Origin of the sequence: Stenotrophomonas sp., from assembly GCF_032099025.1 — a bacterium.
Taxonomy (GTDB): domain Bacteria; phylum Pseudomonadota; class Gammaproteobacteria; order Xanthomonadales; family Xanthomonadaceae; genus Stenotrophomonas.
Genome location: NZ_DAMCID010000004.1, coordinates 131,270 through 180,728 on the forward strand (window position 1 = coordinate 131,270; position 49,459 = coordinate 180,728).

The 49,459-nt window shown below is 67.4% G+C and carries 45 protein-coding genes and 1 tRNA gene; 33 read left to right on the top strand and 13 right to left on the bottom strand.

Annotated elements, in window-relative coordinates; genetic code table 11:
• The 19 genes from RT456_RS04770 to RT456_RS04860 form a co-directional block, all read left to right on the top strand.
• On the top strand, positions 1 to 865 hold an 865-nt coding region (locus RT456_RS04770), incomplete at its 5' end, for a FliM/FliN family flagellar motor switch protein (protein ID WP_313343197.1).
• Positions 862 to 1,527, top strand: a complete 666-nt coding sequence (locus tag RT456_RS04775; protein WP_313343200.1) for an EscR/YscR/HrcR family type III secretion system export apparatus protein — start codon at positions 862 to 864, stop codon at positions 1,525 to 1,527. The genes RT456_RS04770 and RT456_RS04775, both read left to right, overlap by 4 nt.
• A 2-nt stretch (positions 1,528 to 1,529) precedes the next feature.
• Complete coding sequence (gene sctS / locus RT456_RS04780) at positions 1,530 to 1,787, top strand: type III secretion system export apparatus subunit SctS (RefSeq protein WP_313343202.1); 258 nt, start codon at positions 1,530 to 1,532, stop codon at positions 1,785 to 1,787.
• A 1-nt stretch (position 1,788) separates the two neighbouring features.
• The gene (gene sctT / locus RT456_RS04785; protein ID WP_313343205.1) at positions 1,789 to 2,583 is read left to right on the top strand and encodes a type III secretion system export apparatus subunit SctT; all 795 of its coding nucleotides are present in this window, start codon (positions 1,789 to 1,791) and stop codon (positions 2,581 to 2,583) included.
• Positions 2,580 to 3,671 carry an EscU/YscU/HrcU family type III secretion system export apparatus switch protein gene (locus RT456_RS04790; RefSeq protein WP_313343208.1) on the top strand — a complete coding sequence of 364 codons (1,092 nt, stop codon included), beginning with the start codon at positions 2,580 to 2,582 and terminating at the stop codon, positions 3,669 to 3,671. Before sctT ends, RT456_RS04790 begins: the two co-directional genes overlap by 4 nt.
• 80 nt (positions 3,672 to 3,751) lie before the next feature.
• Positions 3,752 to 4,285, top strand: a complete 534-nt coding sequence (locus RT456_RS04795; RefSeq protein WP_313343209.1) for a SycD/LcrH family type III secretion system chaperone — start codon at positions 3,752 to 3,754, stop codon at positions 4,283 to 4,285.
• A complete protein-coding gene (gene sctE, locus RT456_RS04800) occupies positions 4,282 to 6,093 on the top strand; it encodes a type III secretion system translocon subunit SctE (protein ID WP_313343212.1) in 1,812 nt (603 codons plus the stop codon). Before RT456_RS04795 ends, sctE begins: the two co-directional genes overlap by 4 nt.
• A 142-nt stretch (positions 6,094 to 6,235) precedes the next feature.
• Positions 6,236 to 7,411, top strand: a complete 1,176-nt coding sequence (locus tag RT456_RS04805; RefSeq protein ID WP_313343215.1) for a hypothetical protein — start codon at positions 6,236 to 6,238, stop codon at positions 7,409 to 7,411.
• 11 nt (positions 7,412 to 7,422) lie between these two features.
• The gene (locus RT456_RS04810) at positions 7,423 to 8,451 is read left to right on the top strand and encodes an IpaD/SipD/SspD family type III secretion system needle tip protein (protein WP_313343218.1); all 1,029 of its coding nucleotides are present in this window, start codon (positions 7,423 to 7,425) and stop codon (positions 8,449 to 8,451) included.
• A gap of 175 nt (positions 8,452 to 8,626) precedes the next feature.
• Positions 8,627 to 11,323 carry a hypothetical protein gene (locus RT456_RS04815; RefSeq protein WP_313343221.1) on the top strand — a complete coding sequence of 899 codons (2,697 nt, stop codon included), beginning with the start codon at positions 8,627 to 8,629 and terminating at the stop codon, positions 11,321 to 11,323.
• A complete protein-coding gene (locus RT456_RS04820) occupies positions 11,320 to 11,568 on the top strand; it encodes a phosphopantetheine-binding protein (protein WP_313343224.1) in 249 nt (82 codons plus the stop codon). Before RT456_RS04815 ends, RT456_RS04820 begins: the two co-directional genes overlap by 4 nt.
• 68 nt (positions 11,569 to 11,636) lie before the next feature.
• Positions 11,637 to 12,176 (top strand): lytic transglycosylase domain-containing protein, encoded by a 540-nt coding sequence (locus RT456_RS04825; protein ID WP_313343226.1) that lies wholly within the window; start codon positions 11,637 to 11,639, stop codon positions 12,174 to 12,176.
• 176 nt (positions 12,177 to 12,352) lie between these two features.
• Positions 12,353 to 13,531, top strand: coding sequence for a PrgH/EprH family type III secretion apparatus protein (locus tag RT456_RS04830; RefSeq protein ID WP_313343228.1), 1,179 nt, complete (start codon positions 12,353 to 12,355; stop codon positions 13,529 to 13,531).
• 27 nt (positions 13,532 to 13,558) lie between these two features.
• Positions 13,559 to 13,849: an EscF/YscF/HrpA family type III secretion system needle major subunit gene (locus RT456_RS04835; protein ID WP_313343231.1), complete on the top strand. Its 291-nt coding sequence runs from the start codon at positions 13,559 to 13,561 to the stop codon at positions 13,847 to 13,849.
• A 76-nt stretch (positions 13,850 to 13,925) separates the two neighbouring features.
• Positions 13,926 to 14,213 (top strand): type III secretion system inner rod subunit SctI, encoded by a 288-nt coding sequence (sctI, locus tag RT456_RS04840; RefSeq protein ID WP_313343234.1) that lies wholly within the window; start codon positions 13,926 to 13,928, stop codon positions 14,211 to 14,213.
• Positions 14,210 to 15,043 carry a type III secretion inner membrane ring lipoprotein SctJ gene (sctJ, locus tag RT456_RS04845; RefSeq protein ID WP_313343237.1) on the top strand — a complete coding sequence of 278 codons (834 nt, stop codon included), beginning with the start codon at positions 14,210 to 14,212 and terminating at the stop codon, positions 15,041 to 15,043. Before sctI ends, sctJ begins: the two co-directional genes overlap by 4 nt.
• Positions 15,036 to 15,581 carry a hypothetical protein gene (locus RT456_RS04850; RefSeq protein ID WP_313343240.1) on the top strand — a complete coding sequence of 182 codons (546 nt, stop codon included), beginning with the start codon at positions 15,036 to 15,038 and terminating at the stop codon, positions 15,579 to 15,581. The genes sctJ and RT456_RS04850 overlap by 8 nt, the downstream gene beginning before the upstream one ends.
• Positions 15,565 to 16,251: a hypothetical protein gene (locus RT456_RS04855; protein WP_313343243.1), complete on the top strand. Its 687-nt coding sequence runs from the start codon at positions 15,565 to 15,567 to the stop codon at positions 16,249 to 16,251. Before RT456_RS04850 ends, RT456_RS04855 begins: the two co-directional genes overlap by 17 nt.
• Entirely contained in the window at positions 16,251 to 16,538 is a 288-nt protein-coding gene (locus tag RT456_RS04860) for a hypothetical protein (protein WP_313343246.1), read from the top strand. The genes RT456_RS04855 and RT456_RS04860 overlap by 1 nt, the downstream gene beginning before the upstream one ends.
• Before the next feature lie 52 nt (positions 16,539 to 16,590).
• Here RT456_RS04860 and RT456_RS04865 read toward each other — a convergent pair whose 3' ends face one another.
• The 6 genes from RT456_RS04865 to trxA form a co-directional block, all read right to left on the bottom strand.
• Positions 16,591 to 18,495 (bottom strand): DUF885 family protein, encoded by a 1,905-nt coding sequence (locus RT456_RS04865; RefSeq protein ID WP_313343249.1) that lies wholly within the window; start codon positions 18,493 to 18,495, stop codon positions 16,591 to 16,593.
• A 157-nt stretch (positions 18,496 to 18,652) separates the two neighbouring features.
• Positions 18,653 to 19,330, bottom strand: coding sequence for a DUF502 domain-containing protein (locus tag RT456_RS04870; RefSeq protein WP_313343252.1), 678 nt, complete (start codon positions 19,328 to 19,330; stop codon positions 18,653 to 18,655).
• A gap of 249 nt (positions 19,331 to 19,579) precedes the next feature.
• Positions 19,580 to 20,038: a DUF4442 domain-containing protein gene (locus tag RT456_RS04875; protein WP_313343254.1), complete on the bottom strand. Its 459-nt coding sequence runs from the start codon at positions 20,036 to 20,038 to the stop codon at positions 19,580 to 19,582.
• Between the two features lie 71 nt (positions 20,039 to 20,109).
• Complete coding sequence (locus RT456_RS04880) at positions 20,110 to 21,735, bottom strand: CHASE2 domain-containing protein (protein WP_313343256.1); 1,626 nt, start codon at positions 21,733 to 21,735, stop codon at positions 20,110 to 20,112.
• Complete coding sequence (locus tag RT456_RS04885; protein ID WP_313343259.1) at positions 21,732 to 23,396, bottom strand: FecR domain-containing protein; 1,665 nt, start codon at positions 23,394 to 23,396, stop codon at positions 21,732 to 21,734. Before RT456_RS04885 ends, RT456_RS04880 begins: the two co-directional genes overlap by 4 nt.
• A 221-nt stretch (positions 23,397 to 23,617) precedes the next feature.
• Complete coding sequence (gene trxA, locus RT456_RS04890) at positions 23,618 to 24,472, bottom strand: thioredoxin (protein WP_313343262.1); 855 nt, start codon at positions 24,470 to 24,472, stop codon at positions 23,618 to 23,620.
• Between the two features lie 121 nt (positions 24,473 to 24,593).
• Here trxA and RT456_RS04895 point away from each other — a divergent pair, with 121 nt between their 5' ends.
• The 8 genes from RT456_RS04895 to RT456_RS04930 all read left to right on the top strand — a co-directional run bounded on the left by RT456_RS04895 (position 24,594) and on the right by RT456_RS04930 (position 31,684).
• Positions 24,594 to 25,205, top strand: coding sequence for a DUF998 domain-containing protein (locus RT456_RS04895; RefSeq protein ID WP_313343265.1), 612 nt, complete (start codon positions 24,594 to 24,596; stop codon positions 25,203 to 25,205).
• A 188-nt stretch (positions 25,206 to 25,393) separates the two neighbouring features.
• The gene (leuS, locus tag RT456_RS04900; RefSeq protein WP_313343268.1) at positions 25,394 to 28,033 is read left to right on the top strand and encodes a leucine--tRNA ligase; all 2,640 of its coding nucleotides are present in this window, start codon (positions 25,394 to 25,396) and stop codon (positions 28,031 to 28,033) included.
• A 152-nt stretch (positions 28,034 to 28,185) separates the two neighbouring features.
• Positions 28,186 to 28,782 carry an LPS assembly lipoprotein LptE gene (gene lptE, locus RT456_RS04905; protein WP_313343271.1) on the top strand — a complete coding sequence of 199 codons (597 nt, stop codon included), beginning with the start codon at positions 28,186 to 28,188 and terminating at the stop codon, positions 28,780 to 28,782.
• A 27-nt stretch (positions 28,783 to 28,809) separates the two neighbouring features.
• Positions 28,810 to 29,847, top strand: coding sequence for a DNA polymerase III subunit delta (gene holA, locus RT456_RS04910; protein ID WP_313343274.1), 1,038 nt, complete (start codon positions 28,810 to 28,812; stop codon positions 29,845 to 29,847).
• A gap of 5 nt (positions 29,848 to 29,852) precedes the next feature.
• The gene (gene nadD / locus RT456_RS04915; protein ID WP_313343277.1) at positions 29,853 to 30,518 is read left to right on the top strand and encodes a nicotinate-nucleotide adenylyltransferase; all 666 of its coding nucleotides are present in this window, start codon (positions 29,853 to 29,855) and stop codon (positions 30,516 to 30,518) included.
• Positions 30,519 to 30,576: 58 nt separating this feature from the next.
• Positions 30,577 to 31,014: a ribosome silencing factor gene (rsfS, locus tag RT456_RS04920; protein ID WP_313343280.1), complete on the top strand. Its 438-nt coding sequence runs from the start codon at positions 30,577 to 30,579 to the stop codon at positions 31,012 to 31,014.
• A gap of 65 nt (positions 31,015 to 31,079) precedes the next feature.
• Complete coding sequence (rlmH, locus tag RT456_RS04925; protein ID WP_313343283.1) at positions 31,080 to 31,550, top strand: 23S rRNA (pseudouridine(1915)-N(3))-methyltransferase RlmH; 471 nt, start codon at positions 31,080 to 31,082, stop codon at positions 31,548 to 31,550.
• A 57-nt stretch (positions 31,551 to 31,607) separates the two neighbouring features.
• Positions 31,608 to 31,684, top strand: a tRNA-Asn gene (locus RT456_RS04930).
• Positions 31,685 to 31,884: 200 nt separating this feature from the next.
• On the opposite strand, the gene RT456_RS04935 is transcribed toward RT456_RS04930, so the two are convergent.
• The 3 genes from RT456_RS04935 to RT456_RS04945 form a co-directional block, all read right to left on the bottom strand.
• Positions 31,885 to 34,710, bottom strand: a complete 2,826-nt coding sequence (locus tag RT456_RS04935) for a TonB-dependent receptor (protein WP_313343286.1) — start codon at positions 34,708 to 34,710, stop codon at positions 31,885 to 31,887.
• A 184-nt stretch (positions 34,711 to 34,894) separates the two neighbouring features.
• Positions 34,895 to 35,554 (bottom strand): energy transducer TonB, encoded by a 660-nt coding sequence (locus RT456_RS04940; protein ID WP_313343288.1) that lies wholly within the window; start codon positions 35,552 to 35,554, stop codon positions 34,895 to 34,897.
• 280 nt (positions 35,555 to 35,834) lie between these two features.
• A complete protein-coding gene (locus RT456_RS04945) occupies positions 35,835 to 36,569 on the bottom strand; it encodes an SIMPL domain-containing protein (protein ID WP_313343290.1) in 735 nt (244 codons plus the stop codon).
• Positions 36,570 to 36,699: 130 nt separating this feature from the next.
• On the opposite strand from RT456_RS04945, the gene RT456_RS04950 reads away from it, so the two are divergent.
• From RT456_RS04950 to tldD, 4 genes are read left to right on the top strand one after another with little or no spacing between them, the layout of a single operon-like run.
• Positions 36,700 to 37,281, top strand: coding sequence for a Maf-like protein (locus RT456_RS04950; protein ID WP_313343345.1), 582 nt, complete (start codon positions 36,700 to 36,702; stop codon positions 37,279 to 37,281).
• A complete protein-coding gene (gene rng, locus RT456_RS04955) occupies positions 37,274 to 38,761 on the top strand; it encodes a ribonuclease G (RefSeq protein ID WP_313343293.1) in 1,488 nt (495 codons plus the stop codon). Before RT456_RS04950 ends, rng begins: the two co-directional genes overlap by 8 nt.
• Positions 38,762 to 38,806: 45 nt before the next feature.
• Entirely contained in the window at positions 38,807 to 42,676 is a 3,870-nt protein-coding gene (locus RT456_RS04960) for a YhdP family protein (protein WP_313343296.1), read from the top strand.
• 53 nt (positions 42,677 to 42,729) lie between these two features.
• Positions 42,730 to 44,175 carry a metalloprotease TldD gene (tldD, locus tag RT456_RS04965; protein WP_313343299.1) on the top strand — a complete coding sequence of 482 codons (1,446 nt, stop codon included), beginning with the start codon at positions 42,730 to 42,732 and terminating at the stop codon, positions 44,173 to 44,175.
• Positions 44,176 to 44,254: 79 nt separating this feature from the next.
• On the opposite strand, the gene yjgA is transcribed toward tldD, so the two are convergent.
• Positions 44,255 to 44,857, bottom strand: coding sequence for a ribosome biogenesis factor YjgA (gene yjgA / locus RT456_RS04970; protein WP_313343302.1), 603 nt, complete (start codon positions 44,855 to 44,857; stop codon positions 44,255 to 44,257).
• A 68-nt stretch (positions 44,858 to 44,925) separates the two neighbouring features.
• Here yjgA and pmbA point away from each other — a divergent pair, with 68 nt between their 5' ends.
• Positions 44,926 to 46,296: a metalloprotease PmbA gene (pmbA, locus tag RT456_RS04975; protein ID WP_313343304.1), complete on the top strand. Its 1,371-nt coding sequence runs from the start codon at positions 44,926 to 44,928 to the stop codon at positions 46,294 to 46,296.
• An 88-nt stretch (positions 46,297 to 46,384) separates the two neighbouring features.
• Positions 46,385 to 46,768, top strand: a complete 384-nt coding sequence (locus RT456_RS04980) for a DUF4870 domain-containing protein (RefSeq protein WP_313343307.1) — start codon at positions 46,385 to 46,387, stop codon at positions 46,766 to 46,768.
• Positions 46,769 to 46,939: 171 nt separating this feature from the next.
• Here RT456_RS04980 and RT456_RS04985 read toward each other — a convergent pair whose 3' ends face one another.
• From RT456_RS04985 to tilS, 3 genes are read right to left on the bottom strand one after another with little or no spacing between them, the layout of a single operon-like run.
• Positions 46,940 to 47,818 carry a farnesyl diphosphate synthase gene (locus RT456_RS04985; RefSeq protein WP_313343310.1) on the bottom strand — a complete coding sequence of 293 codons (879 nt, stop codon included), beginning with the start codon at positions 47,816 to 47,818 and terminating at the stop codon, positions 46,940 to 46,942.
• A complete protein-coding gene (locus tag RT456_RS04990; protein WP_313343313.1) occupies positions 47,808 to 48,068 on the bottom strand; it encodes an exodeoxyribonuclease VII small subunit in 261 nt (86 codons plus the stop codon). The genes RT456_RS04985 and RT456_RS04990 overlap by 11 nt, the downstream gene beginning before the upstream one ends.
• Before the next feature lie 36 nt (positions 48,069 to 48,104).
• Positions 48,105 to 49,391 carry a tRNA lysidine(34) synthetase TilS gene (gene tilS / locus RT456_RS04995; RefSeq protein WP_313343348.1) on the bottom strand — a complete coding sequence of 429 codons (1,287 nt, stop codon included), beginning with the start codon at positions 49,389 to 49,391 and terminating at the stop codon, positions 48,105 to 48,107.
• Positions 49,392 to 49,459 lie beyond the last annotated feature (68 nt).

Consider the following 49,459-nt stretch of genomic DNA (forward strand, 5'->3'; position numbering starts at 1 on the left):
TAGCGCGCAACCCTTGCCGGCGCGCGGCAGCATGCTTCGCTTCGACGTCGTTTCGGCACGCGGCGAACTGCAACTCGCCGTCGCGGCCGATGACTGGTGCCCGGCCATGCTGCCCGACCTAGCCGATCTGGCCTGGTCCGAGCTGGTCGACCGCGACGCGCTGGCGTGCTGGTTGCCGGCGCGGGACCTCCTGGACATCGCCGCCCCTGACCTGCAGGACGCGCACAGCACGTTGCGCGATGTCGTGCCGGTGGGTGTGCTCGGCGGCCAGGGCGCCAGTCAACCCTGCCTGCACACCGCGCAGGGACCGGCCTGGATTCTCCAGGCCCGGGCGGTTGCCGGTCCCTCCCAGTGCGCGCGGGAGCTGGACATGACAGTGCCGGTGGATCTGGGCGTCGCCCGTTTCGACCTTCCGCTGCAGCGCCTGCGCACCCTCGCGCCCGGCGCCGTGCTGCTGCTGGACCAGCTCGTTCCGGTCGCCCGCAGCGGGCGCCGCCGCCTCTACTCCTTCGATTTCACTCTTGAGACCATCACCGTGAACACCACCTTCGACTTCCTCGACGACGACGGCGATGCCGGCTTCGCCGCGTCCCAGCCTGCCCCCGATCCCACGCCAACGCCCGCACCTGCACCGGGTCTGGACCTGTCGCGTCTGCCGGTCACCGTGGACGTCGTGCTGTGCCAGCTGCAGCAGCATGTGGGCGCGCTCGCCGTGCTCCAGCCCGGCACTGTCGTCGACCTGCCGCCGGACGCATGGACGCAGCTGCAGCTGCGTGTGAACGGCCAGCTCATCGCCCGTGGCGAGCTGGTCCAGGTGGGCGACCAGCTTGGCGTGCAGCTGCACCAGGTCCCCGTGCTGCCATGAACTTCGTGAACAACGACATCTCGCTGATCGCGGTCATGTCGATGGCCGCGCTGTTGCCCTTCCTCATCGCGGCCGGCACCTGCTACCTCAAGTTCTCGGTGGTGTTCGTGCTGCTGCGCAACGGCCTCGGGCTCCAGCAGGTGCCGTCCAACATGGTGCTCAACGCGCTGGCACTGATGCTCGCGTTCTACGTCATGCAGCCCATCGTGCAGAACATGTACGACGCCTACCTTGCGTTGGAGGCACCGCTGAACTCGGTCGCCGCCGTCATCAGCTTTCTTGACAGCAGCCTGGACGGCTACAAGGTCTACCTGGCCACGTATTCCGACCCTGAACTGCTGGAGTTCTTCGAACGCGCACGCCATGCGGAGCCGGGCGTACCGCTTCCCGCGCTTGAACCGCACGAGCGTTCGCTGTTCGCGCTCATGCCCACCTACGCGTTGAGTGAGCTGAAGGACGCCTTCCGTATCGGCTTCTACCTGTACCTGCCGTTCGTGGTGGTGGATCTGGTGGTATCCAGCGTGCTGCTGTCGCTGGGCATGATGATGATGAGCCCGGTGACCATTTCCGCGCCGATCAAGCTCATCCTGTTCGTGGCGATGGATGGCTGGAGCCTGCTGTCGCAGGGCCTGGTCCGCCAGTACCTCGACGTGCCGATGTAGCCATGGACACGATCATGTTCATGGGCAACAAGAGCCTGCTGCTCATCCTGCTGCTGTCGGCCGCGCCGGTGGCCGTGGCCACCATCGTCGGCCTGGCGATCGGCCTGTTCCAGACGGTCACCCAGCTGCAGGAGCAGACCCTGCCTTACGGTGCCAAGCTGCTGGCGGTCATCGCCTGCCTGCTCGTGCTGATGTCGTGGATGAGTGCGCGCATGCTCGACTTCGCCCGGCTCGCGCTGCAGTCCGCCCTGGCAGGCTAGGGTGATCCAGCTTTCCTCCCTCGATGTCGAGCTGATGTCGCTCGCGCGCGACCACGGCGTGCAGGCGCTGCTGGGCATCGCGCGGATTGGCGCGTGCCTGGTCTGGATTCCCTACCTGTCACCTGGCGTCATGCCTGCCAAGATGACCCGCTCCGTGGTGGCGGTGATGGTCATGATCGGCTTGTGGCCGGTCACCGACGGCGTGGTGCCGCCGCAGGACATGGTGTCCATGGCCGGGGCCACCCTGCGCGAAGTGCTGATCGGCACCGCGATCGGCCTGGTTGTGGCGCTGCCCTTCCAGATATTCCATGGCATGGGCGCGATCGTGGACAACCAGCGCGGTGCCGGCATCGGCGCCATGCTGGACCCGGTCAGTGGCGTGGAGGCCACCGAAACCGCCAACCTGCTCCAGCTCATGAGCGTGGTGGTGTTCCTGGCCACCGACGGCATGCTGGTCCTGCTGGAGGTGATCCAGTCCAGTTATGCCGTGGTGCCGATGGGCGGCGCGTTCACGCTCGACCTGTCCCGGGTGCAGGCGTTCGCCGGCACCCTGCTGGCCGGGGCCCTGCGCATGGCGCTGCCGGTGCTGCTGCTGCTCCTGCTGGTGGAAGTGCTGCTGGGTGTGTTGTCGCGCTTTGCCCAGCAGATGAATCCGTTCTCCCTCTCGCTGGCCATCAAATCGTTCCTTGCCTTCATCGGGCTGCTGTTCTACCTCATGCCCACGCTGGCCCGGCAGGTGCCGCTCATCCGTGACAGCACCGATGCGCTGCAGCTGTTGCTGCCTCTCTCGCCATGAAGACCGAAAAGCCGACACCGCACCGCCTGCTCAAAGAGTCGCGCAAGGGCAAGAGCTTCGTCAGCCGCGACCTGGCAGCCATGGCCGTGCTCATCGCCGGCCTGGTGGCGCTGGCCACCGCCACCTCCAGCCGCGCGCTGTACGGCTTCTACCGCGGCATGGCCGAACGCGGCTTCTCGCTCACCCCGGCCGAGGCCGCGTCACAGGCCACGGTCGCGTTCCTGTGGATGGCGGTTCCCGTCGGCGCCGCCGCCATCGTCGGGGCCGTGCTGATTTCGCTTGTGCAGAGTCGCGGGGTGATCGCGGCCGAAGCCGTTCGGCTGGACCTTGCCCGCGTCAATCCCATTTCCGGCTTCAAGAACCTGTTCTCGCTGAAGACGGTCAAGGGCGTGGTGACCGCCAGCCTGTACCTGCTGGCGGGCGGCGTGTTCGTGGTGCTGGCGTGGGGCTTGTTCGCGCCCACGATCTTCGCCCAGGTGCAGATGCCCGACAAAGCCGCCAGCGCGGTGTGGTACAGCGTGGGCTGGAAAAGCACCGCGCTGTTGCTGGCGGTGCTGCTGCCCATCGTGCTGGCGGCTGCCTTCGTCGAGTTCCGTCTCTATATCCGCGAAATGCGCATGGAGAAGCACGAGGTCAAGCAGGAGCACAAGGACCACAACGGCAACCCCGAGATCAGGCAGCGCCGGCGTGAGATCGGCGAAGAGCTGTCTGCGCAGACCCAGATGGATGTGGCCAGCTCCACGATGGTGCTGGCCAATCCCACCCACATCGCGGTGGGCATCTATACCCACCCCGACTACCCCTCGCTGCAGTTCGTTTCCGTCCGCGAGCGTGGCGCGCGCGCCCGCAAGGCCATTGCGCTGGCCGAACGGCGCGGGGTCCCCGTGGTGCGTGACATCGCGTTGGCCCGCGCCGTGTACTTCCAGGTCAAGCGCTACCACTTCGTGCCGTATGAACTGACCGCCCCGGTCACCCGGATCCTGCTGTGGCTGCGTGACATCGAGCGTAGCCACGTCGCCGATCCAGCGCCCGGGTCCAGCCCGGACACCGATGACACGGCCGCGCGCCCCGCGCGCCCGAATGAGTGAATTGCGAAAGCCCCCCCTTCCCCCGAACGCCAGACTGTGCCTGTCCTGCAGCGCCAGAGGCCAAGACCAGGTAAACCCGAATGAACGATGTCCCCCACACCCCCGACGCTGGCGAAACCGACCAGGCCATGCTTGACGAGATGGCGCAGCTGCTGCTGGAAGGCGCGCAGAGCGGCGCCGCCATCAAGGATCTGAAAGGTGTCAGTGACGACATGCTGGAAGGGGTGTACGCCTACGCACACCGCTTCTACACCGATGGCCGCCTGGACGAGGCCGAGACGTTTTTCCGCTTTCTGTATCTGTACGACTTCTACAACGGCGACTACGCCCTTGGGCTGGCCGCCGTACTGCAGATGAAGAAGGAGTACGCCAAGGCCATCGACATGTATGCCCTGGCCTACACCCTGCTCAAGCGCGACGAGCGCCCAATGTTGCATGTCGGCCAGTGCCACCTGGCGCTGGGAAAGCTCGCCATGGCGCGCGGTTGTTTTGAAACCGTCGTGCTGCGTTCCACCGATCCCGATCTGGCCGGCCGCGCCAAGGTCTATCTCCAGGCGCTGTCGGCCACCGATACCGCCCCTCCCGATTCCACCGAGGAAACCGTTCCCGAATGACTACCATCACCTCCAGCTTCCCCACGCCGCTGGCGTTTGCCAACAGCACCAGCCCGGGCAGCAGCCCGCGCGCCTCTCTCGCCGCGGCCGGTTTCGGCGCCGTCTCGCTAGAGCAGGTCAAGACCATCGACGCCAAGGTCGTCGACTTGCTGGCGAAGGCCGCCAGCGAGTCGGGGCAGGCCAATGCCGCCGCAACGCCCGCGGCCGGTACGCCGGAGCTGCGCAAGGCCGAGACCGCGCGCCTGATGCGCGCGGCACAGCAGTCGGCCGGCACCGTGCCGGGGCAAGCGGCGCTGACCCCCGAGTCGGTGCTGACCATGTTGGCGATGCAGCTCAGTGAAGTTGTCTCGCAGGAGAACAGCCGCAGCCTGTCGGCACAGCTGGAGTTGATCAAGGCCCGCCTGGCGCAGCGCGCCGCCTCCGGCGCGGAGTTGTCCGAGGCGATCCGCGTGGCGCAGGCACTGGTGGATGCGGCGATGGGGGAGGTGAGTGCGGGCCAGACCGAACTGGCGGCCGCCCTGCAAGCCCTCAAGCAGGCTGAGGGGGAAGTGGCCCGCCTGGAACAGGCGCTGGCCGAGGCGCCGCCGGAAGAGCAGGAGGCCATCCGCGCCCAGCTTGAAGCCGCCAAGGCCACCGTGGCGCAGCAGCAGGCGCGTGTGGGTACCGCGACGGCGGCGCTGGCCGAGGCCACTGCCGTGCTGGACAAGGCGCTGGGGGACCTGGAAGCGTTCAAGGGCGAAGCAGACAAGCTGGACCCCACCAACAGCCTGCGCCCCGGCGGCGACGAAGGGGCCCGCACCAATGCCGCCAAGTTGAGCGAACTGTTGGCGATGCTGCAGGAAATCATCGGCAAGATGAATGACGCCAAGCTGGAGAATGACACCAAGCTCACCCAGGACGTCCTGAAGGCGCGCGAGGCCGAAAACATGCGCCGCTCGCAGGAGTATCAGGACGAGGTGGCCAAGGCCGAACAGGCCCAGAAGAAGATGGGCTGCATCGGCAAGATCATCGGTTGGGTCGTCACCGTGGTGGCCGTGGTGGCCGCCCCGTTCACCGGCGGCGCCAGCATGGCACTGGCCGGCATCGGCCTGGCCCTGGCCATCGGCGAAGAGCTGGGCCTGGACGTGATGGGCAAGATCATGGAGCCCGTCATGAAACTCATCATGGAACTGGTGAAGGCGGTCGGCAACGTGATCGGCGACGTACTGACCTCGCTCGGGGTGTCGTCGACCTTCGCCGACAAGATCAAGGACGTGCTCGGCGTCATCGCCGTGGCCGCGATGATCATCGCCGCGGCGGTACTGAGCAAGAAATTCGCCGGCAGCATGGCCGTACAGCAGGTGACCAAGGCTGTCACCCGCGCCGTCACCGAAGCCATCAGCAAGGCGTTGCCGCAGATCCTCAAGAGCGTGGCGCGTTCGGCCGGCCAGGCCGTGGATGACGTCGCCAAGGCGCTGAGCAAGGCCGTGGCGAATATCTCGGGAAGCACCGCGGACAACGCGGCGTTACGCGCCGGTCAGGCGACCAAAGCCATGCATGTCATGCAGTTCGCCAACCAGACCAGCCAAGGCGTGGGCGCCATCATCATCGCCGACATGTACATCAACGCGGCGGAGCTGAAAGAAAAAGTTGAGCTTGGTCTGGTCGACTCGCAGATCCTCCGGGATCTCATCCAGAAGATCCTCCAGTACTTCATGCAGACCAACACCCTGGTAGCCGACCTGTTCCGGCAGATGACCGACTTCCAGGCCAGCCAGGACGAGGCGGCCAAGTTCGTTACCGCCCGGGTCGGCACCGTAGCGGCCTGAGCCCGCGCGTATCCCCTTTTCTCTATTTCAGGACTCTATCGTGACTGACATTTGCGTAACGCTGCGGCCGACAACCCCGTCCCCCGTGTGGCCCGCCCTGGCATCGCCCACCCCTGCCAAGCAGGTGGACCCTGCCGGGTCGGTGGACCCCTCGCTGGCCGCGATCCTCGTGGCGGCCATCGGCAGCACCATGGTCAACTCGTCGGCCGCCCCCGGCCTGCTCGGGTCGGCGCCGTCGGTACAACTGCGCTTGCCCGCCCTGACGCTCCAAGCGGCATCGCAGACGCTGGCCGCCGCCGTAAGCTCACTGCCGGCGCTGCTGCTGTCGTTGCTTCCCGCGCGCGACCATGTGAAGACCGAAGCCGGCGCTGCCACGCGGGCCGCCGAGGGCGTCGCTGCCCAGCAACCGACGCGCACCCAGGCCGAGGCCACGGCCAGCGTCGTTGCGGCCGTACCGGCCACCGGGGCCGACCCGGACCTCGGGGCGCGATCGGCGAATGCAGGCGTCTGGATCGAAAGCAGCCCCTTCAGCCACCTGCTGGCCATGCTGCGTCAGATTCTGCTGCAGTTTGAAAAGCTGGACCGCGACAACAGCGCGAACATGGTGACCCTGCAGCGCCAGATGACTGTCGTAGCGGGCGCCTTGGGTGTGGAAGCGGCCCGTGAACGTTTCGGCGGGGCAATGGCCGCGACCATGTTCACGGCGGCTATCGGCGGCTTCGCAATGAAGAGGATGAACGATTCGGCGAACGTGCAGACCGGCTCGATGGCCACGAACCAGTTCAAAGCCAACAAGACCAGCATTCAGGTCAGCGATGCGCGCGGCCAGGTCAAGGCGCACGCCACCCCGGCAGAAAACCTGAGGCCGGCACGAAACATTGATGGCTCGCCCGTCTCACCAAGGGCCGATGGTGGCCGCGCGCGCGCCGACCTCCAGGCCGACACCGACGTTGACGTGCGCTCGATGAAGCCGAGTGCATCGGGTCAGACCAACGGGGCCACCGAGAGCGATCGTCAGCGCGTAAACAGCGAGAACATGGCGAACGCCCAGAAGATCGCTGCCCAGGGCGTACTGGGCAACATGGTTGCCGCGCCGGTCGGCAACATTGGCGCAGCGACGATGGAGATCGAGTCCAAATTTACGGAGTCCGAGCAGCAGTTGATGGCGCTGGTTGCCGAAACCTTCAAGCGTGTTGCCGACGAACAGCAGGACCAGGCGGCCAAGACCCGCGACATGCGCGACGCCACCGCGCAACTGGTCGAAAGCCTCATGAGCCTGCAGGCCAGCACCAGCGGCGACATCATCAGACACTTCTAAGGAACGCCGACATGACAGACGCAATCACTACCGCTCGTCCCATTGCGACCCCGTCCGCGCCGTTCAGTCAGCAGGCCGGCGCGCAGCAGCTCCAAGCAACTGGGTTGGCTGAAGCAGTCGCAATCACCGAAATGGAAGAAGTTCGCTCCCAACTGAAAAAGGTTCAAAACCTGCTGCTCAAGACCGCAGCGGACGCCGCGCGCTATCAGAACGCTGCGGTCTGCTTGCTCGCTGACAGCCGTAATCCCGACCAGCAGCTTGCCGCCGACTTTGCTCGCCAGGGGGCGGAGCGGTCCACGGCCGATCTGTTGCGCAGCCTTGCATTTCTGATGCCGCAGATCCTCCCCGTCGAGGACGACGATGGCATCTCTCTGCCTGGTTTCGAACCATCGATGGAAGATCCGGCTGCAAAGGATGCCAGTGGTCTGGTCTGGGATTCGCACAGCGATTTCTATGCGCAGATCAGTGCGCTGCTTGGAGCACTGAAGACGGAATGGCTGAGCAAGTACCAGGAGGCGATGCAGAAGTTCATCGAGTTCTACGACAAGTTCTCCGACATCATGGAGCAACTAAAATTCGAGGCGTATGGTAGTGACGGGTCCGTGGCGATCGATTTCAGCGCGGTCAAAACAGCGTTGACGAGCCTCGCCAATCAGTATGGGATGAACGTTGAGGCGCTGGCGTCATTCTCGTCCCGCGAGGCTGCCGATGCGTTCAAGGACTCCCTGGGGCTGGATGGTCTGACGATCACCGAGTCCGGCGGCAGGTTCTACGTAAAGATGGACCTGAGTGCCGTCCTGAGTATCCGCGACAGCATGACCGTTCCATCTGACGGAAGCAAATTCTGGATGGATCCGGCGCATTACAACTCCTGGATTTCCGCCAAAGACAGCAACATGGAGCAGATCAAGCACGTCAGCAAGGTGCTGGGTGAGAAGCTCAACGAGATGACCCAGAAGTTCGACAACATCGTCAAGATCCTGAGCTCCACCATCGACAAGATCACCGATGCCGATATGAGCTTCGTCAATGGTCTCTAAGGGAGAGTTCCTCGCATGCATCGCATAGGTTCTGCCCAGACGGCCCCGGCCCATCACGTTCAGCCCGTTCGCCATGTTTCGGTCCAGGTAGACAGCGCCGCCCAATCATAGACGTGCGCGCAGGCGCGCTGGCGCCGTTGCGACCGCGGCTTCATCCTCAGAGAGAAATTACACCGTGACAAATGCAGTCAATCAGCCTCAGTCTCCCCGCTTCAGTCAGGTTCGGGGGTTTGATATCCACAAGGGCCTTGGGCGGGTATCTCGCCAGCTGAATGGTGTGAGCAATGCGCAGCAGCCTTCGGTGCCAAGCCGAGTTTGCATCACGCCAGGGCCGCATGAACGCAAGGCGTGCGACATCGCGTTCAGTGCTGCGTATGAAGTCCTGCGCGATAGTCCCTGTAAAGCCCGCGACGTGGAGGCAAAGAACAAGGCGCTGAGCATCCTGCAGGGCGGCCCAGACCGGTTCGGCTCTATCATCATCAATCAGTTGGTCGTCCTCGGTGCGCTGCGTTTGGGCATTGAGGAGCAAATGCGGTCCGGTGATACGACTCGGCTTGACGTTCGACTTGCCAAGGTGGATCAGGCCATTGTTGAAGTCGGCCTCCGCGCTGGCCGGGTCAAGGGAGTCGCTGACGGTTGCTGGCGCCCGGACAGTGCAAGCAAGGCGTTGCATAAGGCGCTGGATGAAGCCGAGAAGTGCGTTCGGATCTGCATGGGTAAGGGTGAGGAGGCTGCAGCCCTCATGTCCTGCATTGCGGGTGCCATCCTGCCCGGCCCGATGATGGACGCGCTTAAGGAGCGCTTGCCGGAGCTTGCGGCAAGGATCGACGCTGGCGACCTTGAGCTCGATCTCGCCCAGGTGCTGCACAGCGGTTTCCTCGACGGCACAGATCAGGCGATACGCCACAATCTGAGCATGGGGGATGGAGAGCACATCGCGTCCGCAATCTTCGATCTGTTAAAGTTGCCGCAGTACATGGTCCGGAGTGAGCCCGGCGCGCCTGAATCGCCAGGCAATCGGGACGACAACCGTCCGCTCTCACCGGATGAAGTGCGGAAGCTGGCGAACTCCAATGGCCCCATGCACTACGCCCCGGTGAACGTGCAGGGCGCCCCGGTGAATGTGAAGAATGACCTCGGGTTCTTGAGGGATTTGATACCCGGCCAGAACGGGCCGACAGTACCGCTTGAGCTTGTATATAACCTGCTCGACCAGGCGGAAGCGCGTCGCAAGGAGGATGTACAGAACGCCAAGAACTTGGTGCGTCTGGAAGCAAGCAACGCGCTTCTGGAGCACAAGAACCAGGAGCTTCTGAAAAGCCTTGGGAATTTCAAGGAAGAGTATGCCAAGGAACAGCAGCGACTGAATAGTTGGATCGGGATGCCGGTGCGAGAGTTTGACATTATGAGCGACGATGCCTCTTCGATTGCGAGTTATGAGTCACTCGCCTCGAGCAGGAGCTTTGGAACTCGACTGAGACTCGCCAAGGACATCTGGGAGACCTCCTCCCAGTCTCCTTCGGATTACGGGTCTCTGACCTCCTCGGATCTGCTCGGTGTCCAGCAGGATGAGGGGGCAAGCGGGACGAGTCCATCGAGCAGCCGCAACGTGCGTTGGGACACGCCTCTCGAGGAGATCAGGATGATTTCCAATTCAGCGGATGAAAACGAATCGGAAGCGCATACCTCCCATCAGGCGTTGAACTCGCTGGACGAGCGCCAGGAGGGCATGGGTCATGGGGAAATCCCGCTCACTCCTGTTATCCATCCGCACGGCCCGGCTTCCGTTCCAGTGCTTGGTTCGCAGCCCCTCATGCCGGATGTTGAGTCGCCTTCCGGCGGCACGAAGCTGCTGGACGCAGCGCGGAACGTGTCGGACGCCCTTGGCAACCTGCTCAATGCGGCCAGCGGCAAGCCGGCGCAGAGAAGTGGTCGTTCGGGTGATGGGGTTGATTACTCATCGACTGCTTCGGTGAGGTCGATCATCCAGAAGTTTGAATCGCTTTCGTCTCCGCAGACGGAGGCGTCGTCTGATCAGAAATCCACACGTACCAGTCGTGGTGCGTCGCCCGCCCCCACGTTGGGCCGTGATATTGGGCAAGCTGCCTGGGCTTCTTCTCTCGCGAAGGGCATCAAGGGAGTTGAAGGCGTACCGGTGGTAGAACCGCCCAAGAGCGCCGCAAGCAGCACGGCCTCCGATCAAGCTGCCTCCAGCGCCAAAGCTATGAATTCGGCTGTCGGCAAAACGGGGCAGGGCGCAATGTCCATCCCGGCTTCTGGCTCGCAGCGGGCTGCAGGCAAGGTGCCGTTCAAGCAGAGTATTCTCGCCGAGTTCAACGAGTTGGTGAACTACCGTAAAGACAACAATCAATCGCTGTCACCGATCCAGAGGCGGGATGATGAATTCAGGCCGCATTGGCAAGCGGGCGGAGGGCAGGAATTCAGCCCGCCGGTCAATCCCGTTGCACCGAGGAAGGAGACGATTCTGCTAAGGGAGAACGAACTGGAGCGGGTGAACTTCCGGCTCGCCCAGAATCTTGCGAGCGATCCCGGCCGTCCGCTCCAGGGCATATTTTCCCCGAAGTCTGATCAAAGCCGGATCGTTCGGGAATTGAGCGATGTGGACTCAATGTCAACCACATCGCATGATTCTGATGACGAGATGACCCCGTTTTTCTCTGGATGGAAGACGCATGCGTCTGATGAGGGCGTGGATTTCGATGGGCCGCCCCAGGTCAAGGCGGTCGGCGACGATGGAGAGCATTTCCAGGCTCACGGCGGGCAGGCGAAGCAGCTGTTCGATGGCGCCCGTGAGCTCGCTCAACAGGAGACCATGACCGAGTTGCTGAAGTCCTTGCGGGTTGCTTCATGAGTATCTCCCTCACCCTCCAGGACCTCCGTCGCCTGGCGGCTGCCCATCTCGGGCAGCCGCTGGAGGAGGTCGGTTCCCAGCATCGCCTGGTGGAAGACCTGGGCGTGGATTCGCTGGAAATGCACGCGTTGCTGATCCAGATCGAGGAGGCCGGCGGCGTGATTCCGTCGCCGGAGGCCTTGAGCAGGGTGATCACGCTGGCCGACCTGCATGATGCGATCATCGCGCACGACGCCGCGCCGTGATCACGCTTCGATTATGCCTGGCGCTGGCTGCTGCGGTGGCAGCGGCGCCCTCAACCGCTTCGTCTCCCGTGTTCGCCAGCCTGGACAGCCAGGGGCGTCTGCAGGTGGCCACGGCCCCCCTTGAGGGGGCCAAGGCGTTTCATCCACACCGGCCGTTCAACGCGAAGGCGCCCGCAACGCCGGTCCCATCGCGCAGCCTGCCGGCGGCGTCCCGTGCAGCGCCCCGCTGGGCCCCGTTGATCGACCAGGTCGCGGCCGAACACGGCGTGGACGCCCGCCTGCTGCACGCCATCGTCAGCGTGGAATCCGCCTACAACCCCAGCGCCCGCTCGCATGCGGGCGCGTTGGGCCTGATGCAGGTCATCCCAGCCACCGGCGCACGCTTCGGTGCGCGCGACCTGTTCGATCCCCTGCAGAACCTGCGGGCCGGCACCGCGTACCTGGTGTGGCTGCAGCGTCGCTTCAATGGCGATCTGGAACTGATGCTGGCGGCGTACAACGCAGGCGAGGGCGCGGTGCAGCGCCATGGCAACCGCATTCCCCCGTTTGCCGAAACGCGCCGCTATGTGGCCAAGGTGAAGGCCCTTTACCACGGTGCCGCGCACTGATCGCTGTGCGGTATGCGATGTCTGCATCATGACGGATGTCGCACTGCAAACAGTTGTAGTGCGCGTACTTTGAAACTTTCTTCATGTTTGGTGTGCTGGGCAGCTGTCAGTCTGCGCGTCGCCGCTGAAACACCGCACGCCTTGCCGAATCGATGAACGCGCACCACGGAACCCCGATGCTCTCCCCTCCAAAGTTGAAACTGCTTTCCGGCCAGCTTGATGGCGTGGAGTTCACCCTGTCGCCCGGCGACAACGTGTTCCACGTCGGCCCGGCCCGTTCGCTCGGCGAGGGTCAGCTGGGCACCACGCTGGCCAACGCCGACAACGTCTTCTACATTCCCGGCGACCTCGCGCCCGGCTCGTTCCGCGTGCGTGTGCAGGATGCGCTGGTCAGCCTGGACGTGCGCGTCGGCGACGCCGGCGAATGGGCGGCGCAGCCGCTGCCGCTCAACGAAGTAATCCATGTGGCCGGGCTGGCATTGGCCGTGCGCGAGGGCGATGCCGCCTGGTCGGCGGCCGTGCTGGACCACCGCCTGCCGGTGCGGGTGGATGCGGAGGCAACGCCCTCCCTGGCGCTGCGCCACGCGCGTGGTGCCGGTGTTGCCCGCTGGGGCGCGCTGGCGGTGGTGATGGTGGCGGTGGCCGCCGGCGGCTGGTGGGCATACGACCGCCAGCGCCCGGCCACCCAGGTCCGCACGCTGGAAGCCGCACTGGCGCATTCGCCGTACGACTACAGCGTGGTGCACGACGACAAGGGCCACCTGTATGCCTTCGCCGACAGTGCCGAGGCGCTGGCCTGGGGCCAGCGTGCCAGCCAGCGGGCAGGGCGTGTGCTGGACCATTACCTCAATCGCCAACAGGAAGCTGACCGCATTGGCGCGGTGCTGGACAGTGCCTCGGTGCCCTACGCGGTGATCCGCCTGCGCACGCCGCAGCGCCCGGAAGTGATCATCACGGCACTGGGCGCCGACGATGCCGAGCGCCGCCGCCACGTGCAGGCGCTGCTGGCACCGCAGATGCCCTATGCCGCCAGTATCGACGTGCGGTCCATGGGTGACGCGCAGCTGGTGGCCCTTGCCCGCAGCGAACTGCGCGCACGTGGCATTTCCACCCGTGCCGGCCTGCAGGCGGGCCGGGCCAGCGTGGCCAATGACATTTTTCTGGATGACGCCTCCCTGCATGCCATGGCGCGCTACCGCGACGACTTCGTGCAGCAGTGGGGCGAGCGCCGTGTGCGCATCAGCATCCGGCTATGGGACGACCTGCTCAAGGGGCGTTCCTATCAGTATTCCCACGATCAACTGCTCTCTGTGGGTGAGGGTCGTTGGGATTTTTCCACGGCAGGCAGCCGTTGATTCCTTGATCAAGACTGGAGCAATGCAATGACTGAAGCAGTTAAACCACCATCCAATCCCCGTTGGGACGACATCGTCAATCCCGGTGGCGAGGACTGGCTTAGTGATCACTCGAAGCAGTTCAACGACGGCGTGGAGGAGCTGAAGAAGAAATTGGCGAAGGCCTTTGATGATGTCCAGAGCGACCCGACCAACCCGACAGCGCTGGCCGAGTACCAGACCAAGCTCTCGGCCTACACGACCTACCGCTCACTGCAGTCCAACTCGGCCAAGAGCCTGGCCGACATGCAGAAGCAGACCGCCCGCAACCTGGGCTGATCGATCCCCGTTGCCGACGGCACGTCCGTCGGCGCGGGGCTTACCCCATGCGGGACCGCCCGCAGGAGATGCCCCCGTGCAAATTACCCAGATCGCTACCGCGATAGATCCGGTCGGCGCCGCCGACGGTGCGGCCGTGCCGCTGTCCGACCGCATGACCCAGGCTTTGGCCAACGGGTACGTCAGCTCGGGCGAACAGCTGGCGCAGATCCAGGCGGCCAGCAACGATCCGTATACCGCTGCCAATCCGGCCGCGCTGTTCGAACTGCAGACCGGAATGGCCGACTACATGAAGCGGATGATCGTGGCGGCCGGCCTGGCCAACCATGCCACCAAGACCGTCGAGACGCTGCTGAAGTCATGATCAGAATGACCAATGCCGGGGCGCTGCGCAGGCGCGTGGCCCGGCTGTGCGTGCTGCTTCCGCTCATGTTGCTGCTGTTGGCCGGCTGTGCACGCAAGCCGCTGCTGGAGAACCTGGACGAGCGCCAGGCCAACGAGGTGATTGCGCTGCTGCTGCGCCATAACATCGACGCGGACAAAGTGACGGCGGGCAAGGCCGGCTACCTGGTGCAGGTGGCGCCGCCGGACCTGCCCGAAGCGATCGACCTGATCCAGCGCAACGACCTGCCGTCCGCACCGCGCAGCCAGGTGTCCGGTGCGTTTCCCGCCGACGCACTGGTCAGCACCCCGCTGGGCGAGCGCGCGCGCCTGATCTCGGCAGTGGAGCAGCGCCTGGAAGAATCGCTGCAGCTGCTGGATGGGGTGCAGTCCACCCGCGTCCACCTCAACTACGACGCCAACCTGGGCACGGAAGGCCGGCGTGCCGAACGCCGCCGCATGCATGTGGCGGCGGTGATCGCCCATGCGCCGGGCGTGGACGAGGAGGTGCTGCTGCAGTCGGTGAAGCGCTTCCTGCGTAATACCTTCGATGGCATCGAATACGACAATGTCTCGGTCATCCTCACCCAGGTGGAAGGACCGCGCACGCTCGCCGTGACCCCGGGTGCCGAACGCGGTCCGCCGCTGGCCTGGGTGTTGTTGGGCGGGGCGGTGCTGCTGCTGGTGCTGTTCGGGGCCTGGGTGGTGGTGCGCCTGGTGCCCGCAGTGGGCAACGGCGTTCGCAGCGCGTGGCGGCGGGTAGCCAGCAGGCGCGGTGCCGGCACGGTCGGGAGCCGTTGGCGTGGTGCGTGACGCGCTGACCATCGCCTACGCGCCCGCCCGTTACTACCGGCCGTGGCAGGCGGTGTATGCCACCGCCCCGGGCGACCAGCGGCGCTGGTTGAACAGCACCCTGATCCGGCAGCGGCGGTTGCCGCTGCCGGCGTCGCTGGCGCTGCCGTCCGATCCCCTGCCGCGCCGCCTCATCGGCCTGTGGGACCAGCTGCCACAGCTGGCGGTGTTGATGGCGGCCGCCCGCTTGCGGGGTTGGCTGGCCACCCAGCGCGCCAGCGTGGCGCTGCCGCCGCAGGTGCAGGCGTTCATGCGGGCGGGCTACGCCCGCGACGAAGCCACGGTGGTGCCCGCCTGCGCACTGCACGACGCGCCCGGCACGCTGCTGCAGTGGGGCGCGGCCGAACTGCGGCCGATGGCCCCGATGCTGCCGGCGTGGTTGTCGGCGCGCCTGTGGCTGCCCTTTGCCGGTGCGGAGGACGAACGCCCGCCCGTGCGCGAGCGTGCCGATATGGATCTCTTCTGGAGTGCGGTGACGTATGTTGAAAAGCTATCCTGAGCAGGCCCTCGCATTCGCGCAGGGCGGCGTGATCGCACCCAGCGCATTGGGCCGGGCGGCCCGTGCCGACCAGCTGGAAACGGTCGCCCGTCGACGCGCGGCAGGGATGCTGGATGACGTTCCGGCGCAGGTGGCACAGGCTACCGCGCAGGCCCGCCTGGACGGCTTCCGGCAGGGCTACGCCGAGGCCTTCGGCGTGGCGGTGCCGGCGCTGGCCGCAGCACTGGCCGATGTGCAGGCGCTGCGCCAAGCCGTGCTGGGCCAGATCCGCACGGTGATCACGGCCAGCCTGGACGCCGAAGGCATCGACGCGGCACTGGTCGTGCGCCGCTGCGAACAGGCGTTGGGCGTGCCCGACACCGAGTTGGTGCTGTATGTACCGGACGACACGCCTGGACTTGGCAGTGCGGTGCTGGACCAGTTGGCCCGGCAGTCGCCGACCACGACCGTCCGGATCCTGACCACGCGCGCTTCCCTGCCGTTGCTGAAAGTCGGCCCGCTGCTGTTCGAACTGGATCCGGCCGGCGCGTTGACCGCTGCGGTTGAATCCGGTGTGGACGCCGACGCACTGGACGCGGCCGCGCGCCACCGCGCCCAAGCGTACCTGGCGGCGGTTGATTCCCGCCTCAAAACCCTGCCGTTCCCCGCTGACCCGACTGGAGCTGAATGATGATGCTGGAAAAACTGGGCGCTGCCATGCCCCACGCTGCTGCCGATGGCATTGCAGCCTCGAAGAGCCTGCTGCAGTGGGTTGAGCAGGCGGTGGATGACAACGTGATTCTGCCTATTGATGAAAACGTGATCCTTCCCGTCGATGAAAACGTGATTCTTCCCGTTCCGCTGGACCCTAAAGACGTGATTGCGGCGATGGTGGAGAAATGGGTGGTGAATGACTTCATCGCGCTCATGCTGATGGGCGATGAAGAAAAACTCGGCACCCAGCCCGACACCGATTGATCCCGGCGTGTTGGCGTGACCTGCGGGCCGCTGCGCGGCCCGCAGCGTGGTGTCAGGGGGTGGCCGCTGGCGCGGCCATCCAGCGATTGATCTTCGCTTCCAGGATATCCAGCGGCATCGATCCATCGCGCAGCACTTCCGCATGGAAGCGCCGCGGGTCGAAGCCTGCGCCCTGGGCCGACTTCGCCTTGTCGCGCAGTTCCAGCATCTTCAGTTCGCCCAGCCCATTGGACAGGGTCTGCCCGGGCAGCGCCATGAAGCGCTCCACTTCGGCGGTGGCATCGTCGGCCGGCATGTCGGCGGTCTTGACCAGGTAGTCCACCGCCTGCTTCTTGCTCCAGCCCTGCGCATGCACGCCGGTGTCGGCGACCATGCGCGCACTGCGGGTCAGCGCGCCCTGCAGGTAGGCGATCTTGGCGTACGGGTCCTGATAGACGCCCAGCGCATCACCCAGCGATTCGGCGTACAGCCCCCAGCCTTCGACAAAAGCGACGTCGCCCCCGAGGCGGCGGAAGCGCGGCAGCTTGTCCAGGTCCTGCTGCAGGCCCAGCTGCACATGGTGGCCGGGAATGCCTTCATGCAGGTACTGGGCCGGGGCCGACCATGTGCGGCGGCTGGGCAGGGCATTGGTGTTCACGTACAGCACCGCCGCGCGCATGCCATCGGGCAGCGGCGGCTGGTAGCTCACCGCCGCCGCGCTGGCGGCGCGATCGGCTTCCACCGGGCGCACCTCCAGCGGGGCCTTGGGCAGGGTGTCCAGCAGCGCCGGCAGGCGCGCACCGACCTGCTGCTGCAGCTGCTTGTAGCGCATCACCAGCGCATCGGGCGTGGCGTACTGGAAGTTCTTGTCGGTGCGCATGCTGCGCATCAGCTTCTGCTGCGATCCGCGGATGCGGTTTTCTTTCATCACCGCCGCAATCTGCTCCTGCAGGCTGGCCACGCGTTGTTCGCCCAGCGCGTGGATCTGCTGCGGGGTGAGCGTGCTGGCGGTGCTCTGCACGATGTTCTGGGTGTACCACGCCAACCCGTTGGGCAGGGCGGCCAGGCCATCGCTGCTGCGTGTGGCCGGCAGGTATTCGGTGGCGATGAAGCCGCGCAACGCACGGTAGGCCGGCATCAACCGGTATTCGATCATGCGCTTGTACTCGGCAGTGATGCGCGCCTTGTCAGCCTCGGAGAAGTCGTCGGGCATGTTGCGCACCGGTGCCCAGAAGATGCTCTCTTCGGCGGTGGGCTTGATCACCGCGTCCAACTGCGGCAGCACCTTTTCCATCAGGTCGCGCGGCTGCACCACGCCGGCGCTCATGCCCTGGCGCATGTTGGCGATGGCCTGGTCGAACAACGGCGGAATGCCCAGCGAGCGCTTGGACCAGGTGTCGTAGTCCTGCACGGTGTTGAACGGCTGCGCGCCGGAGCCGGAGCCCAGGATCGCCATGATGCTGCCCAGGTTGTAGTACTGGCTTACCGGCAGCATCCAGCCGGGGAATTTTTCGGCCGCCAGCGACATGCGCGCATCGCGCACGAAGATCTGGTAGCTCAGCAGGTCCTGGCCGGTGAGGCCGTCGGGGCCAATCTTTTCGACCTTGCCCAGCCACTGCTCGGTGAAGTCGTGCGACTGCTGGCGGTAGGCCGGCGAAAGAATGTTGGGGAGCTGGTCGTTATGTCGCGCGTCGCCTTGGAACGTGGCCTGCAGCGGGTTGAGCCGCATCGAGGCATCCCAGTATTCATCGTAGATGCGTTCCAGCTGGGCGGCCTTGGTCTGCTGGCGCACCAGCGGCTGACGGGCGGGCGCGGCGGCGGGCCGGGCGCGTGGCTTGGCTTTTGGCTTGGCGGCACTGCGCGTCTGCGCGGCGGCCGGCCGGTTGGCCTTCTTCTTGGCAGCTTCGGCCGGCGCGGCGGCGCTGAAGATCAGCAGAGAGGCGATGGCAAGCGCCAGGGCACGGGCGGGATGGGGCATCGAGCACTTCCGTAAATCCTATACAGACGAGGAAGCTTGCCTGAATCGACCGGGCACGGCCAGCGCCAGTCCCGGGTCAGGTTCATGCAGTGTAGCGACACGCCATGCGTGTCCCAGACGGTCTAAAACGGCCCAGGACAACGCACCCGCCCCCTATTCAGCGCTCCCCAGCCCGGGTAAACGGCACCGTTTCGGGCGCCACTGCACCGCCGGAGATGATGAAGCTCATCGCCTGGTCCACCGTCCAGTCGGTCGGCGTCAGCAGTTCCACCGGCACGATTTCCAGATAGCCGGAGGTCGGGTTCGGGGTGGTGGGCACATACACCGCCGCCAGCTCGCGGCCGGTGCCCTGTTCGCGGATCACCCGCGTTACCAGCCCCACGGCTTTCATGTCCCGGTGCGGAAAATCGATCAGGACCACGCGCTGGGTCGTGCCTGGCTCGGTCTGCAGCATGTCCAGCAGTTTCTTGGCGCTTTCATAGATGATGCTGGCCAGCGGAATGCGCTTGATCACCGCACCGAACCAGCGCAGCAGGCGCTGGCCGATCACGCGCCGGCTCAGCACGCCCACGCTGAGGATCACCAGCAGGGTGGCCAGCAGACCGAACACGTTCTGCATCCACTCCACCTTGACCCAGCCCAGGTAGTGCGGGAACGAGGCGGCGATCTGCGCCGACAGTGGCACCACCACCGGGCTGCTGATGCCCGACAGCAGCACGAAGACGAATTTGACCACCACCCACGTCAGCCAGATCGGCAGCAGGGTGAGCAGGCCGGTCAGGAACAGGCGCTGCAGGGAGGGGCGCGGAACGAGGTGGGGGGCTTCAGGCGACATCGGCGCATTGTAGCGGGGCGCCGGCCCGGTTTACGCAGCCCGGCATCTCAGGAGGTGGCCTGTTGGGGGAATGCTGTGTTGACTGTAGTGAACTAGGCAGCCATCGCACTGGCGGGCTTGGCGTTGCTGGCGCTGCCCCGCGTAGCGACACGCCATGCGTGTCCCACGTGGTGCCAAGGCATTCGGAACGACACGCCATGCGTGTTCCACGTGTGCCCGGGCATCCGGAACGACACGCATGGCGTGTCGCTACACGGTTCGCGCCTGCGGCTTCAACCGGATGTACACCTGCTTGCGCACCCGCGCCACGACTTCACCCTGCGCATCAACAATGTCGTTGCTGAACCAGTGCAGGACCTTCTCGCCGCCAGCAGTTGCCGCCCGCAACTGATGCAGCAGCGCCTCATCCAGCCGGAACTCGGCGCTCACCGTGCCACGGCCCGGTTTGAGGAATTCAATTTCACCCGCCCTGTCCCACACGTAGTAATCGCGCCCCAGGTTCTGCATGACGGTGAGCATCCAGAACGGATCGGTCATCGCAAACAGGCTGCCGCCGAAGTGGGTGCCCACGTAGTTCCGGTTCCACGGCCGCATGCGCAGCTCGACCCGCACATGGCGGTAGTCCGGGCTGACCTCGGTGACGTGGATACCGGCAAACAGGAACGGCGGCCACAGGTTGATGCCGTGGCGGAACAAGCTGGCCTTCATCGGGGCAGGTCGGGCAGGGGAGGTGGTGGGAGTCTACCATTCGCCTGCGTATGGACAACGTCTGAAGCGGCTCAGCCGCCGGCATCCACCGCATAGCCGTCGCGGCCGGCGTCCTTGGCGCGGTACAGCGCCGCATCGGCGCCTTCGAAGAAGTGCCGCGGCTCGCTGCTCGCGGTGGGAGCGCGGGTGTAAAGGCCTACGGTCAACGTGATCTGCAGGGGCTGCCCGGGACCGGCCGGGACCCTGATGGCGCGTGCGTCGGCAATCAGCTCTTCCACCACCTGCACCGCGCCCTCGGCGCCGGTGTCAGGCAGGACCAGCGCGAACTCGTCGCCGCCGAAACGCGCGGCCATGTCGCGCGGGCGGCGTGCATGCGCGCGCAGCGTGGTGGCGATCCGGCGCAGCACCGCGTCGCCGGCCTGGTGGCCGTACAGATCGTTGTGCTGCTTGAAGTGGTCCACGTCGATCAGCACCAGCGTCAATGGGCGGCCGCTGCGGCGCGCGGCGTCATGCTCCTGCTGCAGTACCTGTTCGAAGCGCAGGCGGTTGCCCAGCCCGGTCAGTGCATCGCTGTTGGCCTGGCGACGCCATGCACTGATCCGCCACAGCGTCCACGCGCAGATCACCGCCAGCGTGCAGGTCAGCGCCGCCGCAGGCGCGAACCACAGGTTGCCCAGGCGCAGCAGCGCGAAGCTGGACAGCAGTGCCATCGGCAGTGCCAGCAGCGCGCTGGCCACCGCACGCGGCAGGGTCAGGCCCAGCGCGCACAAGGCCACCAGCAGGGCGCTCAGTGCCGCCTGCCACGGCGGTGCGAGCGGAGTGATGGCCTTGCCGCCCAGCAGCATGGAGGCCACATTGGCCTGGTATTCGGTGCCGCTCATCCAGCGCTCGCGCGTGGTGGGCGTCAGCAGGCGCGGCGCGATGCCGCTGGCGGTCATGCCGACCAGCACCAGGCGGTCGTGCAGCAGCGCTGGATCGACGTCGCCGTTGAGCACGTCCACGTAGGACACCTGCGGCACGCTGTCGGGCGGGCCGGCATAGCGCACGCGGACGAAATGGTTGCGCCGCCACTGGTACGGCGAAGCGGGGTGCGTGCCGGCGTCAAGCAGGCCGGGCAGCGGACCGCGCACGTCGGCCAGGGCCAGGCCCAGCGCGGGCCAGTGCGGTGAGCCGATCCCGGCGGTCAGGTACAGGCCGCGTGCCACGCCGTCGCCATCCACCTCGATATCGCTGTGGCCCAAGGTGGCCGCGTTGGCTGCGATCAGCGGGATGGGCAGCAGCTCCTCGGCCATGCTGGGGCCGCTGGCGGGGGCGGCGAGGACCGGCAACACCACAGTGCCGTTGCGGCGGATGGCGGCGGCCAGCTCGGCGTCCTGCGCGCTGTCCTGGCGGTCCGGTTCGGACAGCATCAGGTCCAGCACCACGCGGCGGCTGCCGGCCTGGGTGAGGCGGTCGAGGAGGCGGGCGTGAGTGGAGCGTGGCCATGGCCATTGCCCGATCTGCTGCAGGCTGTGGTCGTCGATGGCCACGATCAGCACCCGTGGGTCCGGAGCGTAGTCCCACGACCCCACGTAGGTGTCGTACACCGCTTCGTCCTGCTTCCAGAACCACTGCCCGTAGCTGGCCGCTGCGGCCAGTGCGCCGACCAGCAGCGACAGCGCGATGCGCTTCGGCCAGGAGAGCGTCAGCGGCCTCACAGCAGCAGCAACAGAAGCAGGGTGCCGCCGGCGGCACCGTAGCAGCTGCGGCAGGGCAGCGGGACCTGCTGCGCCGGCGAAAACGGACCGGCGTAGCCATCGTCGTCGATGTACTGCACGCGCACATGCAGGGTGCCGTGCCACGGGCGCTTGAGCGATATCTCCGGTTGGTCGACCTGCTCATCCAGCAGGGGATGGGCGAAATCGCCGGTGCGATCCAACTGCACCCGATAGCGCTGGCCCGTGGTACCGGCCTGCCAGCGCAGCGTGAGCTGGCCCTTGGCGGCCTGCGGGGGCTGCAATGCCGGGTCCACCGGGGTGTCGATGAGGGTCAGCGCGACCGGCTGGCCGAAGCGGCCACGCCGTCCGTCGGCATCACGCGAGGCAACGCGCCAGAAGTAGGCGCCGGGGGCCAGTTCCTGGGCGGCGCGCAGGTGGGTGCCGCGGCCTTCCTGCTCCAGCACGGGCTGAAGGAAGTGCGGGTCGCGGGCGATCTGCAGCACGCTGCCCGCGGCGCCGGCCACCTGGCTCCATTCAAAACGCGGGCGCGCACTATTGATGGTCTCGGTGTTGACCGGGCGCAGGGTCAGCGGGGGCGCCGGCTGGTCGAGCACCAGGAAATCCTGCTGCGCATCCAGCCCTTCCACGCCCTCGGCGCTGACCGCCCGCACCAGCAGGCGCAGCGCGCCCGGTGCCAGGTCGGGCAGGACCGCGCGGGTGTCGGTGGTGTGCTGGGCGAACAGCAGCACCTCGGGTTGATCGGCGCGCACCACTTCCACCCGGTACTGCGCCGCGCGCTCAACCGGCGCCCAGGCCAGCGCGGCCGGCAAGGCGTCCAGGCGCAGCCGGGCGGGGTCCAGCAACGGTGCGGGCAGCAGGTCTTCAGGCGTTTCGGGGCCGGCGTCGGCAGAGCGCGCGCGGCTGGCGTGGCCAGGGGTGACCAGGTGTCGGCCGCGGCGGTTGCCCACCTCCACCCGACCTTCCAGCACCTCGGTGGCCGCGCTGCGCCCGGCGTCGCCGGCGCCGACCCGGAACACCGTGCCGCGCACGCTGCTGGTCGCGGTGGGGGCGTCGATGATGTAACGCGAGGCGGGACCCTTGGCCGGCGTCACCCGGTTGCTGCTGCGCCCCTGTTCCAGCTGCAGGCGGGTATCGACCATGCCGGTGCTGCCGTAGCGGCTGAGCTGGTCCAGGCGCAGGTGCGAGTGCTCACGCAGTTGCAGCCGCGAGTCGTCGGCGAAGGCCAGGGTGACGCTGGCGTCCGCCCCGGTCAGCAGATGCTGGCCGATACCGAGCCGTTCGCCCTGGTGCACGTCGCGCAGCGGTCCTGCATCGCCCTGGCGCGCCTGGACCCGGCCGCGGACGGCCAGCACGCGTGCGGGCGCGGGCTGGACCTGCAGCCAGGCGATGGGAAACTTCAGCTGGCTGCCCGGGGGCAGGCGGTAGGGATCCGTCACCCGGTTGTACGACTGCAGGCGCTGCCAAGGCACCGAAGGTTGCAGATAGCGGTCGCCGAGGTCCCACAGGGTGTCGCCCGGACGGACTCGGTAGGTCCAGTCCTGGGCGAGTGACGCAAACGCGGGCAGCAGCAGTGCAGCCAGCATCAGCAGGCGTGCGCACAGCCAGGCAGGGTGCGGCGAACGGGTCAAACTCACGGTCATCAGGGCCCTGCAGGAAGGGGCTCAGCCCTGCGGCCCCCATGGCCCAGACCTCATTCCCCCCGAATGGATCGCGGCGTTTCCGCAGCCGCCCCTTCATTATTGCGCGGGCGATGTGCAGGGTTTCTGAACGTGATACGTGTCACACCGCACGCGGCAGCGATCAGGTAGTGCTGAAAGCGACACGTGGCGCCAGGGCGCCACGATCCGGCCGGTGGCCGGGCTCAGAACAGCAGCTGGCCCATCAAGCGGCGGTAGCGTCCCACCAGCACGGCGTCGTCGATCACCCTGAAGGCATCGATCATCAGCTTGGCCGGCAGACCGGCGTCGTAACTGCGGTCCTGCTTCAACATGGCAAGGAACTGCTCCAGCGCCGCTTCGTCCTGGCCGCCCAGCAGCAGCTGCACCCCGCGCAGGTGGCGTGCCGCCAGGTCGCCGCCATCGGCGGCGATGCGGGCATCCAGGGTCTCGGCCGCCGGGGCGTCCTGCAGGGCGCTGGCGAAGCCCAGGCGGGCACGGGCGCGAACGGCGCGGTCATCGGTGGACAGATTGGCCGGCAGCGCATCGATCAGGGCACCGGCTTCGGCGGTCGCGCCGGTCTGCAGCAGTGCCAGGGCAAGATCGAGCTTGAGCTCTTCCCTGTCCGGCTCGGCAACGATGGCCGCACGCAGCACGTCGACCTGCGCCTGCGGATCCAGCGGTGCCGGCTCGGCAACCTCGGCCGGTGACTCGGCCGGGCTGATGCCGTGCTGGGTCAGGAACTCACGCAGCTGGCCTTCCGGCAATGCGCCCGGGAACCCATCCACCAGCTGGCCGTCCTTGACCAGGAACACGGTCGGGACCGAGCGGATCTGGAATGCCGCGGCAATCTGCTGCTCCTTGTCCACGTCCACCCTGGCCAGTTCGAAGGCGCCGTTGTACTCGGCGGCCAGCTTCTCCAGCATCGGTCCCAGGGTCTTGCAGGGTTCGCACCAGGTGGCCCAGAAATCGACCAGGACCGGGGTCTGCAACGACTTCTGCAGCACGTCGGCTTCGAAGGTCTCGGTGGTGGCGTCAAAGACGTGGGGCAGTTCGCTCATGGTCGGAGGGTCAGCGTTATAGATGTACACAGTGTATGAGGTCGCCGATATTCAGAAGCAACCCCAATTCCGGCGCGGACGACCTATAGGCGACGGCGTCGTGCTGGCGGACAATGGCGGCATGAAGACGCTTCAACGATTCGATCCTCTGCTGGGCGCCGTCGCCGCCGTGCTGTTCCTGGCCTCGGTGGTCGGCTTCGGCGCTGCCTTGCCGGGCTTCCTGCCGCTGGGCCATCCGGTGGCGCTGCTGGGCGCGATCGGCGTGCCGCACGCGGGCGCGTTCGATCTGCTGGGGTTCGTGCTGCCGGGGCTGCTGGCCGCGCTGGTGGCGGTGCGCCTGCTGACGCGGGTGCCGGCCCTCGCGCCGTGGTCGCTGCGGGTGGGCGGCCAGATGCTGGTCCTGTCCGGCCTGGCCTTCGCCGCGATGGGCGTGCTGCCGCTGGACGCCAATGACATCCAGAGCCCGGCCAGCCAGTTCCATGCCAGCGCGTGGATGGTCTGGGTACTGGCCTTCGTGCCCGGCGCACTGATGTCCGGGCTGGGTGCGCGGCGCCTGCCCGGCTGGGGCCGGTTGGCCACCCTGCATCTGGTGGCGGGCATGGCGACCCTGCTGGGCGCGTTCGTGCTGCAGGCGGTCATGCCCGCACCGGTGGCTCAGCGCGTGGCTTTCGTGGCCTGGGCGTTGTGGCTGGCCGCCGCATTGCCGGTGGCGGCCACCGTTCGCCACCGCTGAGTGTCGGTTCCGGCTGAAATCGAGGCCGGGGTGCGCGCATGGCCGCGTTCCGGGTTTCAGCGGGGAATGGCAATTCCCTGATATTTCAACGGGATGTGGTCGGTGGCGACGCAGATGCGACGGGGCGATTGGAGCCCTTTGCCGCACTGCGGTACGCTGTGCCGCTTTGCCGCCGCATCCGTGTTTCCATGACCAGCGTCGAACCCAACGTTTACGATCCGCAGCAGGTTGAATCCGCCGCCCAGAAATTCTGGGACGCCACGCGCGCTTTCGAGGTGAGCGAGACTTCGGACAAGCCGAAGTACTACTGCCTCTCGATGCTGCCGTACCCGTCGGGCGCGCTGCACATGGGCCACGTGCGCAACTACACGATCGGCGACGTGATCAGCCGCTACAAGCGGATGACCGGCCACAACGTGCTGCAGCCGATGGGCTGGGATGCATTCGGCCTGCCGGCCGAAAACGCGGCGATCAAGAACAAGACCGCGCCGGCCAAGTGGACCTACGCCAACATCGAGCACATGCGTGGCCAGTTCAAGGCCATGGGCTATGCGATCGACTGGTCGCGCGAGTTCGCCACCTGCACGCCCGAGTACTACGTGCACGAGCAGCGCATGTTCACCCGGCTGATGCGAAAGGGCCTGGCCTACCGCCGCAACGCGGTGGTGAACTGGGACCCCATCGACCAGACCGTGCTGGCCAACGAGCAGGTCATCGACGGCCGCGGCTGGCGTTCCGGCGCGCTGGTGGAAAAGCGCGAGATTCCGCAGTGGTTCCTGCGCATCACCGATTACGCCCAGGAACTGCTGGACGGCCTGGATGAACTGCCGGGCTGGCCGGAGTCGGTCAAGACCATGCAGCGCAACTGGATCGGCCGCTCGGAAGGGCTGGAGATCCAGTTCGACGTGCGCGATGCCGACGGCAGCGCGCTGGACCCGCTGCGTGTGTTCACCACCCGTCCGGACACCGTGATGGGCGTGACCTTCGTGTCGATCGCCGGCGAGCATCCGCTGGCGCAGCACGCGGCGAAGTCGAACCCGGCGCTGGCCGCGCTGCTGGCCGAGATGAAGCAGGGCGGCGTGTCCGAAGCCGAACTGGAAACCCAGGAAAAGCGCGGCATGGATACCGGCCTGCGCGCCGTGCATCCGGTCACCGGCGCCCAGGTGCCAGTGTGGGTCGCCAACTTCGTGTTGATGGGCTACGGCACCGGCGCGGTGATGGCGGTGCCCGGCCACGACCAGCGCGACTTTGAATTCGCCAACAAGTACGGTTTGCCGATCCGCCAGGTCATCGCGGTGAAGGCGCTGCGCAAGGACGAGAGCGGCTACGACGCCACCCGCTGGCAGGACTGGTACGGCGACAAGACCCGCGACACCGAGCTGGTCAATTCCGAAGAATTCGACGGCCTGGATTTCCAGGGCGCCTTCGAGGCGCTGGCCGAACGTTTCGAGCGCAAGGCCCAGGGCCAGCGCCGCGTCAACTACCGCCTGCGCGACTGGGGCGTGAGCCGCCAGCGTTACTGGGGTTGCCCAATCCCGGTGATCTACTGCCCCAAATGCGGTGCGCTGCCGGTGCCGGAAGAACAGCTGCCGGTGGTGTTGCCGGAGAACGTCAACTTCGTGGGGACCGGTTCGCCGATCAAGTCCGACCCGGAATGGCGCAAGACCACCTGCCCGGAGTGCGGCGGCGCGGCCGAGCGCGAGACCGACACCTTCGACACCTTCATGGAGTCCAGCTGGTACTACGCGCGCTACACCTCGCCCGGTGCCCGGGATGCGGTGGACAAGCGCGGCAACTACTGGCTGCCGGTGGACCAGTACATCGGTGGCATCGAGCACGCGATCCTGCACCTGATGTATTTCCGTTTCTTCCACAAGCTGCTGCGTGATGCGCGCATGGTGGACAGCAACGAGCCGGCGCAGAACCTGCTGTGCCAGGGCATGGTGATTGCGGAAACGTACTACCGCCCGAATCCGGATGGCTCCAAGGACTGGATCAATCCGGCCGACGTGGACGTGCAGCGCGACGAGCGCGGCCGCATCATCGGTGCCACCCTGATCGCCGACGGCCATCCGGTGGTGATCGGCGGTACGGAGAAGATGTCCAAGTCGAAGAACAATGGCGTGGATCCGCAGGCGATGGTGGGCAAGTACGGTGCCGATACCGTGCGCCTGTTCTCGATGTTCGCCGCACCGCCGGAGCAGTCGCTGGAATGGAACGAAGCCGGCGTGGACGGCATGGCGCGCTTCCTGCGCCGGTTGTGGGCGCAGGTGCAGAAGCATGCCGCCGAGGGCGTCGCCCCGGCGCTTGACGTGGCCGCGCTCAACGCCGAGCAGAAGGCGCTGCGCCGCAAGACCCACGAGACCATCGGCAAGGTCGGCGACGATTACGGCCGCCGCCACAGCTTCAACACCGCCATTGCGGCGGTGATGGAGCTGATGAACGCGCTGGCCAAGTTCGATGACGCTTCCGAACAGGGGCGTGCGGTACGCCAGGAAGCGCTGCAGGCCACGGTGCTGCTGCTCAACCCGATCACCCCGCATGCCAGCCACGCGTTGTGGCAGGTGCTGGGCCACGGCGAGACGCTGCTGGAAGACCAGCGCTTCCCGCAGGTCGACAGCAGCGCACTGGTGCGCGACGCGCTCACCCTGGCCGTGCAGGTCAACGGCAAGCTGCGTGGCACCATCGAGGTGGGCGCCGATGCCCCGCGCGACCAGATCGAAGCGCTGGGCCTGGCCGAGCCGAACGCGGCCAAGTTCCTGGACGGCCTGACCGTGCGCAAGATCATCATCGTGCCGGGCAAGATCGTGAATATCGTGGCCGCGTAAGCGGCCGGTGGGCGCGTGCCACGCAGTGCGCATTGTTACGTGCGCAGGACGATGGCACGGTTTCTCAAGCGGTGTTCACGCAGGGTCGGGCATCGTAGGGGGTAACCATTTTTCCTGTTGCCGGGCGCGCCCGGCTCATCCAGACTGTGAACATGACCCGATTCCTGCTTGCTCTTGTCCTGACCGCGACCCTTGCCGGGTGCGGCTTCCATATGCGCAACAAGCTGATGCTGCCGGCCGATACCGCGGCGGTGAAGGTGGTGTCCACCGCGCCATACAGCGAGTTGGCCAAGCTGCTGCGCCGCGGCCTGCAGGCCTCCGGGGCGCAGATCGCCGACACCGACAGCAAAGAACCGGCCGCGCAGCTGCAGGTCCTCTCCGAGCGCTGGGGCGACCTGCCGATCGCGATCGATGCCCAAGGCCGTGCCCAGGAATACAGCCTGCGCTACGCGGTGATCTTCGTGTTCCGTCGCGAAGACGGCAGTGACCTGGTGCCGCAGCAGGTGATCGAGCTGTCCCGTGACTACGTGTCGCCGCCGACCGACGCCACCGGTACCACGACCGAACGCGAGATCCTCGCCGACGAACTGCGCCGGGAAATGTCCGCCTCCATCATGCGTCGCATCGACAGCGTGGTGCGTGCCGAGCTGGAACGTGGTCGCCTGCAGCCGCCCAAGCCGGCGCCGGCCAGCACCACGCCGCCGGCCACCGTACCGGCCAGCCCGGCAACGCCGCCGCAGGGGCTCTGACCGGCCCGCCTGCGGACCGGCCGCCGAATGGAACTTCGCCCCGAACAACTTGCCAGCCAACCGGCCAGCCAGGCGCTGGCCCCGGTCTACCTCATTGCCGGGCCGGAAACGCTGCGGGTACTGGAGGCGGCCGATGCCATCCGCGCCCGCGCGCGCGCCGACGGTGTGAGCGAGCGCGAGGTGTTCGATGCCGATGGGCGCGATTTCGACTGGAACCAGCTCGACGCCACCTTCAACGCGCCCAGTCTGTTCAGCGCGCGCCGGCTGGTCGAGCTGCGCCTGCCCAGCGGCAAGCCGGGCAAGGAGGGCAGTGAGGTCATCAGCCAGTTCTGCGCCAATCCGGCCCCGGACGTCATCCTGCTGATTACCTGCAACGAATGGAGCAAGGCCCACCAGGGCAAGTGGGCCGAGGCGGTCAGCCGCGTCGGCGTGCTCTCGGTGGCGTGGGCCATCAAACCGCACGAACTTCCCGAATGGATCGAACGCCGCTTGCGCCAGCATTCCCTCCGTGCCGATCCGGCGGCCGTGCAGCGCCTGGCCGAGCGGGTGGAAGGCAACCTGCTGGCTGCCGCCCAGGAGATCGACAAGCTGGCGCTGCTGGCCAGCGGCCAGACGCTGGATGTGGACACGATGGAATCGCTGGTGGCCGACGCCGCCCGTTACGACGTGTTCCGGCTGCTCGACGCCACCTTCTCCGGCCAGCCCGCCGCCGTGCTGCGGATGCTGGCTGGCCTGCGGGGTGAGGGCGAGGCGGTGGCTGCGCTGATGCCGATGGTGATCCGCGAGATGTTGTCCACCGCCGCGCTGGCGCGGGTGCAGGCGCGCGGCGGCAACCTGGCGGCGGAAATGAAGAGCCGGGGCATCTGGGAGTCGCGCCAGGCGCCGTTCAAGCGCGCGCTGCAGCGCCACCCGGAGGCCAAGCGCTGGGAGCGTTTCGTGGCCGAGGCCGGGCTGGTGGACCGCATGGCCAAGGGGCGCGCCGAAGGCGATCCCTGGCTGGGCATCGAGCGGCTGCTGCTGGCCGTGGCCGAAGCACGCGCGGTACGCCTGCTGGCCCGTGCCTGAGCCCGATGGGCCTGCGCATTCATTACGGTGGGACCTTCGACCCTGTGCACCTGGGGCACCTGGCGATCGCGCGCGCCGCGCGCGACCAGTTGCAGGTGGCCGTGCGGTTGTTGCCGGCGGCGGACCCGCCGCACCGGCCCGCGCCGGGCGCCGATGCCAACCAGCGTGCGCGGATGATCGAACTGGCCATCGGCGACGAGCCCGGACTGCTGCTCGACCGGCGTGAGCTGGCGCGCGCACAGCGCGAGCCGGCGCTGCCGTCCTACACCGTGGACACGCTGCGCGAGGTGCGCGCCGAACTGGGGCCGCGCCAGCCGCTGGCCTGGCTGGTTGGGGCCGACAGCCTGCTGGCGCTGCCGTCCTGGCACGAATGGGAGTCCCTGTTCGGGCTGGCGCATTTCGTCGTGGCCGACCGCCCGGGCAGCTCGCTGGAGCGCAGCCTGCCGGCGCCGCTGGCGCAGGCGCTGGACGGCCGCTGGGCCACCCATGAGCGCGAGCTGTTCACACGCCCGGCGGGGCGGGTCCTGCGCCTGCAGGCGCCGTTGCGTGGCGAGTCTGCCAGTGCCGTTCGCGAGCGGATCGGCAGCGGCGGTGACTGGCGCGTGCTGCTGCCGGCGCCGGTGGCCGACTACATCGCCCACCACCGCCTGTACGGCGCCCCAGCACCGTGAATACGTTCAGGTGCTTCGAGTCGTATAATCCGCCTCACATTTATCGAGTCTCCCCGCTTTGAGCAACCAAGCCCAGCCCCAGACCATCAAGGTCCAACTGCCCAGCCCCGCACCGTCCAACGAACAGTTGCTGGAGTGCGTGCGCAAGGCAACCGAAGAACTCAAGGCCAAGGATCTCGTCGAAATCGACGTGATCGGCAAGTCCAGCGTCGCCGATTACATGGTGATCGCCTCGGGCACCTCGAGCCGCCACGTGAAGTCGATTGCCGACACGGTGGTGAAGTTCGCCAAGGAGCTGGGCGTGATGCCGCTGGGCGTGGAAGGTGAGCGTGAAGCCGAGTGGGTGCTGGTCGACCTGGGCGACGTGATCGTCCACGTGATGCTGCCGCGCGTGCGCGAGTTCTACGCGCTGGAGCGCCTGTGGACCGTTGGCGACCAGCCGCCGAGCCTGCTCGACGCCGCCGATGATGAAGAAGACGACTACGCCGCGCGCTGAAACACGCGTACGGGGTAACGACAACGGCGCCCGGTGGCGCCGTTGTCATTTGAAGGAGCACGTTGATGAAGGCCAGACTGATCGCTACCGGTGAACGCGCGCCCAGTTGGGTGGCGCAGGGCTTCGCCGAGTATCAGAAGCGGCTGTCGCACTGGCTGCCGTTCGAACTGGTCGAGATCGAGCCGGGTCTGCGCGGCAAGGGCCGCGATGCGCGCCGTGCCACCGACGACGAGGGCAAGCGGGTGATCGCCGCACTGCCGAAGAATGCGTACGTGGTGGCGCTCGACGTGCCCGGCCGGCAGCTCAGCTCCGAACAGCTGGCGCAGCGGCTGGAGCACTGGCGCGGGCAGGGCAGGGACCTGGCGTTTCTGATTGGCGGGCCGGAAGGGCACTCGGCCGAAGTGTCGGCGCTGGCCGATGAGAAATGGTCGATCGGCCCGTTGACCTTGCCGCACATGCTGGTACGGCTGGTGGTGGCCGAACAGCTGTACCGCGCAGCGGCTATGCTGGCCAATCACCCCTATCACCGCGCGTGAAGAAATTCGCCGGAAACGGGTTACAAGCCTCAAAAAACTGGTTACAATGCGCACCCCGCCCGAATAGCTCAGCCGGTTAGAGCACTTGACTGTTAATCAGGGGGTCGTTGGTTCGAGTCCAACTTCGGGCGCCAAGTTTGGAAGCCTCGCAGCGATGCGAGGCTTTTTTTTTGCGCTCGTGTCTGGGCGGGTCGCGCAGCCACGCAGGGCGTGGCTCTACGATAGGTGGTCGCAATGCCTCGTAGAGCGACGCGCTGCGTCGCCGGGCGTGGTGCGCGATGGATGCAGAAAGCCCGGGCAATGCCCGGGCTTTCTGCTGTCACCGCTACGTCGATCAGTTGAACGTGTACTTCGCGCCTACCGTGAAGTACCGCCCGATTGCGCCGCTGAAATGCAGCGGGTTGTAGTTCACGCCGCCGTAGGTGGTCGGGTCGAGCGGTGCGGTGCGGTCGAACGCGTTCTGCACCGAGGCGTTGAGCTCGAAGGCTTCGGTGATGTTCCAGCGGCCGGACAGGTCGAAGGTGGTGAACGAGGCGATCTTCTCCACCGGGGTGCCATCGGCGTAGAAGGCCAGGTAGTCGCCACCGCGGCGGTCCTTGTTCTCCAGGCTGCTGATGTAGTTGACCACGCCGCTGACGCTCCACGCGCCCTGCTTCCAGGTGCTGCCGAAGTTGATGCGGTCTTCCGGCGTGCCGATGCAGTTGGTCACGTCGCAGTTGCCGTGGGTGCCGACGTAATCCACCGTGTTGTCGCCTTCGGTGCGCTCGAACTTGAGCACGTGGCTCCACTGCAGGTCCATTTCGAGCTGGCCCGGGCCGATGTCGAAGGTCTGGCGGATATCCGTGTCGATACCGCGTACCCGCGACGAGTTGGCATTCACGTAAGCGGTGTTGACCGCCAGGATGGTGCCGGTGCCCGGAACGCCGTTGATCAGGTCGGTATCGCGCAGCACATCGCCCGCCGCGATCGCATCGGCAGTACTGCCCTGGGCGATTTCGTCGGTCCGCTTGATCTGCCAGGCGTCCACGGTCAGCGAGGTGGTGGGCGTGGGCTGCAGCACGATGCCAAACGAGTAGCTCTTCGACTCTTCAGGCACCAGGTCCGGGTTCGGGCTGGTGATGATGGCCACCGGACGGGCACCGCAGTTGGTGGTGACATCGGCGGGCGGGCTGGCCGCGCAGCGGACCGGGTCGCGGGCGGTTGAGAACGCCGCCAGGCCACCGTCGCCGTTCTCTGCCGGGTTGGGCGCACGGAAGCCTTCGGCATAGGTGGCACGCAGCGCAATCCAGTCCGCCGGCGTCCACTTGATGCCCAGCTTCGGGGTGGCCTTGCCGTCGCCGCTTTCGTACTTGTCGTAGCGCACCGCGCCGGACAGTTCCAGCTGTTCCAACACCGGTGCGGACAGTTCGACATAGCCGGCATAGACATTCTGCGTGCCGTCATAGGCCGAGTAGCCCAAGCCGATGATGTCGCCCTGGTCGGTGTAGGTCTGCGGAGTGAGGCTGTTGCTGGTCTTGCGCCACTCGGTACCAATGGCAAGACCGAGCGGGCCGCCCTTGAGATCGGTCAGGCTGCGCGACACGGTGAAGTCGAACATGTCCAGGCTGGACGAGGCGCGTGCGCTGATGTCCGGGGAGATGTAGTCGTACAGCGCCTGCGAGTTCTGGCCGGCGTTGTCGCCGATGCGCCAGGTGCCACCGGCGCAGGCCGGATCGCCCAGTGCGCACTGCACGGCGCTGTAGCGCAGGAAGCCGGTGCGCTTGTTGGTGAGTTCGGTACCCGAATGCAGGTACGCGGTGTCGTAGCTCCACTCACCCCAGTTGCCCTTGGTGCCCACCAGGAACCGGGTGAACTCATTGGTGTTGGTGGTCACGCGCGGGCCCACGTCCCAGGCCGAATAGCGCAGGCGCGAGGCCTGGCCGGGGATCGGATTGTCCGGGTGGGTCGGCGAGAGCACCACGGCGCCGTCGCCACTGCTGGCGTTGCGCGGGCCAAGCGGGTAACCCCAGCTGCCGGACACGCCGGACGGGGTATTGCTGAACACCGTTTCCTTCTTCGAGTAGCCGATCTCGGTGTAGATCTCGCCCCCTTCGCCGTAGGCAAAGCTGGCGCGGCCGAACACGTTGACGTACTCCTCCTTCGGGCTCAGGTCGCGGTACAGCTGCGCCGGATCCCACAGGCAGCCGTCCTCGGCGATGGAGGCATCGGTCTGTCCAGGAATGGTGGTCAGACCCTGGCAGCCCGGCAGCGGCACCAGGAAGGCAGGGGTGGTGGCGGTCACATTGCGGTCGTCGAACACCGAGCCGTTCGGACCGGCGCCGCCGCTGGTGCCGCCATTGAGGAACGCGCCACCGATGAACTGGGAGTCCGCGGCGGAAATGCCCCAGCGACGCAGGTCGCCGGTGCCGATCCACTTGCGATCCTTGCGGTCGCTGATCTTGATCGCGTCGGTCTTGCCAACGTCCAGGCTGAAGAACGCGTTCCAGCCGTCTTCGGCGATGTCGCCGGTACCGGCGGTGAGGGTGGCCTTCTTGGCATCGCCGTCGCCGTCGCCGGACTGGCCATACGAACCGCGCAGGATGGCGCCTTCAAAATCGCTGCGCAGGATGATGTTGACCACGCCGGCGATGGCATCCGAACCGTAGATGGCCGATGCGCCGTCCTTCAGCACTTCCACCCGTTCCACCGCGTCGAGCGGAATGGTGCTCAGGTCGGTGAAGACCTTCTGTCCGTCATCGGCCAGGCCATAGGTGGCCATGCGGCGGCCGTTCAACAGCACCAGGGTGGACCCGGCGCCCAGGCCACGCAGCGAGATGCCGGCGCCGCCACCGGCAAAGCCGTTGCCGAACGTCTTGGGAATCGAGCCGGCGCCATCGGAGGTAAGCGTCTGCAGGTACTCGGCAACGGTGGTCTTGCCGCTGCGGTCGATGTCCTGGCGCGTCACCACCTGTACGGGAGAAGGGGTTTCGGTGTTGGTGCGGGGAATGTTCGAACCCGTGACCGTGATGCGGTCCAGGTTGGTCGCGGCCTCCTGGGCCATGGCAGAGGAGGAGGCGAGGGCGCCGGCCAGCAGCAGTGCGCCGCCAGTGAGGGCCGAGGAGATGGAACGGGAAAGATAGGTGCGGCGGCTGCTGTTGAGCCGTTGGATCGGGTGTTTCACAGCGTCTCTCCTGACTGGGAAAACCAGCGATGTCGGGTAGTCGGCGCCGGGATAACTGCTGGCGTCGGCGACAATCTAGGTTTCCGGCAGGTGACGTAAGAGTGAAAAATTGCTTAATTGGCGCGATAAGTGACACCCGTCAAAAAACGTGGGGAACCGTGTCCGGAACCCCACGTCATTCACGTTACTCCGGCAACGAGAAGCTCACTGGCACCAGGCCAATCGCCGACACGGCCTGCCCGTCAACCTGGGCCGGCACGAAGCGCCAATGACGCAGTACCTGCTGGCGGGCGGCGTTGTCCAGCACCCGTGAGCCACTGCTGCGTTCGATGACCACGCTGGCGGCCTTCCCGTCCGGGTCGACCTGCACGCGGAGCAGCACCGTGCCCTGTTGGCCGTCGCGGATGGCAGCGATCGGATAGGTCGGTGGCGGCGCGCTGCGGTACTGCAGCTGCACGCCTTCACCGGCGGCTGCCGGCGCCGGATCGGCCGGGGCCAGGGTGGGGGCCTGGATCTCGCTGGCCGGCAGCGGCGGTACCGCCAGCACGTCGTCGGCGCTGGCGGTGGGTGTCGGCAGCGGGGTCACGCGCGGGGCGGTGGTGGGCGCGTGGACCACCGGGAGCGGCTCCTCGGGCTTGATCGGTTCCGGCGGCGTTGGGGTGGGGATGTCCGGGGTGATGATGCGCACCACGGTGCGGTCGCGAGGCAGCGGTGCGGCCACGTAGGCGGCGGGGATGAGCAGCAACATCAGGGCGAGCAGATGCAGGGCCAGCGCAGTGCTCCAGCCGAGCACGCGCGAGACGTCGATTTGCAGCGGTACCACCGGGGGATGCGTACGGACCATGCTCCACTCTCCTTGCGAGATATGCGTGCGGGAACATCAACGTGCAGGGGCCGGGGCCCCGCGATGACAGAAATACCGCGGGCCAGCGCGGGCAGGAAGTCATGCACCCGCGAGTGTTTGGCTGGCGGTCAGAATGTGTGGGAGCTAGCTCCCGTTGGGGGGCGGTCACACCAGGGCACGGCGGGGTAGAGCGGACTGTTAGTCCGCTGCTCTTCGGCCGGCCAGAAAGCAGCGGACTAACAGTCCGCTCTACCCCGTCGTTGCGCTTCGTGTTGCGCTGTTACCGTCCCAGGTCGAACACCACGTCCAGGTTCACCGATACGCTCGACTCGCCCGGCGATACCGGGGTGGAGATGTCCGCGGCCATCGGTGCGGCCGCCGCGCGCATCATCACGGGGCGGAAGTTGCCGCCGCCGCTTTCGGAAATGCTGACGATGCGGCGCACGCGCAGGCCGAGCGACTTGGCGTAGGTCTCGGCGCGGGCCTGGGCCTTCTTCAGCGCGGCCAGGCGGGCTTCGTCGTACACCGGTTCGGGCTGGTCGATCTCGAACTGCGGGCCATTGATCTGGTTGGCACCCTGCGCGGCCAGCGCGTCCAGCACCTTGCCCAGCTTTGCAATGTCACGGACCTTCAGGCTGACGGTGTTGCTGGCCTGGTAGCCGGTGATCTTCGGCGCCTCGTTGTCGGCGTACCGGTACTGCGGGCTGAGGTTCACGCCGCTGGTCTGCACGTCACGCTCGGCGATGCCGGCGCCCTTGATCGCGGCCAGTACCTTGGTCATCTGCTCGGCGTTCTGGCGCATGGCCGTGTTGCCATCGGCGGCCTGGGTGACCACGCCCGCCGACAGGGTGGCCACGTCGGGCACGCGCTTGGCCTCGGCATTGGCCGAGATGTTGAGCAGGGTGCCGTCGGCCGGCACGGCGATGGCGGGCTGGGACTGGGCATGTGCGGTCATCGAGGTTCCCAGGGCAAGGGACAGGGCGAGCAGCAACGGGGACAGGGTCGATCGGCGCATGTACATCTCCTTGTGAAGGCGTTGAGGTTGGTGTCGGAGCGATGAACGTCCGGTGATCTTCATCGGGGTTGGTGACGATTCGGTGCTGTTGCTCGCGATTCAGACAGGGGCCGCGGGTTATGCTTCCGCGATGCTTTATCTTGCCTCCCGTTCGCCCCGCCGAACCGAATTGCTGACGCGCCTGGACCGACCGTTCCGCGCGCTCGACCTCGACGTGCCCGAAGTACGGGCCGCCGGGGAACCCCCCCTGGACTACGTGCAGCGCGTGGCCGCCGACAAGGCGCGCGCCGGTCTGGCGCAGGTGGCCGGCGAGCCGGACGCGGTGGTGCTCGGCTCGGACACCGAAGTGCTGCTGGACGGCGAGGTGTTCGGCAAGCCGGTGGACGCCGCCGATGCCCGCGCCATGCTGCGCCGGCTGTCCGGCCGCACCCACCAGGTGGCCACCGCCGTGGCGCTGGTCGCGGCCGGGCGCTCGGAGGGCGTGCTGGTGGTGTCGGAGGTGAGCTTCATTGAACTGGACGAGGCGGCCATTGCCGCCTACGTCGCCACCGGCGAGCCGATGGGCAAGGCCGGGGCCTACGCCATCCAGGGCGGGGCTGAACGTTATATCCGCCACCTGGCGGGAAGCTATTCGGGTGTGATGGGATTGCCCCTGCAACAGACCGAGCAGTTGTTGCTGACGTTCGAATCGAAGGGAGTCGCCCGTGTCTGAAGAAATCCTGGTCAACGTCACCCCACGCGAGACCCGCGTGGCCGTCATCGAAAATGGCATGCTGCAGGAACTGCACATCGAACGGGGCTGGCGCCGCGGGGTGGTGGGCAACATCTACAAGGGCAAGGTACAGCGGGTCATGCCGGGCATGCAGGCCGCCTTCGTCGAGGTGGGGCTGGAGCGCGCCGCGTTCCTGCATGCCAACGACGTGGTGCGCCCGGCCCCGGTTGCCAGTCCCGATACCGACGGCACCACGCTGCCTCCGCCGTCCTCGGTGCCGATCGTGGAGCTGCTTCGCGACGGCCAGGACATCGTGGTGCAGGTGGTCAAGGACCCGATCGGGACCAAGGGCGCGCGCCTGACCACCCAGATCAGCATTCCGTCGCGCTACATGGTGCTGCTGCCGCAGTCCAAGGTGGTGGGCGTGTCGGCCCGGATCGAGGACGAGGGCGAGCGTGCCCGGCTCAAGGCGCTGGTCACCGAACTGTCGGCCCAGCACGGGGGCTACGGCTACATCGTGCGCACCAATGCCGAGGGCCAGCCGGCCGAGGCCATCGCCGAGGACGTCGCCTACCTGTCGCGGGTCTGGAACGTGGTCGAGCGCCGTGGCCGCGAGGCGGCCCCGTGCAGCGTGATCTACGAAGACCTGAGCCTGCCGCTGCGTTCGGTGCGCGACCTGATCCGCAAGGACGTGGACAAGGTCAAGGTCGATTCGAAGGAAACCTTCGCGCAGCTGCAGGCGTTTGTCGCCAAGTACATGCCGGTGCTGGCCGAGAAGCTGGAGCTGTACAGCGGCGACCGCCCGATCTTCGACATGTTCGGGGTCGAGGACGAGATCGGCCGCGCACTGGACAAGCAGGTGCCGCTCAAGTCCGGCGGCTATCTGGTCATCGACCAGACCGAGGCGATGACCACCATCGACGTCAACACCGGCTCATTCCTCGGCCAGCGCAACCTGGAAGAGACGGTGTTCCGCACCAACCTGGAGGCGGCGCAGTCGGTGGCGCGCCAGCTGCGGCTGCGCAACCTGGGCGGCATCATCATCATCGACTTCATCGACATGGACGACCCCGAGCACCGTCGCCAGGTCCTGCGTACGCTGGAAAAGGCGCTCGCGCGCGACCACGCCAAGACCACAGTGTACGAGTTCTCGCCACTGGGCCTGGTCGAGATGACCCGCAAACGCACCGTTGAAAGCCTGGAACGGCAGCTTTCCGAGCCGTGCCCGGAGTGCAGCGGGCGCGGCTCGATCAAGACCGCCGAAACGGTCACCTACGAGATCTTCCGCGAGATCACCCGCGCGGTACGCCAGTTCGACGCGGCGCGCCTGCTGGTGATCGCCTCGTCCAAGGTGGTGGCGCGGATCACCGATGAGGAATCCACGGCGGTGGCCGAGCTGGAGGAATTCCTGGGCAAGTCGATCCGCTTCCAGGCGGACGAGCAGTACCTGCAGGAGCAGTTCGATGTTGTTCTGCTCTGACCTGGGCTCGCCTGCGCCGTCGTGCGCCGGCGCGCATCGGTGCCGATGAGCGCGCCGCTGCGCCTACGACTGCGAAGGATTCGCCGCCATGCCGTTTATGCCATGGCGATCGTGTTGGTCTGTGTGGCGCTGCTGGTGGGCAGTGCCAGCCAGCTGCTGCCGGTGGCCGAGCGCCACCCGGACAAGGTGGCCGCGTGGCTGAGCGCGCGCGCCGGGCAGCCGGTCCGCTTCGACCAGTTGCAGACCCGCTGGACCCGACGCGGCCCGCTGCTGGCGCTGAAGGGGCTGCGCATTGGTGAAGGCGAGGGGCTGCGCATTGGCGAAGCCGAAGTGTTGGTATCGATGTACGCCGGTCTGTTGCCCGGCCACTCCCTGACCGAGCTGCGCCTGCGTGGCCTGGCGCTGGTGCTCCAGCGCGCGCCGGACGGGCGCTGGTCGGTACAGGGCCTGCCGCAGTCCCGTGCCGGCGGCGACCCGTTGGACGCACTGCGCCGGCTGGGCGAACTGCAGGTGATCGGCGGCCGGCTGCGCGTGGATGCACCCTCCCTGGGACTGCAGGCCGACCTGCCGCGTATCGACCTGCGGCTGCGGGTGGATGGCCAGCGGCTGCGTGTGGGTGCGCAGGCCTGGGCCGACGTGCAGGCCACACCGCTGACGGCGGCACTGGATTTCGAACGCTCGCGTGGCGATGGCCAGGCCTGGCTGGGCGCTGACCCGGCCGATTTCCGCGCGTGGTCGCGCCTGCTGCAGTTCGGCGGGGTGGCCCTGCAGCAGGGCACCGGCGAATTCAATGCGTGGGTCGACCTGCGTGACCACCGCCCGGTGATGATCACCACCGATGCCGACCTGCAGGGCGTGCAGCTGCACGGCGCCGCCCTGGCCGATGGCAAGCGCCCGGCGCTGCGGCTGGACACGCTGCAGGTGCGCGCGCGCTGGCGCTGGGTGCAGGGCGGCTGGCGGGCCGATGCGCCGCGGCTGCGGATCGGCATGGAAGGGCGTACCGAGCAGCTCGACGGGCTGCTGGTCGCGGGCGGGCAGCACATTGCGCTGGCCGGCGACAACATCGATGCCACGGCGCTGCTGCGTGGCTTGGCGCTGACCGACCGGATCGATCCGGGCCTGCGCACCTGGCTGCATGACGCCGCGCCGCAGGTACGCATGAGCCGGGTGCGCGTGGCCGGCGAGCGCAACGGCCCGCTGAGCGTGGAGGGCGAACTCGAGGAGATCCGTTTTGCCCCGGCCGGGCGTGCCCCGGGCCTGAGTGGCGTAGGCGGTCACTTCAATGGCGACGCCAACGGATTCCGGCTGGATCTGCAGCCCAGCCGCGTGATGCACTTCGACTGGCCCACCGGCTTCGGCGTGCGCCACGATGTGCGCCTGGCCGGCAGCATGATCGGCTGGCGCGACGAAGGGGGCGGCTGGCGCATCGGCACCCCGGCGCTGCGCGTGCAGGGCAGCGACTACGCCGCCGACGTGCGCGGTGCCGTGTGGTTCCAGGGCAACGGTACCCGCCCATGGTTGCAGCTGGCGGCCAAGATCGACGATGTGCCGATGACCGCGGCCAAGCGATTCTGGATCCATTCCAAGATGAGCAGGACCGCCACCGACTGGCTGGACGCGGCGCTGGTGGGGGGGTACGTGCGCGGCGGCATCGGCCTGGTCACCGGCGAGCTGGAAGACTGGCCCTTCGCCCACAACAACGGACGCTTCGAGGCCACCGGCCGTATCGATAGCGGCAACATCCGCTTCCAGCGCGAGTGGCCGACCATGAACAAGGTCGATGCGGACATCGCCTTCATCGGACCGGGCTTCGAACTAAGGGGGCGTGGCGACCTGGCGGGGGTGGCGGTGGACCACTTCGATGCGGGCATTGCCGATTTCGGTGCCTCCCAACTGTATGTGAAGGCGACCAGCCGCAGCGATGCCGGCGCGTTGCTGGCCATGCTCAAGCAGAGCCCGTTGCACAGGACGTATGCCGATTCGCTGGACAACCTCAGCGCCAAGGGGCCGGCGGCGGTCAGCTTCGACCTGTTGCAGCCGCTGCACCCTGGCGAGGGCGGCGGGCACCTGCAGGGCACGGTCGAGCTCGACGGTGCGACGCTGTCGGACAAGCGGTTCGACCTGACGTTCGACGCCATGCGCGGGCAGGCCCGCTACAGCCACGATGGGTTCGGTGCGGAGAACCTGGCGGTGCGCCACCTCGGCCAGGACGGGCAGCTCAGCCTGCGTGCCGGTGGTTTCGTGCGCGATCCGCTGCAGGCGTTCGAATCGGAGCTGAGTGCCTCGCTGGACGCCGGCCTGCTGCTGGACCGCGCGCCGGAATTGACCTGGCTCAAGCCCTATATCCAGGGCACCTCGCGCTGGACGATCGGGGTGACGCTGCCCAGGCTGCCGCCCGGCAGCAAGGCGGTGCCGCCGACCCTGCTCAGGCTGCATTCGGACCTGGTCGGCACCCGCCTGGACCTTCCTGCGCCGCTGGACAAGCCGGCCGACACGCCGCTGGCCACTGCCGTCAACGCCCAGCTGCCGATGGGCGCCGGTCGCGTGAACGTGGCGTTCGGGCAGCGGCTGGCCCTCGCCGCGCGCACCCACAACAACCAGACCGGCGTGCAGGTCACGCTGGGCAGCGACAAGGTCGACCGCGAGCCGCCGCCCAGCGGGTTGGTGGTCAACGGCCGCAGCGGTTCGCTGGATGCGCTGGACTGGATCGCACTGGCGCGTTCGCCGGGCGGAACGCCGGACGCCGACCCGATGCCGTTGCGCCAGGTCGACGTGCAGGTGGGACAGCTGCTGCTGGCCGGTGGCGTGTTCGAGCAGACCCGCCTGCAGCTGCGGCCCACGCCGACGAGCGTGGAGGTTCAGCTGACCGGGCCGTCGCTGGCCGGCAGCCTGAGCGTGCCCAATGCCGATGGTGCGGCCATCGTGGGCAAGCTGAGCCGGGTGCATTGGCAGTCACTGCCGACCCCGGTGAAGCCGCCGGGCGATGGCGCGCCGATCCTGCTGCCCAGCGGCACCCCGCTGCCGGCGCGGGTGCAGGCCAGTGCCAATGACACCAACCCGGCGAAGATTCCGCCGCTGTCGCTGGACATCGACGACCTGCAGTTCGGCAAGGCCCGGTTGGGCCAGGCCGTGCTGCGCACCCGTCCGTTCGGCAACGGGCTCAGCGTGGACCAGCTGCAGTTCCGTGCACCCAAGCAGGAGATCGACATCCAGGGCCGCTGGCTGGGCATGGGCGAGGCGGCCCACACCCAGGTCCAGGTCAAGGTCAACAGCGAGGACCTGGGAGGGCTCATGCAGAACCTGGATTACGGCGGCCAGCTGCGCGGCGGACAGGGCCAGCTGAGCCTGGAGGCGGGCTGGCAGGGCGGGCCATCCGACTTCCAGCTGGGTGCGCTGCAGGGACAGATGCAGGTGCATGCGCGCAACGGCCAGCTGCTGGAGCTGGAGCCGGGCGCCGGCCGCGTGCTGGGCCTGCTCAGCGTGACCCAGCTGCCGCGCCGGTTGATGTTCGACTTCCGCGACTTCTTCTCCAAGGGCTTCGCCTTCAACCAGATCGAAGGCACCCTGGCCTTCGCCAACGGCATGGCCACCACCGACAAGGTGCTGATCGAGGGGCCCGCGGCCAACATCAACATCCGCGGCCAGACCGACCTGCGCCGCCAGCAGTTCGACCAGACCATCGACGTCAACCCGCGTGCCGGCAACCTGCTCACCGTGGTGGGCGCCGTCGCCGGCGGCCCGATCGGCGCGGCGGTGGGGGCGGCGGCCAATGCGGTGCTGTCCAAGCCGCTGGGCGAGATCGGCGCCAAGACCTACCGCGTCACCGGCCCCTGGGCTGAACCCAAGGTCGAGGTGATCGACCGCGACGACGCGCCACGCCCACCTGCGGCCACGCCGCAGCCGGCGGCGCGCTGACCCTTTTCCCGCGCCAGGCTTGCGATAGCGGCCCGCGCCCACAGATCAAGACCATGACCGACAACGCACTCACCCTTGCCCAAGACCGTCTGCTGCTGCCCGCCGGGCTCGATGCCGGCGGCCTGGAACGCACCTTCGGCACCCTGCTGGGGCCCGGAATCGACTTTGGCGACCTCTACTTCCAGCACGCCCGCCGCGAGAGCTGGAGCGTGGAAGACGGCATCGTCAAGGATGGGGCGCATTCGATCGAGCAGGGCGTGGGCGTACGCGCCATCGCCGGTGAGAAGACCGGCTTCGCCTATTCGGATGACATCCACGGCGACGCGCTGCTGGCCGCGGCCAACTCGGCCCGCGCCATCTCCCGCGAGGGTGGGGCACAGTCGGCCCGCTCGCTGGTGCGTGGCAGTGGCCGCGCGCTGTACCCGGCGCTGGACCCCATCGACGGCATGGGCAACGAGGCCAAGGTGGAGATGCTCAAGCGCCTGGACCGCTTCCTGCGCGCCGCCGACCCGCGCGTGCAGCAGGTGATGGTCAGCCTGTCCGGCGGCGTGGACACGGTATTGATCGCGCGCAGCGATGGCGTGCTGGCGGCCGACATCCGCCCGCTGGTGCGCTTGAACGTGCAGGTGATCGTCGAACAGCACGGCCGGCGCGAGTCCGGTTACTCCGGCGGCGGCGGTCGCTACAGCTATGAAGCGCTGTTCGCCGACGGGCGCCCGGAGGCCTTCGCGCGCGAGGCCCTGCGCCAGGCGCTGGTGAACCTGGAGGCGATCCCGGCCCCGGCCGGGGTGATGACCGTGGTGCTCGGCCCGGGCTGGCCCGGCGTGCTGCTGCACGAAGCGGTCGGCCATGGCCTGGAGGGCGACTTCAACCGCAAGGGCACCAGCGTCTACGCCGGCCGGATCGGCGAGCGCGTGGCCGCACCGGGCGTGACCATCGTTGACGACGGCACGCTGGACGGACGCCGCGGCTCGCTGAACATCGACGACGAAGGCCATCCTACCCAGTGCACCACGCTGATCGAGGACGGCATCCTGGTCGGCTACATGCAGGATTCGCTCAATGCCCGGCTGATGGGCGTGGCCCCGACCGGCAATGGTCGCCGGGAATCGTTCGCGCACATGACCATGCCGCGCATGACCAACACCTACATGCGCGCCGGCCAGCATGACCCGGAAGAAATGATCCGCTCGGTGAAGAAGGGCATCTACGCGGTCAACTTCGGCGGCGGCCAGGTCGACATCACCAGCGGCAAGTACGTGTTCTCGGCCACCGAGGCCTACCTGATCGAAGAGGGCAAGGTGACCGCGCCGGTGAAGGGTGCCACCCTGATCGGCAACGGCCCGGAGACCATGCAGAAGGTACGCATGATCGGCAACGACCTGGCCTTGGACGAGGGCGTGGGCATCTGCGGCAAGGATGGGCAGAGTGTGCCGGTGGGCGTGGGCCAACCCTCGCTGCTGATCGACGGCATCACCGTGGGCGGCACCCAGGCCTGAGCCCGGGATGCACGTGTCCTGCCCGCCCGCTCAAGCGTGCGCCAGCCCCTCGCTGGCGACACCGCGTTTGACGCTGGGCTCAGTCGTCGGCGGTCTCGTCGCCGTCGTCGTCTTCGTTCTCGTCCGCGTCGGCGCTGGCAGTGACCGTATCCAGACCCAGCGCGGCCGGCAGCAGCAGGGCGCGCAGTACCTGGTACATCTCGCGGAACGCGCGCGGTGGCTTGTTCTTGGACTTTTCGGCCTGGGCGTTGCGCACCAGCGTACGCAGCTGCTGGCGGTCGGCGTCCGGGTATTCGTCAAGCAGTGCGCCCAGCGCCTTGTCGCCGTCCTTGAGCAGGCGCTCGCGCCAGTCTTCGACACGGTGCAGCGCGGCCACTTCGCGGCGCGAGGTTTCGCTGTTGACGTCGAGCGCATCGCGGATCGCGTCCAGCGTGGCATCGTCCTCGCGGCGCATGTGCTTGGCCAGGAACGCCAGCTGGCGCTTGTGGGCAATATGCGCGGTGATGCGCTTGGCTTCGGCGATATGCGGCAGCAGGTCCTCGGGCACCGGCACACGGGCCAACTGGGCCGGGGTCAGTGCCACCAGCTTTTCGCCCAGGGCCAGGACATCCAGCGCGTCGCGCCGGTTCTGGCTGCGGCTGATATCAAGGAATTCACCGGTTTCTTCGTCGCGTCCGCGCATCGTCTTCTTTCCACATCCAGAACTGTGCCCCGCGTTGCGCCTGGCACTCACCCGTACAGGATAAAGCATTGAACGTGATCTCCCCTGAAGCTTCCGCCGCCGATGACAGCCTGCACCGGCTGGAACAGCTGGCCGACATCTCCCAACAGCTGCTGGCCCGGGCCCGGGCGCTGGGCGCCACCCAGGCCGAGGTGAGCTGCAGCGAGGAGCGCGGCCTGGACGTGAATGTGCGGCTGGGCGAGGTCGAGACGGTGGAGTCCACCCGTGACCGCGGCATTGCGGTGACGGTCTACTTCGGCCAGCGCAAGGGCAGCGCCAGCACCGCCGACCTGCAGCCGGGCAGCCTGGAATCGACCGTGGCCCAGGCCTGCGCGATCGCCCGCCACACCGAGGACGACGAGGCGGCCGGCCTGGCCGACCCCGCGCTGATGGCCCGCGAGTTCCCGGACCTGGACGGCTGGCACCCGTGGGCGTTGCAGGCTGACCAGGCGGTGGACCTGGCCCTGGCCTGTGAGGCGGCCGGGCGTGAGGCCGATCCGCGCATCAGCAATTCCGACGGTGCCTCGGCGGCCACCGCCACCAGCCTGTCGGTGTATGCCAACTCGCATGGCTTCATCGGCCGCGAGCGCAGCAGCCACCATTCGGTCGGTTGCGCGCTCATCGCCGGGCAGGGCGACGGCATGCAGCGTGACGGCTGGTACAGCAGTGCGCTGGCCCGCGAGGATCTGGAAGACGCCGCCGCGATCGGCCGCCGCGCCGCCGAACGCACAGTGGCACGCCTGCAGCCGCGCTCGATGGCGACCGCGCAGATGCCGGTGCTGTATTCCCCCGAAGTGGCGCGGTCGCTGATCGGCCACCTGGTGGGCGCCGTATCCGGCGGCGCGCTGTACCGCCGCGCCAGCTTCCTGCTCGACAGCGTGGGCACCCAGCTGTTCCCGGACTGGTTTGCCATCGACGAGCGGCCGCTGCTGCGCCGCGGCCTGCGTTCGACCGCGTTCGACGGCGACGGCGTGGCCACCCGGGATTCGTCGCTGATCGACGGCGGGGTGCTGCAGCGCTATGTGCTGGGCAGCTATTCGGCGCGCAAGCTGGGCCTGGCCACCACCGGCAATGCCGGCGGGGTGCACAACCTGCAGGTACGCGCGAGCGCCGATCTCGACCTGGCGGCGATGGCGCGGCAGATGGGCGAGGGGCTGCTGGTCACCGAGCTGATGGGGCAGGGTGTCAATGGCGTGACCGGCGACTACTCGCGCGGGGCCGGCGGCTTCCGGATCGAGAACGGCGAGATCCAGTACCCGGTGGACGGCATCACCATCGCGGGCAACCTCAAGGAGATGTTTGCGGCGATCGAAGCGGTCGGCACCGACATCGACCGCCGCTCGCACGTGCACGTGGGCTCGATCCTGGTCGGCCGGATGACTGTTGCCGGTAACGATTGACGGCATCGATTGACGTATCCTGTTCCAGCTGCCTCGGCAGGCGGGGAGCCTGCCATGCACCACCCATACACTGGACAAGGAGTTTCACGTGAGCGAATTCGACAACATCACCGCCCCGCCGCCGCCGCCGACCAGCGCCGGCCCGGTTCCCAGCGACCAGCGCACCATGGCGCTGGTGGCCCATCTGCTGGGTATCTTCACCGGGTTCATCGGTGCCCTCATCATCTGGCTGATCAACAAGGACGACACCACCAAGCCGTTCGTGATCGACCAGTCCAAGGAAGCCCTGAACTTTCAGATCACCATTGCCATTGCCTATATCGTGTCCAGCATTCTGGTTGTGGTGCTGATCGGCACGCTGATGCTGGCGGCCGTGTGGGTGGCCAACCTGGTGCTGTGCATCCTGGCCGGCGTCAAGGCCAACAACGGCGAAGCCTACCGCTACCCGTTCACCCTGCGCCTGATCAAGTGACCGTTGGCGTGTACCGGGTAACGCCCGGTGCCCGCCAATGGCCACGGTAGAGACCGACCGTTGGTCGGTATTCGACAAAAAAACGCCCGGCAATGCCGGGCGTTTCTTTGTCCCATCCGTAGAGCTGCGCCCTGCGTGGCTGCCGTACCGACCCACAGTCGGCACCTGCCGTCAGTGATTGCGCTCTACCGCCAAGCGTCCCAACGCGCGCAATGCATCGGCGCGTTCGTCGTAGCCGGACAGGCTTTCGTGCATGCGCTCACTGAGCGCCGCCAGCTCGGCCTTCGCGCCGTACATGCCCAACAGCGCCGGGAACGTGGACTTGGCCTGCGCCTGGTCCTTGCCCGCCGTCTTGCCCAGCTGTTCGGAACTGGCTTCCACATCCAGGATGTCATCGCGCACCTGGAAGGCCAGGCCGAGAGCGTTGGCGAAATCGTCCAACTGCAGCAGGTCGGCCTGCGGCGCCTCGCCGCACAGGGCACCCATGCGTACCGCCGCGCGGATCAGCGCGCCGGTCTTCAACGCATGCATGCGCTGCAGGTCTTCGAGCGGCTGCGCATGGCCGGTGGCATCGATATCCAGCGCCTGGCCACCGCACATGCCTGCCGCGCCCGAGGCGTGGGCCAACGCCTGCAGGCAATGCACGCGCAGCAGTGCCGGCAGTGCGGCGTCCGCCAGCAGCCCGAACGCGCGCGTCTGCAATGCATCGCCGGCCAGGATGGCGGTCGCCTCGTCGAAGGCGATGTGCGTGGTCGGGCGGCCGCGGCGCAGTGCGTCATCGTCCATGGCCGGCAGATCGTCATGCACCAGCGAATAGGCGTGGATCAGCTCCACCGCCATGGCCGGTGCATCCAGTGCGTGCTCGTCGGCACCGAAGATCTGCCCGCTGGCGAACACCAGCAATGGGCGCATGCGCTTGCCGCCGCCCAGCACCGCGTAACGCATCGCCTGGTGCAGGCGCTGCGGGGCGTGTTCCGGGGACGGCAGGCTGGCGTCGAGCTGGCGTTCAATGCGGTCGCGCCACCGCGCGAACGTGGGCTCAACCGTCATGGCCAGGCGGGTCGAAGGGCTCGGCCGTTTCCGGGCGGGCCGGATCGCTCAGCAGGCGCACGCGCAGCTCGGCCTGTTCCAGCGCCTGCTGGCACTGGCGGTACAGGCCCACGCCGCGCTCGTAAGCGCTGAGCGACTGCTCCAGGCTCATTTCGCCGGTTTCCATCTTCTCCACCAGTTGCTCCAGTTCTTCCAGCGACTGCTCGAAGTGGGCGACCGGGGAGGCGTCAGTGGGGGATTTCTTGGCCATGCGGCAAGTGTGATGCGCCAGCTGCGAGGGGTCAATTCACGCCGCGCCGGGCGTCCAGCGCAACCGGGCATTGTGTTCATCCAGCCACTGCTGCAGCGGTGCCGCAATCACGCGGTCGCCCGCTGCCAGCAGCGTCGGGCCGGCGTACAGCAACGGCAGCTGGCGGCGCTGCCAGGGCGGCAGCCCGCTTTGTTGCAGCAGGTCCTTCAGCGCATGCGAATGGCTGCGCCCGGGAAGCTGGATGCGCTCGCCGCCGCGGCGCGCGCTCACCTGCACCGGTTCGGCCAACCGTGGGCTGCCCACCAATGCAAGTTCGCCGCCATCAGGCAGCGCCAACGGGCTCGTCCCTTCCCAGTGCACGCTCCAGTCCAAGGGCAGCGCCAGCGCCATCGGCAGCAGGTACAGCTGGCCCCGCCAATGGCGGATACGCACGCCCTGCCAGGCGAACTGCGCATCGGCATCGTGCGCCGCAGGCAACAACTCGCGTTCGATCGCCTGCACGCCGGCGGCGCTCAGCGGCGGCTGCCCGCAGCCGCGCACCCACTGCCGCAGCAAGCGCGCACGGCGCTCACGCGGCTGCCGTTGCAGGCGTGCGCAGTCGAGGACGCCGGGTGACACCGTGCAACGCCGCAGCGCGTCGTGGTCGGAGGCGTCCAGCAACCGCTGCGCCTGCGCACTCAAGTCGGCGCTGCGGGCGAAGGCCGCATCTGCCTGCGGCCAGCGCTGCTTCAACAGCGGCAGCACGTGCAGGCGCAGGAAGTTGCGGTCGGCGGCATCGCTGGCATTGCTGGGGTCTTCGATCCACTGCAGGGCGTGCGCCTGGGCATGCGCCAGCAGGTCACTGCGCGGCAACTGCAGCAGTGGACGCCAGATCGAGCCGGCCGCGAACGGGGCATGCGCGCGGATCGCGGCCAGCCCGTCCACGCCGGAACCACGCAGGGCACGCAGCAGGAAGGTCTCGGCCTGGTCGTCGCGGTGGTGCGCGAGCGCCAGGTGCTCGCCTTCACGCAGTGCCCGGGCGAACGCCTCGCGGCGCACATGCCGTGCGGCGGCCTCCAGACCCTCGCCGCTGTCACGCGGCACCGCCACGCGGATCACCTGCAGCGGGATCGACCACGCCGCGCAGATCGCTTCGCAATGTGCGGCCCAGCGGTCGGCATCGGCCAGCAGGCCATGGTGCACGTGTACCGCATGCAGTCCCGCCGCGCGCTGTGCGGTGGACTGGGCCAGCCAGTGCAGCAGCACCGTGGAATCCAGCCCACCGCTGAAGCCCACCAGCACGGGGGCGGGCAGGTCAGGGGCGGGTGGCAGGGCAGTGGGCATTGAATGGGACGTGTCGGGCAGAGGGGCAGTATCGGTCCTGGCGGCATCGGCCGCCATCACCGGCGGTC

Coding starts and splice junctions, on each gene's coding strand:
- nadD (WP_313343277.1), top strand. CDS start 29,853: ATGGGCCTGCGCATTCATTACGGTGGGACCTTCGACCCTGTGCACCTG.
- RT456_RS04895 (WP_313343265.1), top strand. CDS start 24,594: ATGAAGACGCTTCAACGATTCGATCCTCTGCTGGGCGCCGTCGCCGCC.
- RT456_RS04950 (WP_313343345.1), top strand. CDS start 36,700: ATGCTTTATCTTGCCTCCCGTTCGCCCCGCCGAACCGAATTGCTGACG.
- RT456_RS04960 (WP_313343296.1), top strand. CDS start 38,807: ATGAGCGCGCCGCTGCGCCTACGACTGCGAAGGATTCGCCGCCATGCC.
- RT456_RS04795 (WP_313343209.1), top strand. CDS start 3,752: ATGAACGATGTCCCCCACACCCCCGACGCTGGCGAAACCGACCAGGCC.
- yjgA (WP_313343302.1), bottom strand. CDS start 44,857: ATGCGCGGACGCGACGAAGAAACCGGTGAATTCCTTGATATCAGCCGC.
- RT456_RS04985 (WP_313343310.1), bottom strand. CDS start 47,818: ATGACGGTTGAGCCCACGTTCGCGCGGTGGCGCGACCGCATTGAACGC.
- RT456_RS04835 (WP_313343231.1), top strand. CDS start 13,559: ATGACTGAAGCAGTTAAACCACCATCCAATCCCCGTTGGGACGACATC.
- RT456_RS04865 (WP_313343249.1), bottom strand. CDS start 18,495: ATGCCCCATCCCGCCCGTGCCCTGGCGCTTGCCATCGCCTCTCTGCTG.
- RT456_RS04860 (WP_313343246.1), top strand. CDS start 16,251: ATGATGCTGGAAAAACTGGGCGCTGCCATGCCCCACGCTGCTGCCGAT.
- tldD (WP_313343299.1), top strand. CDS start 42,730: ATGACCGACAACGCACTCACCCTTGCCCAAGACCGTCTGCTGCTGCCC.
- leuS (WP_313343268.1), top strand. CDS start 25,394: ATGACCAGCGTCGAACCCAACGTTTACGATCCGCAGCAGGTTGAATCC.
- trxA (WP_313343262.1), bottom strand. CDS start 24,472: ATGAGCGAACTGCCCCACGTCTTTGACGCCACCACCGAGACCTTCGAA.
- sctS (WP_313343202.1), top strand. CDS start 1,530: ATGGACACGATCATGTTCATGGGCAACAAGAGCCTGCTGCTCATCCTG.
- RT456_RS04790 (WP_313343208.1), top strand. CDS start 2,580: ATGAAGACCGAAAAGCCGACACCGCACCGCCTGCTCAAAGAGTCGCGC.
- RT456_RS04830 (WP_313343228.1), top strand. CDS start 12,353: ATGCTCTCCCCTCCAAAGTTGAAACTGCTTTCCGGCCAGCTTGATGGC.
- tilS (WP_313343348.1), bottom strand. CDS start 49,391: ATGCCCACTGCCCTGCCACCCGCCCCTGACCTGCCCGCCCCCGTGCTG.
- RT456_RS04820 (WP_313343224.1), top strand. CDS start 11,320: ATGAGTATCTCCCTCACCCTCCAGGACCTCCGTCGCCTGGCGGCTGCC.
- RT456_RS04870 (WP_313343252.1), bottom strand. CDS start 19,330: ATGTCGCCTGAAGCCCCCCACCTCGTTCCGCGCCCCTCCCTGCAGCGC.
- sctJ (WP_313343237.1), top strand. CDS start 14,210: ATGATCAGAATGACCAATGCCGGGGCGCTGCGCAGGCGCGTGGCCCGG.
- RT456_RS04940 (WP_313343288.1), bottom strand. CDS start 35,554: ATGGTCCGTACGCATCCCCCGGTGGTACCGCTGCAAATCGACGTCTCG.
- RT456_RS04885 (WP_313343259.1), bottom strand. CDS start 23,396: ATGACCGTGAGTTTGACCCGTTCGCCGCACCCTGCCTGGCTGTGCGCA.
- RT456_RS04875 (WP_313343254.1), bottom strand. CDS start 20,038: ATGAAGGCCAGCTTGTTCCGCCACGGCATCAACCTGTGGCCGCCGTTC.
- lptE (WP_313343271.1), top strand. CDS start 28,186: ATGACCCGATTCCTGCTTGCTCTTGTCCTGACCGCGACCCTTGCCGGG.
- RT456_RS04775 (WP_313343200.1), top strand. CDS start 862: ATGAACTTCGTGAACAACGACATCTCGCTGATCGCGGTCATGTCGATG.
- sctE (WP_313343212.1), top strand. CDS start 4,282: ATGACTACCATCACCTCCAGCTTCCCCACGCCGCTGGCGTTTGCCAAC.
- rlmH (WP_313343283.1), top strand. CDS start 31,080: ATGAAGGCCAGACTGATCGCTACCGGTGAACGCGCGCCCAGTTGGGTG.
- RT456_RS04990 (WP_313343313.1), bottom strand. CDS start 48,068: ATGGCCAAGAAATCCCCCACTGACGCCTCCCCGGTCGCCCACTTCGAG.
- holA (WP_313343274.1), top strand. CDS start 28,810: ATGGAACTTCGCCCCGAACAACTTGCCAGCCAACCGGCCAGCCAGGCG.
- RT456_RS04945 (WP_313343290.1), bottom strand. CDS start 36,569: ATGCGCCGATCGACCCTGTCCCCGTTGCTGCTCGCCCTGTCCCTTGCC.
- RT456_RS04810 (WP_313343218.1), top strand. CDS start 7,423: ATGACAGACGCAATCACTACCGCTCGTCCCATTGCGACCCCGTCCGCG.